This window comes from Pseudomonas algeriensis, assembly GCF_048847255.1.
Lineage (GTDB): Bacteria > Pseudomonadota > Gammaproteobacteria > Pseudomonadales > Pseudomonadaceae > Aquipseudomonas.
In genome coordinates this window covers 1-56,622 of the sequence record NZ_JBKKRK010000019.1, presented here as the reverse complement: position 1 = coordinate 56,622, position 56,622 = coordinate 1, and the positions used below count along the sequence as shown (strand labels likewise).

General features: G+C 60.3%; 56 protein-coding genes (1 of these 56 only partly in view). All 56 read left to right on the top strand.

Annotated elements, in window-relative coordinates; all coding sequences use genetic code 11:
* On the top strand, window positions 1–759 hold the 3' portion of the coding sequence (gene rfbF / locus ACLK1G_RS22420; RefSeq protein WP_420767398.1) for a glucose-1-phosphate cytidylyltransferase. The gene continues 15 nt to the left of window position 1, outside the view; 759 of the gene's 774 nt are visible here — the last part of the coding sequence; its start codon lies off the left edge, out of view; its stop codon occupies window positions 757–759.
* Entirely contained in the window at window positions 741–1,823 is a 1,083-nt protein-coding gene (gene rfbG / locus ACLK1G_RS22415; protein ID WP_420767397.1) for a CDP-glucose 4,6-dehydratase, read from the top strand. Before rfbF ends, rfbG begins: the two co-directional genes overlap by 19 nt.
* Entirely contained in the window at window positions 1,820–2,380 is a 561-nt protein-coding gene (gene rfbC / locus ACLK1G_RS22410; RefSeq protein WP_420767396.1) for a dTDP-4-dehydrorhamnose 3,5-epimerase, read from the top strand. Before rfbG ends, rfbC begins: the two co-directional genes overlap by 4 nt.
* On the top strand, window positions 2,377–3,603 hold the full coding sequence (locus ACLK1G_RS22405; RefSeq protein WP_420767395.1) for a methyltransferase domain-containing protein: 1,227 nt from the start codon (window positions 2,377–2,379) through the stop codon (window positions 3,601–3,603). The genes rfbC and ACLK1G_RS22405 overlap by 4 nt, the downstream gene beginning before the upstream one ends.
* Window positions 3,600–4,457 (top strand): NAD-dependent epimerase/dehydratase family protein, encoded by an 858-nt coding sequence (locus tag ACLK1G_RS22400; RefSeq protein ID WP_420767394.1) that lies wholly within the window; start codon window positions 3,600–3,602, stop codon window positions 4,455–4,457. The genes ACLK1G_RS22405 and ACLK1G_RS22400 overlap by 4 nt, the downstream gene beginning before the upstream one ends.
* Complete coding sequence (locus ACLK1G_RS22395) at window positions 4,447–5,517, top strand: class I SAM-dependent methyltransferase (protein WP_420767393.1); 1,071 nt, start codon at window positions 4,447–4,449, stop codon at window positions 5,515–5,517. The genes ACLK1G_RS22400 and ACLK1G_RS22395 overlap by 11 nt, the downstream gene beginning before the upstream one ends.
* 16 nt (window positions 5,518–5,533) lie before the next feature.
* Entirely contained in the window at window positions 5,534–6,271 is a 738-nt protein-coding gene (locus ACLK1G_RS22390; protein ID WP_420767392.1) for a cephalosporin hydroxylase family protein, read from the top strand.
* Window positions 6,272–6,322: 51 nt separating this feature from the next.
* Window positions 6,323–9,256: a TIGR00180 family glycosyltransferase gene (locus ACLK1G_RS22385; protein ID WP_420767391.1), complete on the top strand. Its 2,934-nt coding sequence runs from the start codon at window positions 6,323–6,325 to the stop codon at window positions 9,254–9,256.
* Window positions 9,257–9,282: 26 nt separating this feature from the next.
* On the top strand, window positions 9,283–10,284 hold the full coding sequence (gene pseB, locus ACLK1G_RS22380; RefSeq protein WP_420767390.1) for a UDP-N-acetylglucosamine 4,6-dehydratase (inverting): 1,002 nt from the start codon (window positions 9,283–9,285) through the stop codon (window positions 10,282–10,284).
* Complete coding sequence (pseC, locus tag ACLK1G_RS22375) at window positions 10,281–11,441, top strand: UDP-4-amino-4,6-dideoxy-N-acetyl-beta-L-altrosamine transaminase (protein ID WP_420767389.1); 1,161 nt, start codon at window positions 10,281–10,283, stop codon at window positions 11,439–11,441. The genes pseB and pseC overlap by 4 nt, the downstream gene beginning before the upstream one ends.
* A 6-nt stretch (window positions 11,442–11,447) precedes the next feature.
* Window positions 11,448–12,149 (top strand): pseudaminic acid cytidylyltransferase, encoded by a 702-nt coding sequence (pseF, locus tag ACLK1G_RS22370; RefSeq protein ID WP_420767388.1) that lies wholly within the window; start codon window positions 11,448–11,450, stop codon window positions 12,147–12,149.
* A complete protein-coding gene (pseG, locus tag ACLK1G_RS22365) occupies window positions 12,146–13,651 on the top strand; it encodes a UDP-2,4-diacetamido-2,4,6-trideoxy-beta-L-altropyranose hydrolase (protein ID WP_420767387.1) in 1,506 nt (501 codons plus the stop codon). The genes pseF and pseG overlap by 4 nt, the downstream gene beginning before the upstream one ends.
* On the top strand, window positions 13,644–14,696 hold the full coding sequence (gene pseI, locus ACLK1G_RS22360) for a pseudaminic acid synthase (RefSeq protein WP_420767386.1): 1,053 nt from the start codon (window positions 13,644–13,646) through the stop codon (window positions 14,694–14,696). Before pseG ends, pseI begins: the two co-directional genes overlap by 8 nt.
* 196 nt (window positions 14,697–14,892) lie before the next feature.
* Window positions 14,893–15,819 (top strand): ketoacyl-ACP synthase III, encoded by a 927-nt coding sequence (locus ACLK1G_RS22355; protein WP_217860066.1) that lies wholly within the window; start codon window positions 14,893–14,895, stop codon window positions 15,817–15,819.
* An 84-nt stretch (window positions 15,820–15,903) separates the two neighbouring features.
* Window positions 15,904–17,196 (top strand): motility associated factor glycosyltransferase family protein, encoded by a 1,293-nt coding sequence (locus tag ACLK1G_RS22350; RefSeq protein WP_420767385.1) that lies wholly within the window; start codon window positions 15,904–15,906, stop codon window positions 17,194–17,196.
* Window positions 17,193–17,462, top strand: a complete 270-nt coding sequence (locus ACLK1G_RS22345) for a hypothetical protein (protein WP_420767384.1) — start codon at window positions 17,193–17,195, stop codon at window positions 17,460–17,462. Before ACLK1G_RS22350 ends, ACLK1G_RS22345 begins: the two co-directional genes overlap by 4 nt.
* A gap of 253 nt (window positions 17,463–17,715) precedes the next feature.
* The gene (locus tag ACLK1G_RS22340; RefSeq protein ID WP_079305252.1) at window positions 17,716–18,567 is read left to right on the top strand and encodes a flagellin domain-containing protein; all 852 of its coding nucleotides are present in this window, start codon (window positions 17,716–17,718) and stop codon (window positions 18,565–18,567) included.
* A 72-nt stretch (window positions 18,568–18,639) separates the two neighbouring features.
* Window positions 18,640–19,005 (top strand): flagellar protein FlaG, encoded by a 366-nt coding sequence (locus ACLK1G_RS22335; protein WP_258648067.1) that lies wholly within the window; start codon window positions 18,640–18,642, stop codon window positions 19,003–19,005.
* A gap of 82 nt (window positions 19,006–19,087) precedes the next feature.
* Window positions 19,088–20,521 (top strand): flagellar filament capping protein FliD, encoded by a 1,434-nt coding sequence (gene fliD / locus ACLK1G_RS22330; RefSeq protein ID WP_249873797.1) that lies wholly within the window; start codon window positions 19,088–19,090, stop codon window positions 20,519–20,521.
* Between the two features lie 130 nt (window positions 20,522–20,651).
* Window positions 20,652–21,047: a flagellar export chaperone FliS gene (gene fliS, locus ACLK1G_RS22325; RefSeq protein ID WP_092222857.1), complete on the top strand. Its 396-nt coding sequence runs from the start codon at window positions 20,652–20,654 to the stop codon at window positions 21,045–21,047.
* 11 nt (window positions 21,048–21,058) lie between these two features.
* Window positions 21,059–21,355 (top strand): flagellar protein FliT, encoded by a 297-nt coding sequence (fliT, locus tag ACLK1G_RS22320; RefSeq protein WP_420767383.1) that lies wholly within the window; start codon window positions 21,059–21,061, stop codon window positions 21,353–21,355.
* Window positions 21,356–21,528: 173 nt separating this feature from the next.
* The gene (locus tag ACLK1G_RS22315) at window positions 21,529–23,004 is read left to right on the top strand and encodes a sigma-54 dependent transcriptional regulator (protein ID WP_030141088.1); all 1,476 of its coding nucleotides are present in this window, start codon (window positions 21,529–21,531) and stop codon (window positions 23,002–23,004) included.
* A 110-nt stretch (window positions 23,005–23,114) separates the two neighbouring features.
* The gene (locus ACLK1G_RS22310) at window positions 23,115–24,323 is read left to right on the top strand and encodes a sensor histidine kinase (RefSeq protein WP_420767382.1); all 1,209 of its coding nucleotides are present in this window, start codon (window positions 23,115–23,117) and stop codon (window positions 24,321–24,323) included.
* Window positions 24,324–24,328: 5 nt separating this feature from the next.
* The gene (gene fleR / locus ACLK1G_RS22305) at window positions 24,329–25,711 is read left to right on the top strand and encodes a sigma-54-dependent response regulator transcription factor FleR (protein ID WP_420767381.1); all 1,383 of its coding nucleotides are present in this window, start codon (window positions 24,329–24,331) and stop codon (window positions 25,709–25,711) included.
* 249 nt (window positions 25,712–25,960) lie between these two features.
* Complete coding sequence (gene fliE, locus ACLK1G_RS22300) at window positions 25,961–26,287, top strand: flagellar hook-basal body complex protein FliE (RefSeq protein ID WP_003184044.1); 327 nt, start codon at window positions 25,961–25,963, stop codon at window positions 26,285–26,287.
* 15 nt (window positions 26,288–26,302) lie between these two features.
* The gene (gene fliF / locus ACLK1G_RS22295; protein ID WP_420767380.1) at window positions 26,303–28,087 is read left to right on the top strand and encodes a flagellar basal-body MS-ring/collar protein FliF; all 1,785 of its coding nucleotides are present in this window, start codon (window positions 26,303–26,305) and stop codon (window positions 28,085–28,087) included.
* Entirely contained in the window at window positions 28,080–29,099 is a 1,020-nt protein-coding gene (gene fliG, locus ACLK1G_RS22290; protein ID WP_007958288.1) for a flagellar motor switch protein FliG, read from the top strand. Before fliF ends, fliG begins: the two co-directional genes overlap by 8 nt.
* A gap of 7 nt (window positions 29,100–29,106) precedes the next feature.
* Complete coding sequence (fliH, locus tag ACLK1G_RS22285) at window positions 29,107–29,937, top strand: flagellar assembly protein FliH (RefSeq protein ID WP_420767379.1); 831 nt, start codon at window positions 29,107–29,109, stop codon at window positions 29,935–29,937.
* A complete protein-coding gene (gene fliI / locus ACLK1G_RS22280) occupies window positions 29,927–31,285 on the top strand; it encodes a flagellar protein export ATPase FliI (protein WP_420767378.1) in 1,359 nt (452 codons plus the stop codon). The genes fliH and fliI overlap by 11 nt, the downstream gene beginning before the upstream one ends.
* Window positions 31,286–31,291: 6 nt before the next feature.
* The gene (gene fliJ, locus ACLK1G_RS22275; protein ID WP_003184033.1) at window positions 31,292–31,741 is read left to right on the top strand and encodes a flagellar export protein FliJ; all 450 of its coding nucleotides are present in this window, start codon (window positions 31,292–31,294) and stop codon (window positions 31,739–31,741) included.
* 102 nt (window positions 31,742–31,843) lie between these two features.
* On the top strand, window positions 31,844–32,149 hold the full coding sequence (locus ACLK1G_RS22270; protein WP_420767377.1) for an STAS domain-containing protein: 306 nt from the start codon (window positions 31,844–31,846) through the stop codon (window positions 32,147–32,149).
* A 5-nt stretch (window positions 32,150–32,154) separates the two neighbouring features.
* Complete coding sequence (locus tag ACLK1G_RS22265) at window positions 32,155–33,861, top strand: ATP-binding SpoIIE family protein phosphatase (RefSeq protein ID WP_420767376.1); 1,707 nt, start codon at window positions 32,155–32,157, stop codon at window positions 33,859–33,861.
* Window positions 33,862–33,892: 31 nt separating this feature from the next.
* A complete protein-coding gene (locus tag ACLK1G_RS22260; protein ID WP_420767375.1) occupies window positions 33,893–34,237 on the top strand; it encodes an Hpt domain-containing protein in 345 nt (114 codons plus the stop codon).
* Between the two features lie 85 nt (window positions 34,238–34,322).
* Window positions 34,323–35,690, top strand: coding sequence for a flagellar hook-length control protein FliK (locus tag ACLK1G_RS22255; protein ID WP_420767374.1), 1,368 nt, complete (start codon window positions 34,323–34,325; stop codon window positions 35,688–35,690).
* A 218-nt stretch (window positions 35,691–35,908) separates the two neighbouring features.
* Window positions 35,909–36,412 carry a flagellar basal body-associated protein FliL gene (fliL, locus tag ACLK1G_RS22250; RefSeq protein ID WP_420767373.1) on the top strand — a complete coding sequence of 168 codons (504 nt, stop codon included), beginning with the start codon at window positions 35,909–35,911 and terminating at the stop codon, window positions 36,410–36,412.
* Between the two features lie 9 nt (window positions 36,413–36,421).
* Complete coding sequence (gene fliM / locus ACLK1G_RS22245) at window positions 36,422–37,390, top strand: flagellar motor switch protein FliM (protein WP_003184019.1); 969 nt, start codon at window positions 36,422–36,424, stop codon at window positions 37,388–37,390.
* A gap of 59 nt (window positions 37,391–37,449) precedes the next feature.
* The gene (gene fliN / locus ACLK1G_RS22240) at window positions 37,450–37,908 is read left to right on the top strand and encodes a flagellar motor switch protein FliN (RefSeq protein WP_420767372.1); all 459 of its coding nucleotides are present in this window, start codon (window positions 37,450–37,452) and stop codon (window positions 37,906–37,908) included.
* Complete coding sequence (gene fliO / locus ACLK1G_RS22235) at window positions 37,909–38,346, top strand: flagellar biosynthetic protein FliO (RefSeq protein ID WP_420767371.1); 438 nt, start codon at window positions 37,909–37,911, stop codon at window positions 38,344–38,346.
* Window positions 38,346–39,095, top strand: coding sequence for a flagellar type III secretion system pore protein FliP (gene fliP / locus ACLK1G_RS22230; RefSeq protein ID WP_420767370.1), 750 nt, complete (start codon window positions 38,346–38,348; stop codon window positions 39,093–39,095). Before fliO ends, fliP begins: the two co-directional genes overlap by 1 nt.
* 23 nt (window positions 39,096–39,118) lie before the next feature.
* Window positions 39,119–39,388: a flagellar biosynthesis protein FliQ gene (fliQ, locus tag ACLK1G_RS22225; protein ID WP_024618176.1), complete on the top strand. Its 270-nt coding sequence runs from the start codon at window positions 39,119–39,121 to the stop codon at window positions 39,386–39,388.
* 2 nt (window positions 39,389–39,390) lie between these two features.
* On the top strand, window positions 39,391–40,173 hold the full coding sequence (fliR, locus tag ACLK1G_RS22220; RefSeq protein ID WP_420767369.1) for a flagellar biosynthetic protein FliR: 783 nt from the start codon (window positions 39,391–39,393) through the stop codon (window positions 40,171–40,173).
* Window positions 40,174–40,176: 3 nt separating this feature from the next.
* Window positions 40,177–41,313: a flagellar biosynthesis protein FlhB gene (flhB, locus tag ACLK1G_RS22215; protein WP_420767368.1), complete on the top strand. Its 1,137-nt coding sequence runs from the start codon at window positions 40,177–40,179 to the stop codon at window positions 41,311–41,313.
* 230 nt (window positions 41,314–41,543) lie between these two features.
* Window positions 41,544–43,673, top strand: coding sequence for a flagellar biosynthesis protein FlhA (gene flhA / locus ACLK1G_RS22210; protein ID WP_420767367.1), 2,130 nt, complete (start codon window positions 41,544–41,546; stop codon window positions 43,671–43,673).
* Window positions 43,674–43,684: 11 nt separating this feature from the next.
* Window positions 43,685–45,034, top strand: a complete 1,350-nt coding sequence (gene flhF, locus ACLK1G_RS22205; RefSeq protein WP_420767366.1) for a flagellar biosynthesis GTPase FlhF — start codon at window positions 43,685–43,687, stop codon at window positions 45,032–45,034.
* 116 nt (window positions 45,035–45,150) lie between these two features.
* On the top strand, window positions 45,151–45,981 hold the full coding sequence (gene fleN, locus ACLK1G_RS22200; RefSeq protein WP_003184001.1) for a flagellar synthesis regulator FleN: 831 nt from the start codon (window positions 45,151–45,153) through the stop codon (window positions 45,979–45,981).
* Complete coding sequence (fliA, locus tag ACLK1G_RS22195) at window positions 45,978–46,721, top strand: RNA polymerase sigma factor FliA (protein ID WP_003184000.1); 744 nt, start codon at window positions 45,978–45,980, stop codon at window positions 46,719–46,721. The genes fleN and fliA overlap by 4 nt, the downstream gene beginning before the upstream one ends.
* 167 nt (window positions 46,722–46,888) lie before the next feature.
* The gene (locus tag ACLK1G_RS22190) at window positions 46,889–47,260 is read left to right on the top strand and encodes a chemotaxis response regulator CheY (protein ID WP_003183998.1); all 372 of its coding nucleotides are present in this window, start codon (window positions 46,889–46,891) and stop codon (window positions 47,258–47,260) included.
* Between the two features lie 18 nt (window positions 47,261–47,278).
* Window positions 47,279–48,064, top strand: a complete 786-nt coding sequence (locus ACLK1G_RS22185; protein WP_420767365.1) for a protein phosphatase CheZ — start codon at window positions 47,279–47,281, stop codon at window positions 48,062–48,064.
* 30 nt (window positions 48,065–48,094) lie between these two features.
* Window positions 48,095–50,341, top strand: coding sequence for a chemotaxis protein CheA (locus ACLK1G_RS22180; RefSeq protein ID WP_420767364.1), 2,247 nt, complete (start codon window positions 48,095–48,097; stop codon window positions 50,339–50,341).
* Between the two features lie 48 nt (window positions 50,342–50,389).
* Window positions 50,390–51,523 (top strand): protein-glutamate methylesterase/protein-glutamine glutaminase, encoded by a 1,134-nt coding sequence (locus tag ACLK1G_RS22175; protein ID WP_420767363.1) that lies wholly within the window; start codon window positions 50,390–50,392, stop codon window positions 51,521–51,523.
* Window positions 51,523–52,263 carry a flagellar motor protein gene (locus ACLK1G_RS22170; RefSeq protein WP_305499634.1) on the top strand — a complete coding sequence of 247 codons (741 nt, stop codon included), beginning with the start codon at window positions 51,523–51,525 and terminating at the stop codon, window positions 52,261–52,263. Before ACLK1G_RS22175 ends, ACLK1G_RS22170 begins: the two co-directional genes overlap by 1 nt.
* A gap of 15 nt (window positions 52,264–52,278) precedes the next feature.
* On the top strand, window positions 52,279–53,163 hold the full coding sequence (gene motD / locus ACLK1G_RS22165; RefSeq protein ID WP_420767362.1) for a flagellar motor protein MotD: 885 nt from the start codon (window positions 52,279–52,281) through the stop codon (window positions 53,161–53,163).
* Window positions 53,164–53,212: 49 nt separating this feature from the next.
* A complete protein-coding gene (locus ACLK1G_RS22160; RefSeq protein WP_420767361.1) occupies window positions 53,213–54,004 on the top strand; it encodes a ParA family protein in 792 nt (263 codons plus the stop codon).
* A gap of 96 nt (window positions 54,005–54,100) precedes the next feature.
* Entirely contained in the window at window positions 54,101–54,973 is an 873-nt protein-coding gene (locus ACLK1G_RS22155) for a CheW domain-containing protein (RefSeq protein WP_420767360.1), read from the top strand.
* 72 nt (window positions 54,974–55,045) lie between these two features.
* Complete coding sequence (locus ACLK1G_RS22150) at window positions 55,046–55,531, top strand: chemotaxis protein CheW (protein ID WP_024778681.1); 486 nt, start codon at window positions 55,046–55,048, stop codon at window positions 55,529–55,531.
* A 1-nt stretch (window position 55,532) separates the two neighbouring features.
* The gene (locus tag ACLK1G_RS22145; protein ID WP_420767359.1) at window positions 55,533–55,928 is read left to right on the top strand and encodes a DUF2802 domain-containing protein; all 396 of its coding nucleotides are present in this window, start codon (window positions 55,533–55,535) and stop codon (window positions 55,926–55,928) included.
* Window positions 55,929–56,622 lie beyond the last annotated feature (694 nt).

The window sequence follows — 56,622 nt, the reverse complement described above, 5'->3', positions numbered from 1 at the left end:
TTGGCAGGTGGTCTCGGCACGCGGATCAGCGAGGAGTCGCACCTCAAGCCCAAGCCGATGATCGAGATCGGTGGCAAGCCAATTCTTTGGCACATCATGAAGCAGTATTCCGCCCATGGAATCCACGACTTCGTGATCTGCCTGGGCTACAAGGGCTATGCCATCAAGGATTTCTTCGCCAACTACTTCCTGCACACCTCCGACGTTACCTTCGACATGTGCAACAACCGCATGGACGTTCACCAGAACTACAGTGAACCGTGGCGTGTGACCTTGATCGACACTGGCGATGACACCATGACCGGTGGGCGACTGCGTCGGGCGGCGCGTTACCTGGAGAATGAAGAGGCGTTCTGCTTCACCTATGGCGACGGTGTGTCGGATCTCAATATTGGCGCGCTGGTGGATTTTCATTTGTCCCACGGCAAGCTTGCCACGGTGACAGCCGTCCAGCCGCCTGGACGTTACGGTGCGCTGGAGCGCAACGGCGATTCTGTCCTCGGGTTTACCGAAAAACCGCGAGGCGATGGCGGTTGGATCAATGGCGGATTCTTCGTGCTTTCGCCCAAGGTGTTGCCTTATATCGCTGACGATCAGACCTCATGGGAAGCCGAACCGCTGGCGACGCTGGCAGCGCAGGAGCAACTCAACGCTTTCCAGCACGACGGGTTCTGGCATCCGATGGACACCTTGCGGGACAAGAACCACCTCGAAGCCCTGTGGCAAAGCGGCGAGGCCCCATGGAAGCAATGGTCTTGAACCCTGAATTCTGGCGTGGCAAGCGTGTACTGGTCACAGGCCATACCGGCTTCAAGGGCAGTTGGCTGACGCTGTGGCTGCAAAGCCTCGGGGCCAAGGTCAGTGGTTTTTCCCTCGACCCCGCCACCCAGCCGAACCTGTTCGAGTTGGCCCGCGTGAGCGAGGGCATCGATGACCGGCGCGGTGACTTGCGCGACCTCGGCGCCTTGCTGGAACTGCTGGCCGACCTGCAGCCGGAGATCGTCCTGCACCTCGCCGCTCAGCCGCTGGTGCGCGAAGGTTACCGGGACCCATTGGGCACGTATTCCAGCAACGTCATGGGCACTCTCAACCTGCTGGAAGCGGTTCGCCAGGTGGGTGGCGTCAAGGCATGTGTACTGGTTACCACCGACAAGGTCTACGCCAACCAGGAATGGTTATGGCCCTACCGCGAAAACGAGCCTTTGGGCGGTCACGATCCTTATAGCAGCAGCAAGGCCTGCTGCGAATTGCTGGCGCAGTCTTATGCCGCCTCATTCTTTTCGGCTGAGCGCTATGCCGAGCATGGCCTTGCTCTGGCCACGGCGCGGGCCGGCAATGTGCTGGGCGGCGGTGATTTCGCTCCCGAGCGCCTGATTCCCGACGTGCTTAAAGCCTGGTCGGCAGACGAGCCGGTGACGCTGCGTTATCCACAGGCCGTTCGTCCGTGGCAGCACGCCCTGGAACCGTTGGCCGGTTACCTGTTATTGGCTGAGTGCCTTTATCAGCAGGGACCAGAGTTCGCCGGTGCCTGGAACTTCGGCCCGGGTGAAACCGACATGTGCAGCGTCGGCGAGGTCGTCCAGCTGTTGGCCGAGCGCTGGCCGCAAGCGCCCGGCCTGCGCATCGAGCCGAGCGACTTACATGAGGCCGGCCTGTTGCGCCTGGACAGCAGTCGCGCCCGGCAGCTGCTTGGCTGGCAGCCGCGCTGGTCGTTGCAACAATGCCTGGCCCAGACCCTGGATTGGCACTTGGCATGGCAGGACGGCGATGATATGCGTCAAGTCAGCCTCGGCCAACTGAACCTGTATCGAGGGGCGTTGTGAGCGAGTTTTCCTTGATGGCGTTGCCGCTGGCTGGTCTGTTCAGCGTTCAGCACAAACGCTTCGAAGACCAGCGCGGGCATTTCGCCCGGCTGTTCTGCGAAGGTAGCCTGAGCGCATTTGGCCAGCCATTTCATATCCGCCAGATCAACCATTCCTGCACTCGTGAGCGCGGTAGCGTGCGTGGGTTGCATTATCAGAACGCGGCGCAGCCGGAAGCCAAGCTGATCACCTGCCTGCGTGGCGAAGTCTGGGATGTAGCAGTGGATCTGCGTCCCGATTCCGAGACGTTTTTGCATTGGCATGCCGAGCACTTGAAGGCTGGCGATGGCCGCAGCCTGTTGATCCCGGCCGGGTTTGCCCATGGGTTCCAGACCCTGACCGAAGACGCCGAGCTGCTTTACTTGCACAGTGCCGACTACGCTCCCGAGCACGAGGGCGGCCTGTCGGTGAATGATCCGCGGCTGGCGATTGCCTGGCCGCTGTCTGTCAATAATCTGTCGAGCCGGGACAGCAACCATCCCTTGCTCGACGAGCGTTTCGCTGGAGTGCGTCTATGAACTGCCGAGGTTGCGGAACTGCCCTGGCTTTGCCTTTGATCGATCTTGGTACTTCGCCGCCATCCAACGCTTATGTGCGGGCCGACCAACTGGATCAGGCCGAGCAGTGGATGCCGCTCAAGGTCGCGGTGTGCCAGCAATGCTGGTTGGTGCAGACCGAGGACTACACCCGCGCGGACACATTGTTTGACGCTGAGTACGCCTATTTCAGTTCGTTCTCCAGCACCTGGCTGGCCCACGCCGAGCGCTACGTTGCCGAGATGGTGGAGCGCTTCGAATTGAGTGCAGACAGTCGCGTGGTGGAAATTGCCGCCAACGATGGCTACCTGTTGCAGTACGTGGCCAAGCGCGGTATTCCCTGCCTGGGCGTCGAGCCGACGCGCAGCACCGCCGAGGCCGCTCGTGCCAAAGGCCTGGTGATCCGCGAGTTGTTCTTTGGTCGCGAAACGGCCACGCAACTGATCGGCGAAGGCTGGGCAGCGGATTTGATGGCGGCCAACAACGTATTGGCCCACGTGCCGGACATCAACGATTTCCTTGCTGGTTTTGCCACCCTGCTCAAGCCAACCGGCGTAGCGACTTTCGAGTTTCCGCAACTGCTGACATTGATGGCCGGGCAGCAATTCGACACGCTGTACCACGAGCATTTTTCCTACTTGTCGCTGACGTCCGTGCAAACCCTGTGCGAGCGCAACGGGCTGGAAGTATTCGATGTCAGCCGGTTGTCGACCCATGGCGGTTCGTTGCGAGTCTTCGTCCAGCGTGCCGACGGAGTGCGGCGGCCGATCCAGTCCTCGGTGCAGCAACAATTGCAGGCCGAACAGGAGGCTGGCGTGAAGACCGCCGCGTACTACGCCACCCTGGCGCCGGCTGCCGAAGCGATCAAGCATGGCTTGCTGCGTTTCCTGTTGCAGGCCAAGGCCGATGGCAAGCGTGTGGTGGGCTATGGCGCAGCGGCCAAGGGCAATACATTGCTGAATTATGCGGGGGTCAGGCCCGACCTGCTGGCATGGGTAGCCGATGCCAATCCACACAAACAAGGTAAATACTTGCCGGGCAGTCGCATTCCCATAGTGGCGCCTGAGCGTATTGCCGCCGAGAAGCCTGATTACATTCTCGTCCTGCCTTGGAACCTGCTGAGCGAAGTCAGCCAGCAGTTGGAAGAGGTGCGTGGGTGGGGTGGCCGATTTGTAGTCGCCGTACCTGAGTTGACGCTCCTATGAAGGTGCTGGTGACGGGGGCAACCGGATTTGTGGGTCGACATCTCGTCGAAGCTCTGCTCGCGCGTGGTTGCCAGGTTCGGGCCGTTGCGCGTCGGGTCGAGCCGGCCGAGGCGCTGCCCTGGTTCGACCGTGTTGAATTCGTCGCGGCCGATGTCCATTCCAAAGAGCTGGACGTCGCTGCATTGGTCAAGGGTGTCGATGCCTTGGCGCACCTGGCGTGGCCGGGATTGCCGAATTACCAGGCCCTCCTTCATTTCGAACATAACCTGATGGCCGATTATCAGTTCATCAAACAGGTAGTCGTGGCGGGGGTGGGACAGGTGCTGGTCACGGGTACCTGTTTTGAATACGGCCTGCAGAGCGGGCCGCTTGACGAGCAGACTGCGCCACAACCGTCCAACCCTTACGGCTTGGCAAAAAATACCTTGCGCCTGTTTCTTGAACACCTGCAACGCGAGCATTCGTTTACGTTGCAGTGGGTACGCTTGTTCTATTTGCACGGCATCGGTCAGAACCCCAACAGCCTGCTCGCGGCGCTGGACCGGGCCATCGATGCCCAAGCGCCGGTATTCGATATGTCAGGTGGCGAGCAGTTGCGCGATTACCTGGCCATCGAAACAGCGAGTGCTTATATGGCGGGTCTGCTGTCGCGGCGCGAATTCAATGGTGTCGTCAATTGCTCAAGTGGCGAACCGGTGTCGGTTCGCGCACTGGTAGAAGCACGCCTGCGCGAGCGTGGCGCGGCCATTCGCCTGAACTTGGGCCATTATCCCTATCCGACCCACGAACCCATGGCGTTCTGGGGCGTGGCCGAACGTTTGCAAACCTTGTTGGGAGCCGAACATGACGCGTGAGCTGTACCGGGCCGCCGGCCTTCCGGTTCTGCAGAACCGTACCTTCGCCGATGAGCAGTCGGCCAGAGCCTCGGCGAGTGCCGACATGGTGTTGGTTCAGGACGACGTGAGCGGGTTGGTTTTCAACCAAGCGTTCGATGCGGACAAGCTCAGCTATGACAGCGACTACCAGAATGAACAGGCCCACTCCGGTCAGTTCCAGAGGCATCTCGCTGACGTGGAAGGCATCATCGCCAGGCATTTCAGCGGTCAGGACTTGATCGAGGTCGGTTGCGGCAAAGGCTATTTCCTGGAACTGCTCAAAGAACGTGGTTATGCGATCACGGGTATCGACCCTGCCTATGAGGGGGACAACGCCGACGTGATCAAGGCGCCGTTCACTCGCGATCTGGGCCTGTCGGCCGACGCGGTCGTGCTACGTCACGTGCTGGAGCATATTCAGGATCCGGTGGCTTTCCTTGCAGAAATCTCAGCGGCCAACCAGGGCGGACAGATTTACATTGAAGTGCCGTGCCTGGACTGGATCCTGGAGCATCGTGCCTGGTTCGACTTGTTCTATGAGCACGTGAACTATTTCCGCCTCGATGACCTGCGCCGGATGTTTGGCACGGTGCATGAGGCCGGGCACCTGTTCGGCGGTCAGTACCTGTACATCGTTGCCGATCTGGCCACGTTGCGCCTGGAGCCGGAGCAACCCGTTCCAGCCTTGCAAATGCCAGACGAATTCACCGCCAGCCTCAGTCGCGCCGTGCAGATCGTTCAGGCCGCGCCGCAACAAGGCTCGGCGATCTGGGGGGCATCCTCCAAAGGGGTGATCTACTTGCTATTCCTGCAACGAGCCGGTGTAACGGTGGACTGCGTGGTGGATATCAACCCGGCCAAGCAGGGGCGATATCTGCCGCTGTCGGGCGCCCGGGTGTCTTCGCCGCAAGAAGCCATGAATGCATTGCCCGAAGGCGCCAACCTGTTCGTAATGAATTCCAATTACCTCGAAGAGATCAAGCGGATGACCGGTGGGCGCTACGTCTACCACGCCGTTGACAGCGCTTCGTTCCTATAACCGCGAGATTCGAAAAATGACTGACAACACTATCCATACAGCTTTCGAAGCCCAATGCCAGACCGAAATCGCCGGGCAAGGCCAAGATCAGAAACTCGTCGGCTTGGCCAAGGAGTTTTTCAACGAGTCGGCCCGCCACAAGTACAGCTACCATTTTTCATGGATGGGCCGGCCAATCATCCAACTGCCGCAGGACATGATGGCCATGCAGGAACTGATCTGGCAGATCAAGCCTGACCTGATCATCGAATGCGGTATCGCCCACGGCGGTTCGATCATCTATTACGCTTCGTTGCTGGAGTTGCAAGGCCACGGCGAAGTATTGGGCATCGACCTGGATATCCGCCCGCACAACCGTGAAGCCATCGAGAGCCATCCGATGAGCAAGCGCATCTCGATGATCGAGGGTTCGAGCATCGATCCGGCCATTGCCGAGCAGGTCCATGCAGCGGCCAAAGGCAAGAAAGTTATTCTGGTACTCGACTCCAACCACACCCATGACCATGTCCTCGAAGAACTGCGCCTGTACGCGCCGCTGGTTTCGGTGGGCAGCTACTGCGTGGTGATGGACACGGTGGTGGAAGACATGCCGGCGGACTTCTTCCCGGATCGCCCATGGGGCCCGGGCGACAACCCGAAAACCGCTGTGTGGAAATACCTCGAAGAAAACGACAGCTTCGAAATCGACCAGCAACTGCAGAACAAGCTGCTGATCACCGTTGCGCCGGATGGTTATCTGCGTCGGGTTCGTTAATCCATCCGTTTCAAGTCATTGGCGTCTGGCAGGTTGTGGGGACTAGGAAATATGCAGGTTCGAAATATGCTTCAAAACAACGTGGCACCGCTGAGCGAGCGGTTCACCGTGGTAGTCATCTCCCACAACCGCAGCGCATTTCTGCGCCGCACATTGCATTACTACAGCAGCTATCCGTGTTCGGTATTGGTATTGGACTCGTCGGTGGAGCGCGATGATCGGATCGCCGAGGATTTTCCGTCGGTCGATTACCGCCACTTGCCCCAGTTCACCTACAAAGGGCTTCAGGAAAAATTGACCTACGGTGTCAACCAGGTCAAAACGCCTTATATGGTGTTCGCCGCCGACGACGATTTCCTGCTGCATGATGCCTTGACCGAATCGGTTGAGTTTCTCGAAGCCAACCCCGACTACGGCCTTTGCCACGGCTACGGCATCATGTATTTGTCCTGCGCAACAGAAGTCTGCTACTTCCGCCGTGACCGCAAGGTGCATGAGGACTACGACAGCGAACTGGCCGAGGACCGTGTGATCCGTTTCATGGATCAATTCCTGCCGCCGTTCTACGCCGTGACCCGCACTGACTTGCTGCAACAGTGGTACGGCATGTTGCCGCCTGGCACCAGTTTCGAGTGGCAGGAGATCGGCCATACCTTTTACTTGCTGGCTTGTGCCAAGGCGCGGATCCTGCCGATTCCGTTCGCCGTGCGCGAACTCAACTACGGCGGTTCCGAACACAACACCAACGTGCTGACGGTGTTGAGTTACAAAGACGCCAAAAGCGTCGCCGAGCGTGAGCAGTTCGCCGAGTTCCTGGCATCGGTGCCGACCCAGCTCAGCGAGCAGGCTCCGGAACGCATCAAGCAGATTGCCCTGGACAGTTTTGCGGCCATGGCCGACTGCCTGCAGCAAGGGCGTTCGCTCAAGGGCACGCAGATTATCCGTTCGGCCTGGTTGGAGGCCGGTGGTGAGCCGGTTCGTTCGTTTGGCCCACAGCAATTTGTTGAAATGCCTTTCTACAATCAACGGGTCTTCGATCTTCTGACTCACTTTGAATTCCTGCTGCATGCCATGCCAGCCGGCCGCCTTCAGCTTCAACAATTGGAAGGCATTCTGCTGCGTCAGCATGAGCTGATGCGTGTGCAACCAAACGATAACGAGCGCACCCTACGCAGCCGTCTGTGGGAAGCCCAAGGCCTGTACGCGTTCAACCGCACCGTGATCAAGCGCCTGGCCGAGTCGTTGAAAAGCAGCGATGAGCCTGATGAGGCAGTGAAACTGCAGGCCTGGGCCGAGCGCCTGGACTCGGTGCCGGGTCAGCAAGAGCGCCGGTTACTGGAAAACATGCACTCCGGCCGTTTGTTAAATTGGCTTGAGGCGCGTAATCCAGATGCGCAGCAGCTCAAGTCCATCGCGGCGCACCTGGCCGAGCATCAAGGCGGCCCGCGGTTCGGCATCTTGTTGCTGGACCTGGACGCTGACATGTTCAAGCTGCAGGCGACCTTCGACAGCCTGGTCAACGGTCATAGCAAGGCGTTCAACGTGGTGGTCTTCACCACCGGCGACCTGCCGGCGACCACCACCGTGCGCGACACCGTGCACTTCGTCAAAGTCAGCACTGGCAATTATGTCGAGCGAATCAACCAGATCATCGGGCAGTCCTCCGCCGACTGGATGGTACTGGCCGAGGCTGGCGACCAGTTCACCGAAAGCGGTCTGCTGCGCGCCAGTCTTGAACTGATCGGCGCCGATGGCGTGCGTGCCGTGGCCATGGACGAAATCCAGCGTAAGGCCGACGGCAGCCTGGTCGATGTGTTCCGTCCTGGCGTCAATCTTGACTTCCTGCAATCGGTGCCTTCGCTGATGGCGCGGCATTGGCTGATTCGTCGTGACGTGCTGGTACAGGCACGCGGTTTTACGCCTGAATACACCCAGGCGTTGGAGTTGGACGTGTTGTTGCGTCTGATCGAAGAGGCGGGGCTTGCCGGCCTGGCGCATCTGTCCGAGCCGTTGCTGATCTGCAATGCCCCGGCGCAAGAGGAAAATGCCCAGGAGCGTCAAGTACTGACGCGCCACTTGGCGGCCCGGGGTTATCGTGCCCAGGTCACCTCGGCGCAACCGCTGACCTATCAAATCGACTACCAGCATGCCGAGCGGCCGTTGGTATCGATCATTCTCGAAAGCCGGGACAACTTCGAACAGATTCAACAGGCGCTGGTCAGCGTGCTGCAGCGCACCCGTTATCATCGCCATGAAATCCTGATCGCCGATAACCATAGCCAGTCCGAAGCAATGGCCCAGTGGCTCGACAGCCTGGAAGGCAAAGGCGATCGGATCCGTATCCTGCGCAGCGATCGGCGCTTGAGTGCGTCGGCTCTGTACAACTGGGCGAGCGCCCAGGCCAAGGGTGAATACCTGGTGCTGTTGTCGGCCGAGGTGCAAGTGATCAACGCCAACTGGCTCGACAGCTTGCTCAACCAGGCCCAGCGACCGGAAGTGGGGATCGTCGGCAGCAAACAGATGGATATTCGCGGCATCACCACCCAGGCTGGCCTGGTGCTCAAGCCCGATGGCCAGGTGGCCTCGGTGTTCGTTGGCGAACGCAAGGACGCCAAGGGTTATCTCAATGGCCATCAGGCGGAACAGAACTACTCGGCGGTATCCGGTGTTTGCCTGATGATCCGCAAGGACTTGTTCGACGCCATAGGTGGACTGGACGAAGAACATTTCGCCGAGGCTTTTGCCGACGTCGACCTTTGCCTGAAAGCGGCCGATGCGGGTTATCTCACGGTCTGGACACCCCAGGCGCAGATGCTGCACGCCGGTACGTTCCCCGATGCGCCGGAGGTGGTCGAGGCCTTGCGCAGCAAGTGGCAGGCGCGCTTCGACCATGACGCGGCCCGTAACCCGAACCTGGCGTTGACCGGTACTGGCTTTGTGCTGGGTACCGCTGTGGCGGTGGATTGGGCACGGTTACTGGCATAAGCCTGCCAGGCAAAAGGAATCAGGATATGTTCAACGGTAAATCGATTTTCATCTCAGGCGGCACCGGCTCGTTCGGGCGAAATTTCATCCGCCGGTTGCTGGAGCAATACCAGCCCAAGCGCGTGGTGGTCTTTTCCCGCGACGAACTCAAGCAGTACGAGATGCAACAAACCTTCAATGCTCCGTGCATGCGTTATTTCCTGGGGGACGTGCGTGACGCCGACCGTTTGCGCCAGGCCATGCGCGGGATTGATTACGTTGTGCATGCAGCGGCGCTCAAGCAAGTGCCCGCAGCGGAATACAATCCCACCGAATGCATTCGCACCAATGTCAATGGCGCAGAGAACATCATCGCAGCGGCCATCGACAACGGCGTGAAAAAAGTCGTTGCGCTGTCCACCGACAAAGCGGCCAGCCCAATCAATCTATACGGCGCGACCAAGTTGCTGTCGGATAAGCTATTCGTGGCGGCCAACAACATTGCGGGGGAACAGCAGACCCGCTTCGCCGTGGTTCGTTACGGCAACGTTGCCGGTTCGAGAGGCTCTGTGGTGCCGTTCTTCAGCAAGCTGATCGCGGAGGGCGCGACGGAGCTACCGATCACCGATGAACGCATGACTCGCTTCTGGATCACTCTCGATCACGGCGTACAATTCGTGCTGGACAGTTTCGCCCGCATGCACGGAGGTGAGGTATTCGTGCCGAAGATTCCATCGATTCGCATCGTCGACCTGGCGTCGGGCATGGCCGGGCACCTGCCTCACAAGAACGTGGGCATCCGGCCCGGTGAAAAGCTTCATGAGTTGATGGTGCCGCTGGACGACGCGCGCATGACCATCGAGTTCGCCGATCACTACACCATCCAGCCATCGATTCGCTTCACCAGCGTGGACGTGGATTTTGCTGTGGACAACCTGGGTGAACGAGGCAGGGCCGTCGCGGAGGACTTCGAGTATCGCTCCGACACCAACCCGCACTTTCTTTCGGTGAAGCAGATCGCTGATTTGCACGCCCGGCTGTCGGTATGATTCCTTACGGTAGGCAAAGCCTCGATCAGGCTGATATCGATGCCGTGGTGGCTGTGTTGCGGTCCGATTGGCTGACGCAAGGGCCTGCGATCGAGGATTTTGAACAGGCGATGGCCCGTCGCTGCCAGGCGGGTCATGCCGTGGCAGTGTGCAATGCGACCGCCGCGCTGCACATCGCTTGCCTGGCGGCTGGGCTTGGGCCGGGGGACCGTTTGTGGACCACGCCCAACACGTTCCTGGCCTCGGCCAACTGCGGCCGCTACTGTGGCGCGCAGGTGGATTTCGTCGATATCGATCCGCTGACCTGGAACCTGGATGCCGTTGCCCTGGCCGCAAAGCTTGAACAGGCCGAGCGTGACGGGAGCCTGCCAAAGGTGTTGGTGGCGGTAGCGTTCTCCGGGCAAAGCTGTGACATGCGTGAAGTGGCTCGCTTGTCCGAGCGCTACGGGTTCACGGTCATTGAAGATGCCTCTCACGCGGTGGGCGCGTCTTATGCCGGCAGGCCGGTGGGGTGTGGCGAATTTGCGGACATGACGGTGTTCAGTTTCCACCCAGTGAAAATTATTACCAGCGCCGAAGGTGGGATGGTCTTGACCAATCGCCCGGAGCTGGCGCAGCGCCTGCGACGTCTGCGCAGCCATGGGATGACCCGTGACGCTGAACAGATGAGCGAGCCCAGCCATGGGCCTTGGTATTACCAGCAGGTGGAGTTGGGATTCAATTACCGCATCACGGATCTTCAAGCTGCCCTGGGGCTTTCCCAGTTGGATAAGCTTGAACGTTTCATCGCCCGCCGTCGTGCACTGGCGGCGCGCTATAACCGCTTGCTGAATGGTTTGCCACTGACCTTGCCCGGTTTGCAACCCGAGGCCGAATCGGCTTGGCATTTGTATGTAGTGCGCTTGCGGCTCGACGAGATATCCCTGGATCATCGCCAGATTTTCGAAGGCTTGCGTGCGGCAGGGATCGGCGTGAACCTGCACTACATACCGGTTCACCTGCAGCCGTATTACCGCGAACTGGGATTTGCCCCTGGAGACTATCCACAGGCTGAGCGTTATTACGCAGAGGCCATCAGCTTGCCGATGTTTCCTTCCCTCAGTGATGAACAGCAAGACTATGTGATGGGGCAACTGCAACGATTGCTTGAGGAGTAACGACGCGTGAGCGCAATCGCGATCATTCCCGCCCGTGGCGGCAGCAAGCGCATTCCTCGCAAGAACCTGAAGCCGTTCGATGGCGTGCCCATGATTGCCCGCTCGATTCGCACGGCGTTGGACTCGGGACTTTTCAACTGGGTGATTGTCAGTACCGATGACGAAGAAATTGCTGAATTGGCGATGGCTCATGGTGCGCAAGTGCCGTTCTTGCGACCAGCCGCGCTGGCGGATGATTTCACCGGGACGGCAGCGGTGATGGTTCACGCCCTGGGTGAGCTACGTGAGCGCTCGTTCGATTTCGCCTGTTGCATCTACGCCACGGCGCCGCTGTTGCAAGCGCGGTTTTTACGTGAGGGCATTGACTTGCTGCGCGGCCATCCGGACAAGTCGTTCGCGTTTTCCGTGAGCAGTTTCGGTTTTCCCGTACAGCGCGCCTTGACGTTGGATGAGCAGGGCGCGTTGACCCCACTGTATCCGCAATTTCGCGATACGCGCTCCCAGGACCTGGTTGAAGCTTTCCAGGACGCCGGCCAATTCTATTGGGGGCGTCGGGACGCCTGGTTGCGTGGCGATACGTTGTTTTCGTCGAGAAGCCTGCCGGTTGTGCTGCCTCGTCATCTGGTGCAAGACATCGACACAGCCGAGGACTGGAAGCGCGCCGAGTATCTCTACGCCGCTTTGAGAGCGGGCGGTGAATTGCAATGAGAGTGCTGATTCGCGCCGATGCTTCGCCAATCATCGGCAGCGGGCACATTGCCCGTTGCCTGACCCTGGCGCGAGCCCTGCGCGGGCAAGGCGTGCACGTCGCGTTTGCTTGTCGGCTGCTTGTTGGGCATCGTCTGCACGCTCTGACGGCCGAGGGCTTCGAAACGTTCGCCCTGCCGGACCTTTATCGCGGGGAAGATCCGCAACAGGCCATCGAATCGTTGCTGCCCTGGCAAGCGGATATCGATGCGTTGGAACAAGCGTTGGCCGAGCGGCCCGGCTTCGACTGGGTCATTGTTGACCACTATGGTCTGGATCAACGTTGGCAGACTGCGGCCCGGCGCTTCGCGCCTCGGATCATGGCATTGGATGACCTGGCGACTCGGACTTACAGCGCTGACCTCTTGCTCAATCAGAATTTGTCCGGCACGCAAGCTGCGTATGAAGGATTGTTGCCTGAGCATTGCCGGACGCTGCTGGGACCGCGTTACGCGTTGTTGCGCGATGAGTTTCGTTGCGGGGCGATTGAGATAAAAAAGAAGGTCAGGCGCGTACTCGTCAATTTCGGCGGTTTCGATGCGGCGATGCAGACCCATCACGCAATGCTGGCGCTGGTGGCTTACCCCGAGCTGGAAGTGGATTTTGTCGCCGGTGCGGACAACCCGGCCTGGGCTCGGATGCAACGGATGGCGGCGAGCCGACCCCACTGGCGATTGCACAGCTTCGTCAGCGATTTTCATCAGCTCATGCTGGAGGCCGATCTGTTCATCGGGGCCGGTGGCGGAACCAGTTGGGAGCGGGCCGCCATGGGGTTGCCCACGATCTGTATCGCGGTATCGAACAACCAGCAGGCCAACAGCGATGTCATGGCGACGTTCGGTGCCCATGTCTATCTCGGGTGCAGAGAAAGCGTCACCGTTGAACAGTTGCGCCAGGCTATCGGCTTTGTCGTGGATAACCAGGGGTTGCGTCAGAGTCTTGCGCAGCACTCCCGGCAATTGGTCGATGGCCTGGGTGCCTTGCGCGTAGCCGTCGCACTGGCTGGTGCCTTGCTGCGGGTTCGTCCGGCCACGCAAGCCGACGCCCGTTTGCTTTTCGAGGGGCGTAATGCCGAGGTCGTGCGCCGCGTATCGCTGGATCAGTCGCCCGTCGACTGGGATCGTCATTGCCAATGGCTGCAAGCCAGTCTGGTCAATCCACAGCGCTTGTTGTTGGTTGGCGAAGCGTCCGACGGACCCGTCGGTGTATTGCGTTATGACCTGCAAGGCAGCGAAGCGCTGGTATCGATTTATTTGTTCAAGAACCGCCTGGGGTTGGGGTGGGGCAGGGCATTGCTGGCCCGTGGTGAGGCGTTTGCTACCGTCCATTGGCCGCAACTGCGCAGCTTTACCGCTCAGATCCTGCCCGCTAACCAAGCGTCTCTGGCGTTGTTCCGCCAGGCAGGTTTCAGTCAGGGCACATGCGTGTTTACCCGCGTATTGAAGGAAGAAATTCATGAGTAGTTTCAAGATCGGTCAGCGCAGCATCGGGGCTGACGCGCCGCCTTTCATCATTGCCGAGATGAGCGGCAACCATAACCAATCCCTGGAGGTGGCCTTGCAGATCGTCGAAGCCGCTGCCCGAGCCGGTGCTCACGCTTTGAAGCTGCAGACCTACACCGCCGATACCATGACGTTAGATCTGAGCGAAGGGGAGTTCTTCATCAGGGACCCCAGCAGCCTTTGGGCTGGAACATCCCTTTATGATTTGTACGAAAAAGCTCATACGCCGTGGGAATGGCACGCGCCGATTTTTGCCCGGGCCAAGGCGCTGGGGATGCTAGCGTTCTCGACCCCGTTCGACGAAACGGCGGTGGACTTCCTGGAAAGCCTGGATGTGCCGGCCTACAAGATCGCCAGTTTCGAAAACACTGACTTGGCGCTGATTCGCCGGGTCGCTGCCACCGGCAAGCCGTTGATTATCTCCACCGGCATGGCCAGCATCGCCGAACTCGACGAAACCGTGCGTGCCGCCCGCCAGGCTGGTTGCAAGGATTTGGTGCTGCTCAAGTGCACCAGCACCTACCCGGCGACGCCGGCCAATAGCAACGTGCGCACCATCCCCCATCTGCGGGAGTTGTTCGGCTGTGAGGTAGGTTTGTCGGACCACTCCATGGGCGTCGGGGTATCCGTGGCTGCGGTGGCGCTGGGGGCGACCGTCGTGGAAAAGCATTTCACCCTTGACCGTGCCGCTGGCGGCGTGGACGCCAGTTTCTCCCTGGAGCCGGCAGAGCTGGCAGCGCTGGTGATCGAAACCGAGCGCGCCTGGCAGGCCATGGGACAGGTGCGCTATGGCGTGACCGAGGCCGAGCAGAAATCGCTGGTCTATCGTCGTTCGCTGTACGCTACGCAGGACATGGCCACCGGCGAAGTGTTCACGTCGCAGAACGTCCGGGCCATCCGTCCGGGGCTCGGGTTGGCGCCCAAACATCTGGATTCCTTAATGGGTCGTCGTGCCCGCCAGGCAATCAAGCGTGGCACGGCGCTGTCCTGGTCATTGGTTGAATAGCTTCTCAATGGGCTTATTCGGCAATTTAGCGTGACCTGCGAGTCATAACGCGCATCTTCACTGTATTGTATTGACCGGGAAGATGGCGCCTGGCCCTTATCAGGACCGGTGATAGCCCTTTACACTTCCCGTTTGTCGGCGCCCCTCGATTCCTTGCGAGCGGTGGTATTGGGCTGTTTTTGATTGGGAAGCCGTAATGATTGGCATAAAAAGCATTGCGAGCTACGTTCCTGTAGCCGGCGTGGACAATTACGCACAAGGTGCAAAATTTGAAAAGGATGAAGAGTTCATCCTCGGCAAGATCGGTTCCGCCTTCTTGCCACGCAAGGATGACGGCCAGGAAACCTCGGATCTGTGCGTCGAAGCGGCCAATGCGCTGTTTGCCAATAATCCCGATCTGAAGCGCGAATCCATTGACGTGCTGATCGTCGTCACCCAGAACGGCGATGAAGAAGGCTTGCCCCACACGGCGGCTATCGTCCAGGACAAGCTCGGCCTGCCCACCAGCGTAGCGGCGTTCGATATATCCCTGGGTTGCTCGGGTTATGTCTATGGCATCTACGCCATCAAGGGCTTCATGGAAGCCGCTGGCCTGAAGAATGGCCTGTTGGTAACCGCCGACCCATACTCGAAAATCGTCGACCCGGAAGATCGCAACACCACGATGCTGTTCGGTGATGCCGCCACGGCGACGTGGATGGGCGAGGATGCGCCGTGGCAACTGGGCAAGGCAAAGTTCGGCACCGACGGCTCCGGTGCGCCGCACCTGAAGGTCAGCGACGGCGTATTCTTCATGAACGGTCGCCAGGTGTTCAACTTCGCGTTGCTCAAGGTGCCGGCACATTTGCATGAGTTGCTCGCCGATTCCGATCTGCAACCCAGTGACATCGATGCGTTCTGCATTCATCAAGGCAGCGCCGCAATCGTCGATGCCGTGGCGCGGCGTTTCGAAGGCGAGCCGGAGAAGTTCATCAAGGACATGGTCGAGACCGGCAACACCGTGTCGTCGAGTATTCCGTTGCTGCTCGAAAAGCACGTGCTCGATTCCGACTGGAAACGGGTCGCGTTGAGTGGCTTTGGCGTAGGTCTGTCATGGGGGTCGGCGATCATCTATCGCCCGTGAGCCGATAAAACCCGGGCACAAAAAATAGCGTCCAAGGTGTAACCTTGAACGCTATTTTTTTGCCTGATGCAAAAGCGAGACGCCATGAGCGAGTACTTTGAGCGCAACCTCCAGGTGATCCAGCAGCGTTGGCCGGCCTTGGCCGAGCGTCTGTTGCAGGAGGACGCTGGTGGGTTGCAGGCTGATCTGGTCGAGGGGCTTGGATCGACCCTGAGCATCAACGGCATTCAGTTGACCAGTCGCCATGACCGCCTCGCCGAGGCTGACTTGCAAGCCGCCAGCTTGCCGCCGGAGGCTGCCATTGTGCATGTCTATGGCACGGGGCTGGGGGATCTGCAGAGTCGCTTGCTGGAGCGGACCGGGCTTGAACGGTTGTCTGTGCATATTCTCAACGGTGCGGTGTTCGCCTTGGTCCTGCAGCTGCTGGATCAATCGCCCTGGCTTGCCGATCCGAGAGTGGCGTTGCTCTACGCCGGTGATCTGGCGGAAATCCAATTGCCATTTTTCGCACTCCCCGCCGAGTTGGTGCTGGCCGATGATTACAACGCCAAGATTCGTGACCGATTGATCAGTGAGATTCATCTGGACTTTACCAACCAAGCGTTCGATCCCCAGTCCCCTGAGATTGTCGAGCGTTTGCAATCGACGTTCAGTCTTGTGCAGGAAGATCGTGACGTTGCCGAGTTGTTCGGCAACTTGAAGGGGGGCGAGGCGTTTATCATTGCCACCGGTCCCAGTCTTGAGCGGCATTTCGAGAAATTGCATCACCTGAGCAAGCAAGCCGAGCGACCCTTGTTGATTTGTGTCGATACGGCCTACCGACCGTTGATCGACCATGGCATTGCCCCGGATATCGTGGTCAGCATCGACCAGCGCATCTCGGCGCGTCATCTTCCGCCTGAAAACACCGACAACATTGCGCTGGTCTATCTGCCAATGGCCGACCCTTCAGTGATCCGAGCATGGCGGGGCGCGCGCTACGCTGGGTATTCATCAAGTCCTGTCTATCGGGTGATGCGCGAGCAACTGCGCCGGGCCGAACTCCATGTAGGCGGCAGCGTGATTCACCCGGCCGTCGACCTGGCGGTGAAAATGGGCGCTGCGCAGGTCACGCTTTTCGGCGCCGATTTTGCCTTTCCCCATGACAAGACTCATGCAGGTTGGGGCGATGGTGACCTGGGGCCGCAACTGGGGGCGTCCAGGCATTGGGTGCTTGACGGGTATGGTCGGCGAGTCAAGACCCAGCTCAACTTCCGCAGCTATCTTTGCGAGCTGGAGCGTTTTATCGCCGGCCACCCCCAGGTGCGTTTCTTTAACAGCAGTCGGGACGGGGCGATGATTGTCGGCACCGATTTCCACCCGGAGTATGTGCAATGACCGAGTTTGAAAAGGTGATCGATGACGCCCGTGAGTGCGCACGCTTGTTTCGCCTTGGGCGGGACGTTGAGGCGGGGTTGGCGATGGTCACGCTGATCGAGTCTGCGCAGCCCTTGGTCGAACGGATGCCAGGCGAGGTCTCTTCGTCGTGGAGCGAGCTGCTTGCCCTGATGCTTGATGATCAAGAGGCGCAGAACTGGATTTCGCTGGCCGATTATCTTGAGTCCGAATGGGTCCAACTGCTGACCGCTGGTCAGTCCATCTAGCTTCTTTTCTCAGCTTCACCGCTGTCATGCGCTTTCAGCGACGTCAGCGGCGTTTCCCTGACGCCATTTTTTCAGCCACGAATCGCAGCCAAGTCCTTGATTTACGAGGGGTGGCACCCTGATGGCAAAATTTTTGAAAAATCTGCTAAAGCAAGTTCCGAATACGACGATAACTATTACGAAGGTTCTCTAGGCCACACCCGGCGGTTGCCAGGGCCGGAAGCCGCAGTACCCAACCAACGAGGAATTCGTCATGGCTTTAACAGTAAACACTAACGTCACATCGTTGAACGTTCAGAAGAACCTGAACAAGGCTTCCGATGCTCTGTCCACTTCGATGACCCGCCTGTCGTCCGGCCTGAAAATCAACAGCGCCAAAGACGACGCCGCCGGCCTGCAGATCTCCACTCGTATGACTTCGCAAATCCGCGGTCAGACTGTTGCGATCAAGAACGCCAACGATGGTATCTCCATCGCTCAGACCGCTGAAGGCGCTCTGCAGGAATCCACCAACATTCTGCAGCGTATGCGTGAACTGGCAGTACAGGCACGAAACGACAACAACGGTACAGCTGACCGTGATGCTCTGAACAAAGAATTTGCTCAGATGTCCGACGAGCTGACTCGTATCGCTGATTCGACCAACCTCAACGGCAAGAACCTGATCGACGGTTCCGCTGGCACCATGACCTTCCAGGTCGGTTCCAACACTGGTGCTACCAACCAGATCACTCTGACCCTGAGCGACAGCTTCGACGCTGCTACCCTGAGCGTTGACTCTGGTGCCATCGCGATCAGTGCTGCGGACAGCGCCGAAGCTGAAACCAACACCTCTGCTGCAATCGACGCGATCGACGCTGCTCTGGCGACCATCAACGCCAGCCGTGCGGACCTCGGTGCTGCCCAGAACCGTCTGACCAGCACCATCTCCAACCTGCAGAACATCAACGAAAACGCCGCTGCTGCACTGGGTCGCGTACAAGACACCGACTTCGCTGCTGAAACTGCCCAGCTGACCAAGCAGCAGACTCTGCAACAGGCTTCCACTTCGGTTCTGGCCCAGGCCAACCAACTGCCGTCCGCTGTACTGAAGCTGCTTCAGTAATAGCTGGATGAGTTTTAGCGGGGGAGTGCGCTTGCGTACTCTCTCGCTTTTTCCGTTCAAGAGGTGATGGACATGGATATGAGCGTGAAGCTGAACTTGTCTTATCCGGCGGCGAAACCGGCACCCAGTGTGGCCGATAAGCCCGTGGAGAAGCCTCGGGCCGAGATGGCTGTGGTAGCTCCGGTCAAAGAAGCCCCTAAGGATGCTGCTGCCGAGCATGACAAACTCAAGAAAGCCGTTCAGGAAATCGAGAAGTTCGTCCAGTCGGTCAAGCGTAACCTGGAGTTCTCTATCGATGAGCCTTCAGGCAAAGTAGTAGTCAAAGTGATCGCCAGTGGTTCCGGTGAAGTGATTCGCCAGATCCCGAACGAAGAAGTTTTGAAACTGGCTAACAGTTTGAATGATGCAAACAGCTTGTTGTTCAGCGCAGAAGCCTGACAACCGGCACGAATTCTGTTGTTATGTTCTTTTGGGCGTTGTAAAGGTCAAAAGGCCGGCGACACACTGAAGGGAGTCCCACATGGCAAGTCCAATTCTACCTGGCTTGGGTTTAGGCTCTGGCCTTGACACCACTGCTATCGTCAAGGCACTGGTTGATTCTGACAAAGCGGCCAAGCAGGGTCAGATCGACCGCGCCACCAAGACCAATACAGCCAATATTTCAGGGATCGGTACCCTGAAGTCGCTGCTGGCTACCTTTCAGTCCGCGCTTGAAAGCCTGGGCAGCACGACCTCGCCTCAATTCACCGGGGTTGCTGCCACTTCGGCCAACACCAGCGCCTTGACAGTAGTAGCCAGCAACTCGGCGGTCAGCGGTACTTACTCGGTAAACGTCACTCAGTTGGCGACGTCATCAAAAGTCGCTACCGCCGCGTTCGCGGGTGGTCCTTCCAGTGTCGTAGGGGCGGGCACGCTGACGATCAGCCAGAGCGGCAAGGATTACACGATTGATGTTCCGGCGGACGGGACGCTGCAGTCGGTTCGCGATGCGATAAACAGCAAGTATTCCTCCAGCGGCCTGACCGCTAACATCGTCACCGACAACTTTGGTTCCCGTCTGGTAGTGGGCTCGACAAAGACCGGTGCCGGCAGCGATATTTCCCTCAGCGGTATTGCCAGTCTTGCTGCCGATGGATCTACGTTGATGGGGACGCCCAGTGCAACCTCTTCGGGCTCGATCGGCCTGGCCAAGGATGCAATTTTTACGGTTGATGGACTGTCGATGACTAGCCCAACCAACAAGCTGGATAATGTTATTTCGGGCTTGAACATGACATTGCTCGTCGCCGGCTCCGGACCGACGACGGTCACCGTCGCCACTAACGCCGACGGCTTGAAGGCTTCGATCCAAAAATTTGTCGATGCTTATAACGCTATTGCCAAGGCGGTCACATCGTTGACCAAACCGTCGACGGATGCTGATGGTAATTCGGTCCCTGCCGCGTTAACGGGCGACTCTTTGCCGCGTTCGCTCCTGGCGGCCATTCGTGCTCCGTTGTCTGAGGCGGGGGCGGGCGATAAGTTGACCGTGTTGTCACAGTTGGGCATCACGACCAACCAGACGACCGGTGCCCTGGACTTCAACAGCGTGAAGTTTACGGAAGCCCTGAATACCAAACAGTTGGGTGGCGAGGTCCAGACTCTGTTCACCGGCGAGAATGGTTTGATCGAACGCATGCAGAATGCACTCAAACCCTACACGGAAAAAAAGACAGGGCCTGATGGGAAAACGGTAATCGATAGCATCTTGACGACGAGATCGAAGAATCTCGACATCATCAAGGCGAAATTGAGCGCTGACCAGTTGGCGCTGGACCGTCGGGTCGAGACGCTGACGGCGGTATTGACTAAGAAGTATAACGACATGGACACTCTGGTCGGTAAGCTGAAGGCCACTGCCAGCAATATCACTTCCATGTTCGAAGCGATGACAGCCCAGCAGAAAAACAGCTGATTCCGACTGATGCAAAAAAGCCCGGCAGCGTCTCGCGACGTTCCGGGCTTTCGGCTTTTTCGGTCTAAAGTTTTTTGACGTAGCGTCGATACGCTGTTTATACGAACCGAAGTTTTTGATGAGGTAAAACATGAATCCGATGTTAGCCCTTCGCCAATACCAGAAGATTGGCGCCCAGGCGCAAACCTCCGAAGCAAGTCCCCATCGTCTCGTGCAGATGCTCATGGAAGGTGGGTTGGACCGTATCGCCCAGGCCAAGGGCGCTATGGAGCGCAAGGACATAGCCAACAAAGGCGTCCTGATCAGCAAGGCCATCGGTATCGTGGGTGGCCTGCGTGAAGGCTTGGATCTGGAAAACCAGGCCGAGTCGGTAGCCGAGTTGGATGCTCTTTACACCTACATGATGAAACGTCTCGCCGAAGCCAACGCCAAGACCGATCCGAAGATCCTCGACGAAGTCGCTGATCTGCTGCGCACGGTCAAGGAAGGCTGGGACGGTATCGCGCCACCTGGCCCGCAATTCTGAGGAATAAGCTCATGAGTCTTGTCTTGCAGCGCATAGAACAAACCCGAGATGCCCTGGTTGATGCCCTGGCTGAGCGCAATTGGGAGGCCATCGGTCAATTGGATCTGGCGTGCCGTTCCTGCATGGAAGACGTCATGGGCGAGTCCGAGGTGGACGAGGCGGCGTTGCGTAACAACCTGGAAGAGTTGCTTGGCGTATATCGGCAGTTGCTGGATGCCGCGACGGGGGAACGTCAGGCGATCGTGAACGAAATGTCACAGATTAACCAGGCACAGAACGCGGCGAAGGTTTACCACTTGTTCGGATGATTTAATTTTCATTTAATCCGAACAAAGTGCGCCATAAATTTGACTGTGCACGATTTTTTGACTTAACTAGTGGCTGTTTACAGATTTCAGGCGTCTACAGGCATGACAAGTCTGCAAGCGTCTAGCTTGCCCCCAAATTCGGGCACTGAGTTGACTAGGGAAGTTGCTATTGCATGTGGCGTGAAACCAAAATTCTCCTGATCGATGACGATAGCGTCCGCCGCCGTGACCTGGCGGTGATCCTGAATTTTCTCGGCGAAGAAAATTTACCCTGCGGTAGCCATGATTGGCAGCAGGCTGTCGGCTCTTTGTCGTCCAGTCGTGAAGTCATTTGTGTCCTTATCGGGACTGTAAATGCTCCCGCTTCGCTTTTGGGCTTGCTAAAGACACTCTCAACCTGGGATGAGTTCCTTCCCGTTTTGCTGATGGGCGAAAATTCTTCCCTTGACTTGCCTGAGGACCAGCGCCGCCGGGTACTTTCCACCTTGGAAATGCCGCCGAGCTACAGCAAATTGCTCGATTCGCTGCACCGTGCCCAGGTTTATCGCGAGATGTACGACCAGGCCCGCGAGCGCGGTCGGCACCGTGAACCCAACCTTTTCCGCAGCCTTGTCGGCACCAGCCGTGCGATCCAGCACGTGCGCCAGATGATGCAGCAGGTGGCCGACACCGACGCCAGCGTGCTGATCCTGGGCGAGTCCGGCACCGGCAAGGAAGTGGTCGCGCGCAACCTGCATTACCATTCCAAGCGCCGCGAAGCGCCGTTCGTGCCGGTCAACTGCGGTGCGATCCCGGCCGAGTTGCTGGAAAGCGAATTGTTCGGCCACGAGAAGGGCGCGTTTACCGGTGCAATCACCAGCCGCGCCGGGCGTTTCGAACTGGCCAATGGCGGCACGCTGTTCCTCGATGAGATCGGCGACATGCCGCTGCCGATGCAGGTCAAGCTGCTGCGCGTGCTGCAAGAGCGTACGTTCGAGCGCGTGGGTAGCAACAAGACCCAGAGCGTCGACGTGCGGATCATCGCCGCGACCCACAAGAATCTCGAGAGCATGATCGAGGTCGGCAGTTTCCGCGAAGACCTCTATTACCGCCTCAATGTATTCCCGATCGAAATGGCGCCGCTGCGTGAGCGGGTCGAAGACATCCCGCTGCTGATGAACGAGCTGATCTCGCGCATGGAACACGAGAAGCGCGGTTCGATCCGCTTCAACTCGGCGGCGATCATGTCCCTCTGTCGTCATGGCTGGCCGGGCAACGTCCGTGAGCTGGCGAACCTGGTGGAGCGCATGGCGATCATGCACCCCTACGGTGTGATCGGCGTCGCTGAGCTGCCGAAGAAATTCCGCTACGTCGATGACGAAGACGAGCAAATGGTCGACAGCCTGCGCAGCGACCTGGAAGAGCGCGTGGCGATCAACGGCCATACGCCGGATTTCACCAGCAACGCCTTGTTGCCGCCGGAAGGCCTGGACCTCAAGGACTACTTGGGCGGCCTGGAGCAAGGGCTTATCCAGCAGGCCCTCGACGATGCCAACGGTATCGTGGCCCGCGCGGCGGAGCGCTTGCGTATCCGCCGTACGACCCTGGTAGAAAAGATGCGCAAGTACGGCATGAGCCGGCGCGAAGGAGATGAACAGGCGGATGATTGACGCCTGTTTTGCAACCGCCTGATTTCCAGGCGGTTTTTTTTCGGCACGGGTATTGCTACAGCCCTCGTAACGTTCCGTTTAACTGACGGTCAGCCAAGCGAGAGAGCACGATGACCCAAGCCGCCCTGATGTCGCCTGTCCCCGAGCCGGGACACATGCCGTCCGCCGAACAGGCTAGCCGGCTTGGACTTGAACAGGCGTTTTCGCTGTTTAACCAGATGTCCAGCCAGTTGACCGATTCCTACAGCCTGCTTGAAGCCCGGGTGACCGAGCTCAAGGGTGAGCTGGCGGTGGTCAGTGCCCAGCGCATGCAGGAACTGGCGGAAAAAGAACGCCTGGCCAATCGGCTGCAAAATCTCCTCGATCTCTTGCCTGGCGGCGTCATCGTCATCGATGAGCACGGTTTCGTGCGCGAAGCCAACCCGGCGGCGTGCGAGCTGCTCGGCCTGCCCCTGGAGGGCGAGCTTTGGCGGCACGTCATTGCCCGCTGCTTCGCCCCTCGCGAAGACGATGGCCACGAAATCTCCCTCAAGGACGGTCGCCGTCTCTCTATCTCGACCCGTTCGCTGGATGCCGAGCCAGGGCAGTTGGTGCTGCTCAATGACCTGACTGAAACCCGTCACCTGCAAGATCAACTGGCTCGCCACGAGCGCCTGTCGTCCCTCGGCCGGATGGTGGCGTCGCTGGCCCATCAGATCCGCACACCGCTGTCCGCCGCGTTGCTTTACGCCAGTCATCTGACGGAGCAGCAATTGCCCATGGACACTCAGCAGCGCTTTGCTGGCCGCTTGAAAGAACGCCTGCATGAGCTGGAGCACCAGGTGCGCGACATGCTGGTGTTCGCCCGGGGCGAGTTGCCGTTGACCGACCGCGTGACGCCCAAGGCGTTGCTGCAATCCCTGCAGGCCGCAGCGTTGACCCATGTGCAGGATCTGCCGATCCGCTGGCAGTGCGACAGCCATGCGGGCGAGGTCTTGTGCAACCGTGACACCTTGGTGGGCGCGGTATTGAACCTGATTGAAAATGCGATCCAGGCCAGCGGCGGCGACGTCCGGCTGAAGATTCATCTGTATACCCGTGGCAGTACGTTGCGCCTGTGTGTCAGCGACAGCGGCAGTGGTATCGATCCAGCGGTGTTGACCCGCCTGGGCGAACCGTTTTTTACCACCAAGGCCACTGGGACAGGCTTGGGCCTGACCGTGGTCAAGGCTGTGGCGCGTGCCCATCAGGGAGAATTGCTGCTGCGCTCGCGGCTGGGGCGCGGCACTTGTGCGCTGATCGTCCTGCCGCTGTTTTCCAGTGCGCCAGGGGTGGAGTGAAGGCAATGGCAATCAAGGTTTTGCTGGTGGAGGACGATCGTGCCCTGCGCGAGGCGCTCGCCGACACACTGCTGTTGGCCGGGCATGATCATGCCGTCGTCGGTTCGGCGGAGGAGGCGTTGCTGGCGGTCGCCCGCGAGCCGTTCAGCCTGGTGGTCAGCGACGTCAATATGCCGGGCATGGACGGCCATCAGTTGCTCGGTTTACTGCGGGCGCGCCAGCCTCAATTGCCAGTCCTGTTGATGACCGCCCACGGTGCGGTCGAACGAGCGGTGGATGCCATGCGCCAGGGGGCGGCGGACTATCTGGTCAAGCCGTTCGAGCCCAAGGCGCTGCTTGACCTGGTGGCGCGCCATGCCCTGGGAAGCCTTGCCGTTGAAGGTGAAGGCCCGGTGGCGATCGAGCCGGCCAGTGCGCAGCTGCTGGAATTGGCAGCGCGGGTGGCACGCAGCGATTCAACCGTATTGATTTCCGGTGAGTCCGGTACGGGCAAGGAAGTCTTGGCCCGTTATATTCACCAGCAGTCCCGTCGCGCCAGCGAGCCGTTCATTGCCATCAACTGCGCGGCGATTCCCGACAACATGCTCGAAGCAACATTGTTCGGCCACGAAAAGGGTTCGTTCACCGGCGCCATCGCGGCCCAGGCTGGCAAATTCGAACAGGCCGATGGCGGCACCATCCTGCTGGATGAAATCTCTGAGATGCCCCTGGGCCTGCAGGCAAAATTGCTGCGGGTGTTGCAGGAGCGAGAAGTGGAGCGGGTCGGCGCGCGCAAGCCCATCAGCCTGGACATCCGAGTGGTCGCGACGACCAACCGCGACCTGGCGGGCGAAGTGGCGGCGGGGCGTTTCCGGGAAGACCTTTATTACCGGCTGTCGGTTTTTCCGTTGGCCTGGCGTCCGTTACGCGAGCGCACCGCCGATATCCTGCCGCTGGCCGAGCGTCTGCTGGCCAAGCACGTCAATAAAATGAAGCACGCAACGGCGCGCCTGTCCGCCGAGGCACAGGCTTGCCTGATCGGGTATCCCTGGCCCGGCAACGTCCGGGAACTGGATAACGCGATCCAGCGGGCGCTGATCCTGCAGCAGGGCGGCTTGATCCAGCCCGAGGATTTCTGCCTGGCCGGTCCGGTGGCTTGTGCGCCTTTGCCGGTACCGCCGCTGGCGCCGGTAGTGCCTCCGGTCGAGGTAGCCGAATCAGCCGGTGCGTTGGAGGACGATCTGCGTCGTCGCGAATTCCAGATGATCATCGACACCCTGCGCGCCGAGCGCGGCCGTCGCAAGGAAGCGGCCGAGCGACTCGGCATCAGTCCCCGAACCCTGCGCTACAAGTTGGCGCAAATGCGTGATGCCGGAATGGATGTGGAGGCCTACCTTTTCGCCAGTTGAATAATTGATCCAAGCAATTGCACCTCTAAATCTGTGGGAGCGAGCCCTGCTCGTGAAGGCGGTGATTCAGGCGATGTAGATGTTGACTGACAGACCGCTATCGCGAGCAGGCTCGCTCCCACACGAGTCCGGATGAGCTCGCGCATGCATTTGTTTTTTACGGCCATCGAGCTGGCACCCTTGTTGCTAACACCTACGTACCCGCTGAGTAAGTGTCAAAAAAATGCGGGCCGCCAGAGAGAATAGACCATGAGCCAAGGTATTGAATTTAATCGATTGATGTTGGACATGCGGTCCATGCAAATGGACGCCATGGCCCAGCCGAAATCGGTAGCGGTCCCCCAGGTGGGTGGCAGCAGCTTTTCCGACATGCTCGGTCAGGCCGTCAATAAAGTGAACGATACCCAGCAGGCTTCGAACCAGTTGGCCAGTGCTTTCGAGATTGGTAAAAGTGGCGTCGACCTGACGGATGTAATGATCTCTTCGCAGAAAGCCAGTGTCTCGTTTCAGGCGTTGACCCAGGTACGTAACAAACTGGTTCAAGCCTACCAAGACATCATGCAGATGCCGGTCTAAGGAAACTATTGAGTCATGGCAGAAGCAGCCGTTGATAACGTTCCAGCCAAGGCCACTCCGGTAGACGGCAAACCGCCGTTGTTCGGTCTGTCTTTCCTGGAAAACCTCTCCGAGATGACCATGCTGCGTCAGGTTGGCCTGTTGGTCGGCCTGGCTGCCAGCGTGGCGATTGGTTTCGCCGTCGTGTTGTGGTCCCAGCAGCCAGACTACCGTCCGTTGTACGGTAGCCTGGAAGGCATGGACGCCAAGCAGGTCATGGAAACCCTGGCTTCTGCCGACATTCCCTACACCGTTGAACCCAATTCTGGCGCCTTGCTGGTCAAGGCCGACGACGTGGCGCGCGCGCGCCTCAAGCTCGCTGCCGCTGGCGTGACACCGACCGATGGCAACATCGGTTTCGAGATTCTGGACAAGGACCAGGGCCTGGGCACCAGCCAGTTCATGGAAGCGACTCGTTATCGTCGCGGCCTGGAAGGCGAACTGGCGCGCACCATCTCCAGCCTCAACAACGTCAAGGCTGCCCGTGTGCACTTGGCGATCCCGAAAAGCTCGGTGTTCGTGCGCGATGAGCGCAAGCCGAGTGCTTCGGTACTGGTTGAACTGTATTCCGGCCGCTCCCTGGAGCCAGGCCAAGTCGTTGCCATCATCAACCTGGTGGCGACCAGCGTTCCCGAACTGAGCAAGTCGCAAATCACCGTGGTCGACCAGAAGGGCAACCTGCTGTCCGACCAGGCGGAAAACTCCGAACTGACCATGGCCGGCAAGCAGTACGATTACAGCCGCCGCATGGAAGGCATGTTCACCCAGCGGGTGCATAACATTCTGCAACCTATCCTGGGCAATGGCCGCTACAAGGCCGAAGTTTCGGCGGACGTGGATTTCAGTGCGGTCGAATCGACCTCCGAGCAATTCAACCCGGATCAACCCGCGTTGCGCAGCGAGCAGTCGGTGAACGAACAGCGTACCGCCAGCAATGGACCGCAAGGCGTGCCGGGTGCCCTGAGCAACCAGCCGCCGTCGCCGGCCAGCGCGCCGCAAACCACCGGTGGCGCCACCGCCGCCGCGGGCATGGTGCAGCCCGGCCAGCCGCTGATCGATGCCAATGGCCAACAGATCATGGACCCGGCCACCGGCCAGCCGATGCTCGCGCCGTACCCGGCCGACAAGCGTCAACAATCCACCAAGAACTTCGAGCTGGACCGTTCCATCAGCCACACCAAGCAGCAGCAGGGCCGTTTGAATCGCCTGTCGGTCGCCGTCGTCGTGGACGATCAGGTCAAGATCAACCCGGCCAACGGCGAAACCAGCCGTGCGCCGTGGAGCGCCGACGAATTGGCGCGCTTCACTCGCCTGGTGCAGGACGCCGTTGGTTTCGACGCCAGCCGTGGCGACAGCGTCAGCGTGATCAACGTGCCGTTCTCCCTGGAGCGCGGTGAAGAAATTGCCGACATTCCGTTTTATTCGCAACCCTGGTTCTGGGATGTGGTCAAGCAAGTATTGGGTGTGTTGTTCATCCTGATACTGGTATTCGGCGTGTTGCGCCCGGTGCTGAACAACATCACCGGTGGCGGCAAGAACAAGCAGTTGGCAGGCTTGGGCGATATAGAGCTGGGAGGCATGGGCGGCCTGGATGGCGAATTGGCCAACGATCGCGTCAGCCTCGGCGGGCCGCAGAGCATCCTGCTGCCAAGCCCGAGCGAAGGCTACGACGCTCAGTTGAACGCCATCAAGAGTCTGGTGGCAGAAGATCCGGGTCGTGTGGCCCAGGTCGTGAAAGAGTGGATTAACGCAGATGAGTGATAATCGAGCCGCTGTTGCCAAATTGTCCCGGGTCGACAAAGCCGCGATCCTGCTGCTGTCCCTGGGTTCGACCGACGCCGCCCAAGTGCTGCGTCACATGGGGCCCAAAGAGGTCCAGCGCGTTGGCGTGGCCATGGCCCAGATGGGCAATGTCCATCGCGAGCAGGTCGAGCAGGTCATGAGCGAGTTCGTCGACATCGTCGGCGACCAGACCAGCCTGGGCGTCGGTTCCGACGACTACGTGCGCAAGATGCTCACCCAGGCCCTGGGCGAGGACAAGGCCAACGGCCTGATCGACCGGATTCTGCTGGGTGGCAACACCAGCGGCCTGGACAGCCTCAAGTGGATGGAGCCGCGCGCGGTTGCCGACGTGATCCGTTACGAACACCCCCAGATCCAGGCGATCGTGGTGGCGTACCTCGACCCGGACCAGGCCGGCGAAGTGCTGGGCAACTTCGACCATAAGGTTCGCCTCGATATCATTCTGCGTGTGTCGTCGTTGAACACCGTGCAGCCAGCGGCCCTGAAAGAACTGAACCAGATTCTCGAGAAGCAGTTCTCGGGCAACTCCAATGCCTCGCGCACCACCTTGGGCGGTATCAAACGCGCGGCGGACATCATGAACTTCCTCGACAGTTCGATCGAAGGTCAACTGATGGACTCGATTCGCGAAGTCGACGAAGACCTGTCCGGTCAGATCGAAGACCTCATGTTCGTGTTCAACAACCTGGCCGATGTCGACGATCGTGGTATCCAGGCTCTGTTGCGCGAAGTGTCCTCCGACGTTCTGGTCCTGGCCCTCAAGGGTTCGGACGAAGGCGTCAAGGAGAAGATCTTCAAGAACATGTCCAAACGAGCGGCCGAACTGTTGCGCGACGACCTCGAGGCCAAGGGCCCGGTGCGCGTCAGCGACGTGGAAACTGCACAGAAGGAAATCCTCACCATCGCCCGCCGTATGGCCGAAGCCGGAGAAATCGTGCTCGGTGGCAAGGGCGGCGAAGAGATGATCTAAGGTCGTTATGTCTGCCAAGAGTGATGATGCACCCAGCGACCTGATCCGCGCCCGGGACGTCGGAGGTTTCGACGTCTGGTCGCTGCCCAGTTTCGACCCCTTCGTGCCCGAGCCCGAGCCGGAGCCGGTGGAAGAACTGCCGGAGATGGAGGAGGTGCCGCTGGAGGAAGTCCAGCCACTGACCCTCGAAGAAGTCGAGAGCATTCGTCAGGAGGCCTACAACGAAGGCTTCGCCATTGGCGAGAAAGAAGGTTTCCACAGCACGACGATCAAGGTTCGCCAGGAAGCCGACGTGGCGCTGACGGCGAAGCTGCGTGCGTTGGAATCACTGATGCTCAATCTGTTCGAGCCCATCGCCGAGCAGGACACCCAGATCGAAAAGTCATTGGTCGGGCTGGTGCAGCACATCACCCGCCAAGTGATCCAGCGCGAGCTGGCGATCGATTCGAGCCAGATCGAACACGTCATGCGCGAAGCCCTCAAGCTGCTGCCGCTGGGCGTGGGCAACGTGCGGCTGTACATCAATCCTCAGGACTTCGAACTGGTGAAGGCCCTGCGCGAGCGACACGAGGAAACCTGGCGCATCGTCGAGGACGAGTCCCTGCTGCCGGGCGGTTGCCGCGTAGAAACCGAGCACAGCCGCATCGACGCGACAATCGAGACGCGCATCAGCCAGATCATGGCAAAACTCTTTGACCAACTGCACGAACAGGCCCTGCATCCGGCTCCGGCCGACCTCAGCCTGGATCTGCCGGACGAACCCAAGGCCGCTGTCATCGTCGATCCGAACGGTGACGAACCGCTTGTTGGCGCAACGGACAGCCGCGATGCGCCTTGAGCGAACCAGCTTTGGCAAGCGCCTGGGCAGCTACGCCGAGGCCACCGAACTGGCCGGCCAACCGATCCTGGAAGGTCGCCTGCTGCGTATGGTCGGCCTGACCCTTGAAGCGGAAGGCTTGCGTGCCGCCATGGGCAGTCGTTGCCTAGTGATCAACGATGACAGTTATCACCCGGTGCAGGTCGAAGCCGAGGTCATGGGTTTCTCCGGCAGCAAGGTGTTCCTGATGCCGGTGGGCAGTGTCGCCGGCATCGCCCCGGGTGCCCGCGTGGTACCGCTGGCCGATACCGGTCGCCTGCCCATGGGCATGAGCATGCTCGGCCGGGTGCTGGATGGCGCTGGACGGGCCCTGGACGGCAAGGGCGGTATGAAGGCTGAAGATTGGGTGCCGATGGATGGCCCGACGATCAACCCGCTCAAGCGCGACCCCATCAGCGTACCGCTGGACGTGGGCATTCGTTGCATCAACGGTTTGTTGACGGTTGGACGCGGCCAGCGCCTGGGCCTGTTCGCCGGTACTGGTGTGGGCAAGAGTGTGCTGCTGGGCATGATGACCCGCTTTACCGAAGCCGACATCATCGTGGTGGGCTTGATCGGCGAGCGGGGTCGCGAGGTGAAGGAATTCATCGAGCACATCCTCGGCGAAGAAGGGCTCAAACGTTCCGTGGTCGTGGCTTCGCCGGCGGACGATGCGCCATTGATGCGGCTGCGTGCCGCCATGTACTGCACGCGTATCGCTGAATATTTTCGCGACAAGGGCAAGAATGTCCTGTTGCTGATGGACTCACTGACCCGTTTCGCCCAGGCCCAGCGGGAAATCGCCCTGGCCATCGGCGAACCTCCGGCGACCAAAGGGTATCCGCCTTCAGTCTTCGCCAAGCTGCCGAAATTGGTGGAACGCGCCGGAAACGCGGAGAAGGGCGGTGGCTCCATCACCGCGTTCTACACCGTGCTGTCCGAGGGCGACGACCAACAGGATCCGATCGCCGACTCGGCCCGTGGTGTGCTCGACGGCCATATCGTATTGTCCCGGCGTCTGGCGGAAGAAGGACATTACCCCGCCATCGACATCGAAGCGTCGATCAGCCGGGTCATGCCATCGGTGATCAGCCCCGAGCACATGAAGCGGGCGCAACAGTTCAAGCAGTACTGGTCCCGTTACCAGCAGAGTCGCGACCTGATCAGCGTAGGTGCCTATGTGCCTGGCGGCGATCGCGAAACCGACACGGCCATCAACCTCTATCCGGCCATGGCGGTGTATCTGCGCCAGGCGCTGAATGACAGCATCGGCATGGGCGCCAGCGAAGCGCACCTGCAAACCATTTTCGCCCCAGTCTCCGGCACGTAACCGATCATGGCCACGAGTCGTGCGGCGCGCCTGGCACCGGTGGTGGACATGGCGGAAAAGGCTGAGAAAACCGCTGTACAGCGGTTGGCGTATTTCCAGGGGCAAGTGGCTGTTGCTGAAAGCAAGCTGGCTGACCTGGAGAATTTTCGTCTGGAATACCAGGAACAGTGGATTGCCCGTGGCAGTCACGGCGTTTCCGGACAGTGGTTGTTGGGTTACCAGGGGTTCCTGGCGCAATTGGGCACCGCCATCGATCAGCAGCGCCAAAGCCTGGTCTGGCACCAGAACAATCTCGAGAAGGCTCGCCAGAGTTGGCAGGAAGCGTTCGCCCGAGTCGAGGGGCTGCGCAAGCTGGTACAGCGTTACATCGACGAGGCGCGGCAATTGGAGGATAAGCGTGAGCAGAAACTGCTGGATGAATTGTCCCAGCGCTTGCCGCGCCAGGACCCGTATTGATATTGGCGGTAGAGTTTTGTCGGGCAGGCGATTTGAAACCTTGCTCAGACCTCTACCAGGTGCTAAACCTTGTACACGTATGTCCACGACAAGGAAGTGAATATGTCTGTCGTTACCGAAGTATCTCCTGATGGGCAAAAACTGACGATCTCGATCAAGGGCCGCTTCGATTTTGGCCGGCATCAGGAGTTTCGTGAGTCCTATGAAAAGCTCAACACGAAACCCGAGTCCATCGTGGTGGATCTGAAAGAGGCCACTTACCTAGATAGCTCTGCCTTGGGCATGCTCCTGCTGTTGCGTGACCATGCCGGTGGCGACGAATCGAATATCCGCGTCGTCAACAGCAGCAGCGACGTCAAGAAAATCCTCGCGATTTCCAATTTCGACAAGCTGTTCGATATCAGTTGATCGCCATGCAATCGTCGCCGGAGCCGCTGACGATCCTGATTGCCGAAGACAGCGCCGCCGACCGACTGCTGTTGTCGACCATTGTTCGTCGCCAGGGGCACCACGTGCTCACCGCCGCCGATGGCGCCGAGGCGGTCGACGTCTATCTGGAGCAGCGTCCTCATCTTGTGCTGATGGACGCGATGATGCCGGTCATGGATGGCTTCGAAGCGGCGCAGAAGATCAAGCAATTGGCCGGGGATCAGTTGGTCCCGATCATTTTCCTCACCTCTTTGACCGAAAGCGAAGGGCTCGCCCGATGCCTTGAGGCCGGTGGGGATGACTTCCTGGCGAAACCCTATAACCAAGTCATCCTGGCTGCGAAAATCAAGGCCATGGACCGCTTGCGTCGGTTGCAGGCCACGGTGGTCGAGCAGCGCGACCAGATCGCCCGACACCACGATTATCTTCTCAATGAGCAGCGGGTCGCCAAGGCCGTGTTCGACAAGATTGCCCACTCCGGTTGCCTGAGCGCGCCGAATATCCGTTATCTGCAATCACCTTATGCCTTGTTCAACGGCGACTTGCTGCTGGCCGCGTTCAACCCGGCCGGCGACATGCATATCCTGCTCGGCGATTTTACCGGGCACGGCCTGCCGGCGGCGGTCGGCGCGATGCCGCTGGCGGAAGTGTTCTACGGGATGACGGCCAAAGGTTATGGCCTGGCGCAGATCCTGCGGGAGATGAATGCCAAGCTCAAGCGCATCCTGCCGGTGGATATGTTCTGTTGCGCGACGCTGTTAAGCATGAGTTTCCTGCGCTGCACCGTCGAGGTCTGGAATGGCGGCATGCCTGACGGGTATCTGCACGACAGCCTCAGTGGCGTGCGCACGCCGTTGCCGGCGCGGCACTTGCCGCTGGGTGTGCTGACGCCCCAGTTGTTCGACGATCGCACCGAGGTCCACTCGCTGTCGGTGGGTGATCGGGTCTTCCTGTTGTCCGACGGAGTGATAGAAACCAGCGACCACGATGATCAACCGTTTGGCGTGGAGCGGTTGCAGCAGGTGTTCTCGGCCAACCGCGAACCCGACCGTCTCTTCGAGGATATCCAGCAGGCCTTGCGGGATTTTCGCGGTGAGGCCCGTGATGACTTCAGCATGGTCGAGGTGCGGCTGGTCGCGCCGACGCAACTCAACCCGCCGCCACCGGTCTATTCCGATAGCGGCCAGTCCAGTCCGCTGGATTGGTCGTTGAGTTTCGAATTCCGCGCGCAAACACTCAAGCGCTTCAACCCGATGCCTTACCTGCTGCAATTATTGTTGGAGGTCCACGGGCTCAGGGCGCAGAGTGGAGCCCTGTACAACGTGTTGTCGGAGCTTTATTCCAACGCCCTGGAACACGGGGTGCTGGGGCTCGACTCCAGCCTGAAGCGTGATGCGACCGGTTTTGCTCGTTACTATCAGGAGCGCGGCGCGCGTCTGGACAAGCTGGACGATGGTCACGTGCGGGTGCATCTGCACGTCACGCCCCAGGGCGACGGTGGCAGACTAATCATTGAAGTCGAAGACAGCGGAAAGGGCTTCGATGTCGCCAAGGTGTTGGCGCGGCCGCTGGACCGGGATCGATTGTCGGGGCGCGGCGTGAGCCTGGTGCGCCAACTCTGTCATCAGGCCTCCTGGTCCGACGATGGTCGTAGTGCGCGCGTGGAGTTTTTCTGGGAGGCTCTGTCATAATCGGGGCCATTCTTGATCAGGGAGCGAACAAGTGAACGAAATTCATCTGGATCTCGACGTGCTGAGCACGTTGAAGGAAGTCATGGAGGACGGGTATCCGGAGCTGTTGGATACTTTCCTCAAGGATTCCGAAGCCCGCCTTCGTGTACTGCACGAGGCGAGGGACGCGCAAATGCTCAGTGCTACTGCCCATAGCTTCAAGGGCAGCAGCAGCAACATGGGCGCCATTCGCCTGGCCGAGCTGTGTGGTGAGCTGGAGCAGCGTGCCAAGGAGCCGTCGCTGCACGGTATCGAGAGCCTGGTCAATGAAATCGATAGCGAATTCGCTCACGTTCGTACGCTTTGTCGAGAAGAGCGCGAAAGCTTTCACTGCTGAAGCATCCCGTTTGCTTCATTGGCCCGTCCCTTGCATTGCCCTGTCTCAACTGCATCTATGATTCCAGTGCAGCGGAGACCATCTTATGCCCGTTACACCCAACACACTGCTCCAGGCCACCGCCCAGGCCAAGCCGCAGGCCGCCGCCAACCCACTGGCAGCAGGTCCGGACGCCGAGAACAGAGCCTCCAGCTTCGCCCAGGTCTTCGCCAAGCAGGCACCCGTCAAATCACCGGCGGTGCCTGAGCCATCGGCAAAACCGGTGCGCGACAAGACCGCCGACAATGCCGCCAAGAAGGACGCGGGCAGCGATACTGCCGCTCCGGAGCCGGCGGTTGCCGATAGCGGCAAACCCTTGCCCGCCGACAAGCCGACCACTGCCGGCAGCAAGACGGCGGATGATGCCGATAGCGATGCGCCAGAAACGCCGGTAGCGGATGCCGCGCCTGTCGATCCGACGCTGGACCCTGCGTTGTTGCCGGGCACCGTTATTCCAGAGGGCGTCGCTGAGGCGCAGCCTGCTCCCGTGGTGCCTACGATCGAGGCCCAAGTCACTGCGGCGGTAGCGGCTCCCGTTGCCCCGAGTGTGGCGGCCAATGCCTCGGCGCCGGTGACGGACCCGGAGTTCGATCCGCAGGCCGATCCGCTCGACGCACTACCGGCGTTGCGGTTGGCGATGGAGCAGAGCGGCCACGTGTCCGCTTCCAGCCAGGCGCAGTCCAAGACCGCTGCGCCGGCGTCTCTCGATGGTGAGCCGACTTCGGCCCAGACGTTCGCCGCCGGTATGGCGAGCATGCTCACCGTGCAAGCCGACCAGGACAGCACCGGTGCCGGCAGCCAGGGGGGTGACAAGGCGTTCAGTGGCCTGATCAGCGAAGGCCTCAAGGATCTGACGGCCGCTTCCAGCGATACGCGCGTGGATGACTTTGCCAACCGCCTGGCGGCACTGACCCAGGCCGCCACACCGAAAACCGCCAACGCGGTGCCGGTCAATCAGCCCATCGCCATGAACCAGGGCGGCTGGACCGAGGAGGTGGTCAACCGGGTGATGTACTTGTCGAGCGCCAATCTCAAGGCGGCGGACATCCAGTTGCAACCGGCCGAGCTCGGACGCCTGGATATTCGGGTGAACATGATTCCAGACCAGCAGACCCAGGTGACCTTCATGAGCGCCCACTCAGGCGTGCGCGAAGCCCTTGAGGGCCAGATGCATCGTCTGCGTGACAGTTTCGCCCAGCAGGGAATGGGACAGGTCGACGTCAGCGTGTCGGATCAATCCCGTGGCTCGCAGAACCAGGATCAACAGGCCCAGCAGCAAGCCCAGGCTGGACGCACCACGTCCTCCGGCGGCCGAGTTGACGCGCTGGATGAAGAGGTGCCGGCCAGCGTTGCCGAAGTGGCGGCCAGCACCACCAGCGTCATTGGCACCAGCGCGGTCGATTACTACGCCTGATTCAACGCATTAACCTTGTGGGAGCGAGCTTGCTCGCGATAACGATGGATCAGTCACCTGCAACGGTGGCTGAAAAACCGGCGTCGCGAGCAAGCTCGCTCCCATAATGGTTTAGGGTGTTCTGAAAATTGCGTCGACCATCGTTTCTCTTCTGGCATAACACTTGCTCCAGCCTAGCCATGCAACAGTGAACCCCCGATTAACGACGGATTATTGGCATGGCGAAGAGCGAAGCAGCAGCTGTAAAAGACCCCGCAACCAAAGGCAAACTCAAGATGATCATCCTGATCGTGGTGGGCTTGCTCCTGGCCGTGGGCGTGTCCGTGGGGGCGACCTGGTATTTCATGCACAACGCCCAGAGCAAGCCGGCCGAGGCGGTGGAAGCTGCTCCGGTGGGCAAGCAGCCAGCGGTTTTCGAGCCGATGGCCCCGGCCTTCGTCGCCAACTACACCCAGAACGGTCGTCAGCGCTACATGCAGGTGAGCATTACCTTGCTGGGGCGCAACCAGGCCGACCTGGAAGCGTTGCGTGTACACATGCCGCTGATTCGCAATAATCTGGTGATGCTGTTTTCCGGACAGAGTTTCGACACCCTGGCCACTCCGGTGGGCCAGGAAATGCTGCGTCAGAAAGCCACGGCCAGCGTGCAGGAAGTGGCCCAGAAAGAACTCGGCAAAGTGGTGATCGAACAGTTGCTCTTCACTAACTTCGTATTGCAGTAGGAACACGACATGGCCGTGCAGGACTTGTTGTCCCAGGACGAAATCGACGCGCTGTTGCACGGTGTCGACGACGGCCTGGTGCAGACCGAAAACGCTGCTGAACCGGGCAGCGTCAAAAGCTACGACCTGACCAGCCAGGATCGCATCGTTCGTGGACGCATGCCGACCCTGGAAATGATCAACGAGCGTTTCGCCCGATACACCCGCATCAGCATGTTCAACATGCTGCGCCGCTCGGCCGACGTGGCCGTGGGTGGCGTGCAGGTGATGAAATTCGGCGAATACGTGCATTCGCTGTACGTGCCCACCAGCCTCAATCTGGTGAAGATCAAGCCGCTGCGTGGCACGGCATTGTTCATCCTCGACGCCAAGCTGGTGTTCAAGTTGGTGGACAACTTCTTCGGCGGCGACGGTCGTCACGCCAAGATCGAAGGTCGCGAATTCACACCGACCGAACTGCGTGTCGTGCGCATGGTGCTGGAGCAGGCTTTCGTCGATTTGAAGGAAGCCTGGCAGGCGATCATGGAAGTGAATTTCGAGTACATCAACTCGGAAGTGAACCCGGCGATGGCCAACATCGTCGGCCCAAGCGAAGCCATTGTCGTCTCGACGTTCCACATCGAGCTCGATGGGGGTGGCGGCGACCTGCACGTGACCATGCCGTATTCGATGATCGAGCCGGTGCGTGAAATGCTCGACGCCGGTTTCCAGTCGGACCTCGACGACCAGGACGAGCGCTGGATCAACGCCTTGCGCCAGGACGTGCTGGATGTCGACGTGCCGATCGGCGCGACGGTCGCCCGGCGCCAGCTACGATTGCGGGACATCCTGCACATGCAGCCGGGGGATATCATCCCCGTCGAAATGCCGGAAGACATGATCATGCGCGCCAATGGCGTGCCGGCCTTCAAGGTCAAGATGGGCTCTCACAAAGGCAACCTGGCGTTGCAGGTGATCGAGCCGATCGAACGCCGCTGAGCGGTGTCAACTACTTAAGTTTTGGTTTTTAACCGATTTTTGCCCGCCGAGGAAACATGATGGCTGACGATATGAATACCCAGGATGACCAGGCGCTGGCCGATGAGTGGGCTGCGGCCCTGGAAGAAACCGGCGATGCCGGGCAGGCAGACATCGATGCATTGCTGGCGGCTGACACAGGCAACCATGGGTCCAACCGCTTGCAAATGGAAGAATTCGGCAGCGTGCCGAAAAGCAACGAACAAGTGACGCTCGACGGTCCCAACCTGGACGTGATCCTCGACATCCCGGTGTCGATTTCCATGGAAGTGGGCAGCACCGACATCAACATCCGCAACTTGCTGCAGCTCAACCAAGGCTCGGTGATCGAGCTGGATCGCCTGGCCGGTGAGCCGCTGGATGTGTTGGTCAACGGCACCCTGATCGCCCATGGCGAAGTGGTTGTGGTCAACGAGAAGTTCGGCATTCGCCTGACGGACGTGATCAGCCCGAGCGAACGCATCAAGAAGCTGCGCTGAATGAAAGGCTTTCTCACCGCAGCCCTGATGCTGCCGTTCAGTGTTCTGGCAGCCGAGCCGGTGGCCACGGCTGCCGTTGCGCCGGCGAGTGGCAGCGGCATGGCCGGGCAACTGGCGCAACTGGTGCTGGGTCTGCTGGTGGTGCTCGGGTTGATTTTCTTCCTGGCGTGGATGCTGCGACGCGTTCAGCAGGCGGGGCCTGCCGGCAAAGGGCAGGTCATCGACATCGTCGGTTCCCGCGCGCTGGGGCCACGGGATCGGCTGGTGCTGGTGCAGGTCGGCACCGAGCAGATCCTGCTCGGCCTGAGTCCTGGCAGCATCACTGCGCTGCATGTCCTGAAGGAACCGGTGCAGGTGCCGGTCACGGAGCAGGCCACGCCCGAGTTTGCCCAACGGCTCATGGAACTGCTGGGAAAAGACCAAAAGGATAAAAAGTAATGCCGTTGCGCATTCTCTTGGCGTTGGCCCTGATGCTGGCCGCGCCGTTGGCGTTCTCCGCCGACCCGCTGTCGATCCCTGCGATCACCTTGGGCACCAACGCCGAAGGGGCACAGGAATACTCGGTCAGCTTGCAGATCCTGCTGATCATGACCGCGCTGAGTTTCATCCCGGCGTTCGTCATGCTGATGACCAGTTTCACCCGGATCATCATCGTCTTTTCGATCTTGCGCCAGGCCCTTGGCCTGCAACAGACGCCGTCGAACCAGATCCTCACCGGCATGGCGCTGTTCCTGACCATGTTCATCATGGCGCCGGTGTTCGACCGGGTGAACCAGGACGCGCTGCAACCCTATCTGGCGGAAACCCTCAGCGCCCAGGATGCCGTAGCCAGGGCCCAGGTGCCGATCAAGGATTTCATGCTCGCCCAGACCCGCAGCAGCGACTTGGAGCTGTTCATGCGCCTGTCCAAACGCACCGACATTGCCAGCCCCGACCAGGCGCCATTGACCATCCTGGTGCCGGCGTTCGTGACCTCCGAGCTCAAGACCGCCTTCCAGATCGGTTTCATGATTTTCATCCCGTTCCTGATCATCGACCTGGTGGTCGCCAGTATCCTCATGGCCATGGGCATGATGATGTTGTCGCCGCTGATCATTTCGCTGCCATTCAAGATCATGCTGTTCGTGCTGGTGGATGGCTGGGCGTTGATCATCGGCACCCTGGCGGGCAGTTTCGGCGGTGTTTAGACCTCTCACGCGGGTAGCACGATATGACGCCTGAAGTAGCGGTAGACCTGTTCCGCGAGGCCCTCTGGCTGACCACCGTGATGGTGGCCATCCTGGTGATCCCGAGCCTGCTGGTTGGCTTGCTCGTGGCGATGTTCCAGGCCGCCACGCAGATCAACGAGCAGACCCTGAGTTTCCTGCCGCGCCTGCTGGTGATGCTGGTCACGCTGATCGTCGCCGGCCCCTGGCTGGTGCAAACCTTCATGGAATACATCCTGCAGTTGTACGGCAGTATTCCGCAGTTGATCGGCTGACGATGTCGATGCTCGCGCTGACGGATACCCAGATCAGTACCTGGGTGGCGTCGTTCATCCTGCCGTTGTTTCGTGTCACGGCCGTGCTGATGAGCATGCCGGTCTTCGGCACGACCTTGGTGCCGGGTCGTGTGCGCCTGTATTTCGCCCTGGCTATTACGGTGGTCATCGCCCCCGGGCTGCCGCCCATGCCGCCGGTCAACGCCCTGGACCTCACCGCGTTGATGCTGGTGGCCGAACAGATCCTCATAGGCGCCTTGTTGGGCTTTTCGCTGCAGTTGTTTTTCCAGGCATTCGTGGTGGCCGGGCAAATCATCTCGATCCAGATGGGCATGGCGTTCGCCTCGATGATCGACCCCACCAACGGCGTGAACACTGCCGTTATCGGGCAGTTCCTGACGATGCTGGTGACGTTGCTGTTCCTCGCCATGAACGGGCATCTGGTGGTGTTCGAAGTATTGACGGAGAGCTTCACCACATTGCCGGTAGGCAGCGCGATGCTGGTCAATCATTTCTGGGACATTGCCAGCAAGCTTGGCTGGGTCCTCGGCGCGGCGATGGTACTGGTGTTGCCGGCGATTACCGCGCTGCTGGTGGTCAACATCGCCTTCGGTGTGATGACCCGGGCGGCGCCGCAGTTGAACATCTTTTCCATCGGCTTCCCGCTGACCCTGGTGCTGGGCATGGTGATTTTCTGGGTCAGCCTGGGGGACATTCTCAATCAGTATCAGCCGTTGGCCACCCAGGCGTTGCAGCTGTTACGCGACATGGCACAGGCGCGCTGAACCATGGCCGAGAGCGAAAGCGGTCAGGATAAAACAGAAGACCCCACCGAGAAACGCAAGAAGCAATCCCGGGAAAAGGGCGAGATTGCCCGTTCCAAGGAGCTCAACACCCTGGCGATCATGCTCGCCGGTGCCGGTGGCTTGCTGATTTACGGTGGCGGACTGGCGTTGGATCTGCTGGAAATCATGCGGTTGAATTTTTCCTTGCCTCGCGAGGTATTGCTCACGCCGGGCGCTATGACGCAGTACCTGTTGCATTCGGGCAAGATCGCGATGCTTGCAATGCAACCGGTGCTCATTTTTCTGCTGTTGGCGGCTTTCATCGGCCCGATTTCCCTGGGCGGATGGCTGTTCGCCGCCGGTAGCCTGGCACCGAAGTTCAGCCGGATGAATCCGGCCGCCGGTATCAAGCGCATGTTTTCCACCACGGCGTTGATGGAACTGCTCAAGGCTTTCGGAAAATTTCTCCTGGTGTTGTTCGTCGCGCTGGCGGTGTTGCAGGCCGATATCGACGATCTGCTGCGCATCGCCCATGAGCCGCTGGAGCAAGCCATCATCCATAGCGTGCAGTTGGTCGGCTGGAGCACCTTGTGGATGGCTTGCGGGCTGATCCTCATCGCCGCCATCGACGTGCCGATCCAGCTCTACCAGAGCAAGCAGAAATTGATGATGACCAAGCAGGAGGTGCGCGACGAGTACAAGGACTCGGAGGGCAAGCCGGAGGTCAAGCAGCGGATCCGCCAGTTGCAGCGCGAGGTTTCCCAGCGGCGGATGATGGCGGCGATTCCCGACGCCGACGTGGTCATCACCAACCCGACTCACTATGCCGTCGCGCTCAAGTACGATCCCGACAAGGGCAATGCGCCGGTCCTGCTGGCCAAGGGCAGCGATTTCCTGGCGTTGAAGATTCGCGAGATCGCCGTCGCCAACGAAGTGATGTTGCTCGAATCTCCGGCATTGGCGCGGTCGATCTACTACTCCACCGAGCTTGACCAGGAAATCCCGGGAGGCTTGTACCTCGCCGTCGCCCAGGTGCTGGCCTACGTCTACCAGATCCGCCAGCACCGCGCCGGCAAGGGCAAGCGGCCAGAACCGCTCAAGGACCTGCCCATCCCGCCGGATTTGCGCCGCGATTCCTGAACCAAGGTGCCAAAGCCCCTGTGGGAGCGAGCTTGCTCGCGATAGCGGTCTTCCAGTCAACGCTCGCACAAACTGACCCTCCGCCATCGCGAGCAAGCTCGCTCCCACAGGTCGGCATCCCTTGAAAGCCTCTATTTCAACCTCCCGCGAAAGTTGGAAAGCTTCTTGCAATACCCCGCCTGCGCCCCTTCCGGGCGTCAAAAGTTTGCTTCCAGGAACGGGGAATATTGGTGGATCGCTCTCAGTTACTCAGCACCGCGCGCAGCAACGTCGTAGACCTCAGCAGGGGCAATCTGGGCGTGCCGCTGTTGCTGCTGGTCCTGCTCGCCATGATGATGCTGCCGGTACCGCCGTTCCTGCTGGACGTGTTCTTCACGTTCAACCTCGCCTTGTCGATCGTGGTGCTGCTGGTGTGCGTATACGCCCTGCGCCCATTGGACTTCGCCGTCTTCCCGACCATCCTGCTGGTGGCGACGCTGTTGCGCCTGGCGCTGAACGTGGCGTCCACCCGGGTGGTGATGATTCACGGTCACGAGGGGCACCAGGCAGCCGGTAAGGTGATCCAGGCCTTCGGCGAAGTGGTGATCGGCGGCAACTACGTGGTCGGTATCGTGGTCTTTGCCATCTTGATGATCATTAACTTCGTCGTGGTGACCAAGGGCGCCGGGCGGATTTCCGAGGTGAGCGCGCGTTTCACCCTCGACGCGATGCCTGGCAAGCAGATGGCGATCGACGCTGACCTCAATGCCGGCTTGATCGATCAGAGCCAGGCCAAGCTGCGCCGTCTCGAAGTAGCCCAGGAAGCCGAGTTCTACGGGTCCATGGACGGTGCCAGTAAGTTTGTCCGCGGTGACGCCATCGCCGGCCTGCTGATCCTGTTCATCAACCTGATTGGCGGCATGGCCGTCGGTATCTTCCAGCACGGCATGGCTTTCGGCGACGCCGGCAAGGTCTACGCGTTGCTGACCATCGGTGACGGTTTGGTGGCGCAATTGCCATCACTGTTGTTATCCACAGCGGCGGCGATCATGGTGACCCGTGCTTCGGGCTCCGAAGACATGGGCAAGCAGATCAATCGCCAGATGTTCGCGTCGCCCAAGGCCCTGGCCGTGGCGGCCGGCCTGATGGCGGTGATGGGCCTCGTGCCGGGAATGCCGCACTTTTCTTTCCTGAGCATGGCGGCCTTGGCCGCGGGTGGCGCGTACCTGTTCTGGAAGAAGCAGAACGTGCAGAAGGTCCAGGCGCTGGAAGAGGTCAAGCGCCAGCAGGAACTGCTGCCGTCGCCAGCGCGTGCCATGGAAACCAAGGAATTGGGTTGGGATGACGTGACGCCGATCGACATGATCGGCCTGGAAGTCGGCTACCGCTTGATTCCATTGGTCGATCGCAACCAGGGCGGCCAATTGCTGGCGCGGATCAAGGGCGTGCGCAAGAAGCTGTCCCAGGATCTGGGCTTCCTCATGCCCACCGTCCACATTCGCGACAACCTCGACCTGGCGCCGAGCGCCTATCGCCTGACGCTCATGGGCGTGATCCTGGCGGAAGCCGAGATCTACCCGGACCGCGAGCTGGCGATCAACCCAGGGCAGGTCTACGGTTCGCTCAACGGCATTACCGCCAAGGATCCGGCTTTCGGCCTGGAAGCGGTGTGGATCGAAATCAGCCAGCGGGCCCAGGCCCAGTCCCTCGGTTATACCGTGGTGGACGCCAGCACGGTCGTGGCGACCCACTTGAACCAGATTCTCTACAAGCATTCCAGCGAGCTGATCGGTCACGAAGAAGTCCAGCAACTGCTGCAAGTACTGGCCAAAGGCTCGCCGAAACTGGCTGAAGAATTGGTGCCGGGCGTGGTTTCGTTGTCCCAATTGCTCAAGGTGTTGCAGGCGCTGCTGGCCGAACAGGTTCCGGTGCGCGACATACGCAGCATTGCCGAAGCGATCGCCAACAACGCTTCGAAGAGTCAAGATACCGCCGCTCTGGTGGCTGCGGTGCGGGTCGGCGTATCCCGCGCAATCGTCCAAAGCATTGTAGGCACTGAGTCTGAGCTGCCTGTGATCACTCTGGAGCCAAGGTTGGAACAGATATTGCTCAATAGTCTGCAGAAGGCAGGACAAGGCTCGGAAGAGGGTGTTCTGCTGGAGCCAAGCATGGCCGAGAAGCTGCAGCGTTCGCTGATCGAAGCAGCCCAGCGGCAAGAGATGCAAGGCCAACCGGTGATCCTGCTGGTGGCCGGTCCGATTCGCGCGATGCTTTCGCGGTTCGGGCGCCTCGCGGTCCCGGGGCTGCATGTGCTGGCGTACCAGGAAATACCGGACAACAAGCAAGTGACCATCGTTGCGACAGTAGGGCCCAACGGCTGAGGTAGTGGTTTATGCAAGTGAAGCGTTTTTTCGCCGCCGATATGCGTCAGGCCATGAAACTGGTTCGTGACGAGCTGGGCGCTGAAGCAGCCATCATCGGCAACCGTCGTATCGCCGGCGGTGTCGAGCTGACGGCGGCCCTGGACTACAAATTGTCGGCGCTGGCCCCCCGCGTTCCGAACATGGAGCTCGAGGACGAGCTGCGCAAGACTCAGTCGCGCATCGCCAGCGCCCAGGCCGAGTTGAGCCTGCGCAGCAGCGAAGGCTCGGCCAGCGCGGGCACCAATCGTCAATTGTTCGCCGGCCAGCCACTGACCGCAGGCCTGCCGCTGACCGCTGCCGAACCGCTGATCGAGCCGACGCCGGCCGAACCGCGTCGTCCGGCACCGGCACCCGTTGCCGCAGCCGCGGGCGTTGATCCCCGTGCCCTGGACTCGATGCGCTTCGAACTCAACAGCCTGCGCGAGCTGATGGAAGTCCAGCTCGGCTCGCTGGCCTGGAACCAACTGCAAGGCAGCCGTCCGGCCCAGGCCAACCTGTGGCGTCGCCTGCAACGCATTGGCCTGTCCGGCCCGCTGGCGCGCGACCTGCTGGCATTGATCAGCGACATCGACGAGCCTCGCCAGGCCTGGCGCATGCTGCTGGCGCACCTGGCGCGGATGATCGCCACGCCGGAAGTCGAGCCACTGGAAGAGGGCGGAGTAATCGCCATGGTCGGCCCGGCCGGCATGGGCAAGACCACCACTCTGGCCAAGCTCGCGGCCCGTTATGTACTCAAGTACGGCGCCCAGAGTATCGCCCTGGTGAGCATGGACAGTTTCCGCATCGGTGCCCAGGAGCAACTCAAGACCTTGGGCCGGATCCTCAATGTGTCGGTGACCCATGTGGATCCGGGCCAATCCCTGGCCCAGGCGCTGGAACCGCTGATGCGCAAGCGCGTCGTACTGATCGACACCGCCGGCCTGCAAGCCAGCGATCCGGCCCTGCGCATGCAGCTGGAAAGCCTGGCCGGGCGTGGCATCAAGTCAAAAAATTATCTCGTGTTGGCAACCACCAGCCAGAAACAGGTTCTAACCGCCGCATACCACAGTTACAAACGCTGCGGGCTGGCCGGCTGCATCCTGACTAAGCTGGACGAAACGGCAAGCCTGGGCGAGGTGTTGAGCCTGGCGATCGGTCATGAACTACCGGTGGCCTACCTGACCGACGGGCCGCGGATCCCGGATGATTTGCATCTGCCGCGCCGTCATCAACTGGTCAGTCGTGCCGTGAGTGTGCAAATGCAGGAAGAACCCAGCGAAGAAGCCATGGCTGACATGTTCGCTGATATCTACCACAGCCCGACCAAGCAGGTTGGCTGAGGTATTAATGAATATTTTTTGTACCTACATCGATGGTCTGCCATGCATTGTTCCGTATGTGAACGCGCAGCCAGTAATGTGGCCTCCGTCTAAGTAAGACAAGGTAAAGAACGAACATGGGCAGCATGCATCCCGTACAGGTGATCGCGGTGACCGGCGGCAAAGGTGGCGTCGGGAAGACTAACGTGTCAGTGAACTTGTCCCTGGCTCTGGCAGAGCTTGGCCGACGGGTCATGCTGCTGGACGCCGACCTGGGCCTGGCGAACGTCGACGTGCTGCTGGGGCTCACACCCAAGCGCACGCTGGCGGACGTGATTGAAGGGCGCTGTGAATTGCGCGACGTGCTGTTGCAAGGCCCCGGCGGGATTCGCATCGTGCCGGCCGCCTCCGGCACCCAGAGCATGGTTCACCTGACCCCGGCGCAGCACGCCGGCCTGATCCAGGCCTTCAGCGACATCGGTGACAACCTCGATGTGCTGGTGATCGACACGGCTGCCGGTATCGGTGACTCGGTGGTCAGTTTCGTGCGCGCCGCCCAGGAAGTGTTGCTGGTGGTCTGCGACGAACCGACGTCGATCACCGACGCCTACGCGCTGATCAAACTGCTTAACCGCGACTATGGCATGAACCGCTTTCGCGTCCTGGCCAACATGGCCCAAAGCCCACAGGAAGGACGCAACCTGTTCGCCAAGTTGACCAAGGTCACGGATCGCTTCCTGGACGTCGCCCTGCAATACGTCGGCGCAGTGCCTTACGACGAAAGCGTACGCAAGGCTGTCCAGAAGCAACGTGCCGTTTATGAAGCTTTTCCTCGTTCCAAATGCGCCCTGGCGTTCAAGGCGATCGCCCAGAAGGTCGACACCTGGCCGCTGCCGGCCAACCCACGTGGGCATCTGGAATTTTTCGTCGAGCGTCTCGTGCAACAAACAGCAGGGCCCGTGTTATGACAGCCAGCGGTTACAACCATCTCTACAAAAAATCGGCACGGGACGCCCAGTACGAATTGATCGAGCGTTACGCGCCACTGGTCAAGCGCATCGCCTACCACTTGCTGGCGCGTTTGCCGGCCAGTGTCCAGGTCGAGGACTTGATCCAGGCGGGCATGATCGGCCTGCTCGAAGTGTCGAACAAATACGACGCGAGCAAGGGCGCCAGTTTCGAGACATACGCCGGTATCCGCATCCGCGGGGCGATGCTCGATGAGGTCCGCAAGGGCGACTGGGCGCCGCGTTCGGTGCATCGCAACACCCGCATGGTCAGCGACGCGATTCGTGCGATTGAAGCGAAAACCGGGCGAGACGCTAAAGATCACGAGGTTGCGGCCGAACTCCAGTTGAGTCTCGATGATTATTACGGGATTTTGAACGATACCTTGGGCAGTCGCCTGTTCAGTTTCGACGACCTGTTGCAGGACGGCGAACACGAAGGGCTGCACGAGGACGGCGCGAGTGCTCACATGGAGCCGTCGCGCGACCTGGAAGATGAACGTTTCCAGAGCGCCCTGGCGGATGCGATTGCCAATTTGCCGGAGCGTGAGCGACTGGTCTTGGCGCTGTACTACGACGAAGAGCTGAACCTCAAGGAAATCGGTGAGGTCCTGGGGGTCAGCGAATCGCGGGTCAGCCAGTTACATAGCCAGTGCGCGGCCCGCTTGCGGGGGCGTTTGGGGGAGTGGCGAGCGCGCTGACGAGCAGTGTGGGGACGCTGCGAGCGGGGCTGGCATGGCGTATGCCGGGCCAGTCTCCATCCGTTGTGCTCCATACCGTTGTCGAGTGTTGTGCCGGATTGATTGAAATGGCGCGTCCAGGTGCTGGGCGCGTTTAAGACTGCTTGGAGGTCGAATTGGACAAGAACATGAAAATCCTCATCGTTGATGACTTCTCAACGATGCGGCGGATCATAAAAAACCTGTTGCGTGACCTCGGGTTCACCAACACGGTCGAGGCCGACGATGGCACAACCGCCATTCCGGTCCTCAACAGCGGGAGCATCGACTTTCTGGTGACTGACTGGAACATGCCTGGCATGACCGGTATCGACTTGCTGCGCCACGTGCGCGCCGACGAAAAACTCAAGCACCTCCCGGTGCTGATGGTCACTGCCGAAGCCAAGCGCGAGCAGATCATCGAAGCGGCCCAGGCCGGTGTGAACGGCTATGTGGTCAAACCCTTCACGGCCCAGGCGTTGAAAGAGAAGATCGAAAAAATCTTCGAACGCATCGGTTAACGGCGCCACGGGGGAGCTATGGACAACGAATCTTCAATGGGCGATTTCGAATCGACCCTGAAAAAACATGCCCGCGAACTGGTAGACAGCCTTGAAAAGGGCCGCTTCGGCGATGCGGTTCAAATGATTCATGAGCTCAACCAGACCCGTGATCGCGGTCTGTACCAGGAAGTCGGCAAGCTCACCCGTGAACTGCACAGCGCGATCGTCAATTTCCAGATCGATCCGAACATGCCGCAGGCCGAGGAAGTCTCGCAGATCACCGACGCCACCGAGCGCCTGGGTTATGTGGTCAAGCTGACCGAAGCCGCAGCGAACCGCACCATGGACCTGGTGGAAAGCGCAACGCCCCTGGTCAACGGCCTGAGCGAGGAAGCCCAGGCGTTGAGCACCGATTGGGGACGGTTCATGCGTCGCGAAGTCGGCGCCGAAGAGTTCCGGGAGCTGGCCCGTCGGGTCGACGGTTTCCTGGCGCGCAGCAGCGCCGAGAATCGCGCCGTGGCCAGCAACCTCAACGACATTCTGCTGGCCCAGGACTATCAAGACCTGACCGGCCAGGTGATCAAGCGTGTGACCCAACTGGTCACCGAAGTGGAAAGCAACCTGCTCAAACTGGTGCTGATGGCTAGCCAGGTCGACCGCTTTGCAGGTATCGAACACGACCGTGAAGCGATGCTTGCCGAAAAAGATCCACAAAAACATCTCTCTCAGGGTGAAGGTCCGCAGATTCATGCCGATAAAAGAGAAGACGTTGTGTCCGGTCAGGACGATGTGGACGATTTGCTGTCCAGCCTTGGATTCTAAGTTTTAGCCCTATTTTAGGAGCAGCCATTAATGAGCTTCGGCGCCGATGAAGAGATCCTTCAGGATTTCCTGGTTGAGGCCGGCGAGATTCTAGAGCAACTGTCCGAACAGCTGGTCGAGCTGGAAAGCCGACCTGATGATGCGGATCTGCTCAATGCAATTTTTCGCGGTTTCCACACTGTAAAAGGAGGCGCCGGCTTCCTCCAGCTCAATGAGCTGGTGGAGTGCTGCCACATTGCCGAGAACGTGTTCGACATCCTGCGCAAGGGTGAGCGTCGCGTCGACTCGGAACTGATGGACGTGGTGCTCGAGGCCCTGGATGCGGTCAACAGCATGTTCAGCGAAGTGCGCGAGCGCTCGCCGATCACCCCGGCCACCCCCGAGCTGCTCGCCGCGCTGTCGCGCCTGGCCGAGCCGCAGTCGGCTGACGAAGCCATGCCCGTTGCCGAGCCTGTGGTCGAAGAACCGGTTGCGCAAGAATCGGGCGACATCACCGATCATGAATTCGAATCGCTGCTGGACTCGCTGAACGCCGTCAAGGCCGAAGCCGAGGCTCCGGCCGCGCCCGCTGCGCCAGCCGCCGATGCCGCTGCCAGCGATGAAATTACCGACGATGAGTTCGAATCGCTGCTCGACCAACTGCATGGCAAGGGCCAGTTCGCCCCCGATGCGGTCGTAGCGCCGGCGGCCCCGGCTGCGCCAAAGGCAGCGGATGACTCCGACATTACCGACGACGAATTCGAAGCCTTGCTCGACCAGTTGCATGGCAAGGGCAACTTTGCCGTCGACGCGTTGGATTCGGCCATCGCTTCGGCACCGACCCCGGCCAAACCAGTGGCAGCGGCAGCCGGAAGCGACTTGATCAGCGACCACGAATTCGAATCGCTGCTCGACGAGCTGCATGGCAAGGGCAAGTTCAGCGAAGTCGGCACGGCCGCCGCCGCGCCTGCCGCTGCCGCCACGGCTGCACCCGCCGCCAAGGCCGCGCCGAAGCCGGCCGCCAAGGCGCCGGAACCGAAAGCCGAAACCCCGAAGCCTGCCGCCGCAGCGGCGCCAGCCCCGGCTCGCGCGCCTTCCGCCGCGCCCGCCGAAAAACCGGCGAGCGAAGCCGAGACCACCGTTCGCGTCGACACCGCGCGGCTGGATGAGATCATGAACATGGTCGGCGAACTGGTGCTGGTGCGGAACCGGCTGGTGCGCCTGGGCCTCAACAGCCAGGACGAAGCCATGTCCAAGGCCGTGTCGAACCTCGACGTGGTCACGGCCGACCTGCAAACCGCGGTCATGAAGACCCGGATGCAGCCGATCAAGAAAGTTTTCGGGCGCTTCCCGCGCCTGGTTCGCGACCTGGCTCGCCAGCTCAAGAAAGAAATCAACCTGGAACTGGTGGGTGAAGAGACCGACCTCGACAAGAACCTTGTCGAGGCCTTGGCCGACCCGCTGGTCCACTTGGTGCGCAACGCGGTCGACCACGGCATCGAGTCGCCGGAAGAGCGCGAAGCGTCAGGCAAGGTCCGCAGCGGCAAGGTGATCCTGGCCGCCGAGCAGGAAGGCGACCATATCCTGCTGTCGATCTCCGACGACGGCAAGGGCATGGACCCGAACGTGCTCCGTTCCATTGCGGTGAAACGCGGTGTGATGGACAAGGACGCGGCCGATCGCCTGAGCGACACCGAGTGCTACAACCTGATCTTCGCCCCGGGCTTCTCGACCAAGACCGAGATTTCCGATGTGTCGGGTCGTGGCGTGGGCATGGACGTGGTGAAAACCAAGATTTCCCAGCTCAACGGTTCGATCAACATTTACTCGACCAAGGGCCAGGGCTCGAAGATCGTCATCAAGGTCCCGTTGACCTTGGCGATCATGCCGACCCTGATGGTGATGCTGGGCAACCAGGCGTTCGCCTTCCCGCTGGTCAACGTCAACGAAATTTTCCACCTCGACCTGTCGCGCACCAACGTCGTCGATGGCCAGGAAGTGGTCATCGTACGGGACAAGGCACTGCCGCTGTTCTACCTCAAGCGCTGGCTGGTCAGCTCTGCCGCTCATGTGGAGCAGGGCGAAGGCCATGTGGTGATCCTTTCGGTGGGCACCCAGCGGATCGGCTTCGTCGTCGACCAGTTGGTGGGCCAGGAAGAAGTGGTCATCAAGCCGTTGGGCAAGATGCTCCAGGGCACCCCGGGCATGTCCGGCGCCACCATCACCGGCGACGGCCGCATCGCGTTGATCCTCGATGTGCCTAGCATGCTCAAGCGCTACGCCGCTCGGCGTATTTGATTCTGGAGGGGCGCGGCCCGACGCCGCGCCTTGTCTAACGGAGTGTTTATGGTAGTTAAAGTCCTGGTGGTGGACGATTCGGGGTTTTTCCGCCGCCGCGTCTCGGAAATTCTTTCAGCGGACACGAGCATTCAGGTCGTCGGTACGGCGACCAATGGCAAAGAGGCGATCGATCAGGCCCTGGCGCTCAAGCCGGACGTGATCACCATGGACTACGAGATGCCGATGATGGACGGCATCACGGCAGTGCGGCATATCATGCAACGCTGTCCGACCCCGGTTTTGATGTTCTCGTCCCTGACCCATGAAGGCGCCCGAGTCACCCTCGATGCGCTGGATGCCGGGGCGGTGGACTTCCTGCCAAAGAACTTTGAAGACATCTCGCGCAACCCGGACAAGGTCCGCCAGTTGCTATGTGAGAAGGTCCACAGTATTTCCCGCAGTAACCGCCGCGTCAGTGCCTACAGCGCACCGGCGTCAGTGCCGGCTGCTGCGCCAGCACCAACGCCTGCGCCTTCTGCGTCGAGCAGCTTCAGTTCGGCGCCGGTTCGCAGTGCTCCTGCGCCGGCGCCCGCTCGCCCGGCGCCCGCCAGCCCGTCGTCGCCAGCGCCCAAGCGCAAGGCCTACAAACTGGTCGCCATCGGCACGTCCACGGGCGGCCCGGTTGCGCTGCAACGGGTCTTGACCCAGCTGCCAGCGAACTTCCCGGCCCCGATCGTGCTGATCCAACACATGCCCGCCGCGTTCACCAAGGCGTTCGCCGAACGTTTGGACAAACTGTGCCGCATCAGCGTCAAGGAAGCCGAGGATGGCGACATCCTCCGTCCAGGCCTGGCGCTGCTGGCACCGGGTGGCAAGCAGATGATGATCGACGGCCGTGGCGCGGTGAAAATCCTGCCGGGCGATGAGCGCTTGAACTACAAGCCTTGCGTAGACATCACCTTCGGTTCCGCGGCGAAATCCTACGGCGACAAAGTTCTGGCGGTGGTGCTCACCGGCATGGGTGCCGATGGCCGCGAGGGTGCGCGCCTGCTCAAGCAGAGCGGCAGTGCGATCTGGGCCCAGGACGAGGCCAGTTGCGTGATCTATGGCATGCCCATGGCGATCGTCAAGGCCGACCTGGCTGACGCGGTCTACAGCCTGGACGACATGGGTAAACATCTGATCGAGGCGTGCCTGTAATGGATGTGCTCAGTCTGATCGGCATCATCATGGCGTTCGTCGCCATCATTGGTGGCAATTACTTGGAAGGCGGTCATCTCGGTGCGTTGGCCAACGGCCCGGCCGCGTTGATCGTGATCGGTGGCACTGTAGGCGCTGCGCTGTTGCAGTCGCCGATGAGCGCCTTCAAGCGCGCCATGCAGGTCCTGGTGTGGATTCTGTTTCCACCTCGGGTCGACCTGGCCGGCGGCATCGATCGCGTGGTCAACTGGAGCCTGACCGCCCGCAAGGAAGGCCTGCTTGGGCTGGAAGGGGTGGCCGATGCCGAACCCGACAGCTACTCGCGCAAGGGCCTTCAATTGCTGGTGGACGGCGCCGAACCCGAAGCGATTCGCAGCATCCTGGAGGTGGATTTCTACACCCAGGAAAGCCGCGACATCGAAGCGGCCAAGGTGTTCGAGAGCATGGGGGGCTACGCGCCGACCATCGGTATCATCGGTGCTGTCATGGGTTTGATCCATGTGATGGGCAACCTGGCCGATCCGTCGCAACTGGGCAGCGGCATTGCCGTGGCATTCGTTGCCACCATCTACGGCGTGGCGAGCGCCAACCTGGTGCTGCTGCCGATCGCGGCCAAGCTCAAATCCATTGCGTTGCGCCAGTCGCGCTACCGCGAAATGCTGCTGGAAGGGATCCTGTCGATTGCCGAAGGCGAGAACCCGCGTTCCATCGAGTTGAAGCTCCAGGGCTTCATGGACTGATGGGGGAAATGGCAGATGGCGCGTCGCAGACATCGTGAAGAACACGTCAACCATGAACGCTGGCTGGTTTCCTATGCCGACTTCATCACGCTGCTGTTCGCGTTTTTTGTGGTCATGTATTCGATCTCGTCGGTGAACGAAGGCAAGTACAAGGTCATTTCCGAAGCGTTGATCGGCGTCTTTACCGATTCGGACCGCGCCCTCAAGCCGATTCCCATCGGCGAAGAGCGTCCGAAGACGACGACCCCGGCCAAGCCGCTGGTCAAGGACAGCGAACAGGTCGACGCCGGCATTGCCGGTGGCAGCGATCCGTTGAAGAGCATTGCCGATGACATCAGTTCGGCGTTCGGCGACCTGATCAGTTCCAACCAGATGACCGTGCGTGGCAACGAGTTGTGGGTCGAGATCGAACTCAACTCCAGCCTGCTGTTCGGCAGCGGCGATGCCATGCCCAGCGACATGGCATTCAACATCATCGATAAAGTGGCGGCGATCCTGAGACCGTTCGACAACCCGATCCACGTCGAAGGTTTCACCGACGACCAGCCGATCCGCACCGCGCAGTACCCCACCAACTGGGAATTGTCGTCGGCCCGTTCGGCAAGCATCGTGCGCATGCTCGCCATGCAGGGTGTCAACCCGGGCCGCCTGGCGTCGGTGGGGTATGGCGAATTCCAGCCGGTGGCCAATAACGCCACGGCCGAGGGGCGCGCACGCAATCGACGGGTGGTGCTGGTGGTTTCGCGCAATCTCGATGTGCGTCGCAGCCTGACCGGTACCGGCACCGCCAATGCAAAGCCCGATGCGGCATTGAAGCGGGCTGGCACACAAACTGCACCGACCCCGGTCAAGTCGCCGGATAGACAGAACGCCGTCAATTCTCCGTCACCGGCTTTATAACCGAGCTATTTCTCGGTCGAGCCCGTCTCGACCGGGAGGAACGATCCGAATGAGAGTCTGGGCAGTCGCCAATCAAAAAGGTGGTGTGGGCAAAACCACATCCTCCATCGCTTTAGCCGGTTTGCTGGCCGAGGCCGGCAAGCGCGTGGTCATCGTCGATCTGGACCCCCATGGCTCGATGACCAGTTACTTCGGCTACGATCCCGATAGCCTGGAACACAGCAACTACGATTTGTTCCTGCACAAGGGCAGCGTGCCCGAAGGCTTGCCGGGGCAGTTGCTGCTGTCCACCAGCGACGAGCGGATCTCCTTGCTGCCGTCGAGCACTGCCCTGGCCACCTTGGAGCGCCAATCGCCCGGCCAGAGCGGCCTGGGCCTGGTGATCGCCAAGAGTCTGGCGCAGCTGTGGCAGGATTTCGATTACGCGATCATCGACAGCCCGCCGTTGCTGGGCCTGCTGATGGTCAATGCGTTGGCCGCCAGCCAGCAATTGGTCATTCCTGTGCAGACCGAACACCTCGCGGTGAAGGGCCTGGAGCGCATGGTCAACACCCTGGCGATGGTCAACCGTTCACGCAAGCAGTCGCTGGCATTCAACATCGTGCCGACCCTGTTCGACCGTCGTACCCAGGCGTCCCTCGGCACCTTGCGAGTGCTGCGCGACATGTACCCGGACGACATCTGGCAAGGCTACATCCCGGTGGACACCCGTTTGCGCGACGCCAGCCGCGCCGGCGTGACACCGTCGCAATTCGATGGCAAAAGCCGTGGTGTACTGGCCTATCGCGCGCTTCTCAAGCACCTGCTGGCCCAGCAGCTCGTTGCGCAGCAGGTGGCTTGAGTTGATGAAGTTCTCCTTAGACGTTGTGCTTGCTTGCGGGCGCTCAAGTCCTGCCGTATCCATGCCGATAACCTTTTCAAGTGGCGCACAGTTCCCATGAACCGCCCGATCAAGACAACTTCGCGTCCCCAATTGGCCCTGCAGTCCTATCTGGATGGGCTGTTGCAGGAAGCGACCGATGAATTGCCAGCGCAGCCGAGCGCGTTCCAGGCGTTGCCCGAGCCTGTCGAAGCCGAACCCGCGCTCGACGAGTTCCAGGCCGCCGTGCTCGAGGAGCAGGCCCGTGATGCACAGGCTTCAGCGGTTGTGACAGCGGTGGAAGCGCCGTTCGTCAAGCCGCAGTTGGCGGTGATGGAAGCACCCGCACCGATCCTGGCGCCGGTCTCCACCGTCGCGCCATTGTTGCAGGGGTTGGTGACGCCGGTAGTGGAAATCCACATGCCGCCGAGCAACACGCCGCCGCCGGCGCCGGGCGATGATCGCCCGGCGTGGGCCGCCGAGCCGTTCGAGTGCTTGTTGTTCGATGTGGCCGGTTTGACGCTGGCGGTGCCGCTGGTGTGCCTGGGATCGATCTATTCCCTGGCCGGGCAGGAATTGACGCCGTTGTTTGGCCAACCGGAGTGGTTCCTCGGAATCCTGCCGAGCCAGGCCGGCAACCTGAAAGTGCTGGATACCGCGCGCTGGGTCATGCCGGATCGTTATCGCGATGATTTTCGCCAGGGCCTGCAGTACGTGATTTCTGTGCAGGGCTACGAATGGGGATTGGCGGTGCATCAGGTCAGCCGTTCGCTGCGCCTGGACCCGAACGAGATCAAGTGGCGCAGCCATCGAGGGCAACGGCCATGGCTGGCCGGTACGGTGATCGAACACATGTGCGCCTTGCTGGACGTTTCCGAACTGGCGGAGCTGATCGCCAGCGGCGGGGCAAAACACCTGGACGGCGCCAAGCCGGTCCGGAAACCGAAATAAGACAACCGGCGGCGCAGGGCGACGCCGGACAGAACACACACCGCCACAGGCGGTTTTTCGAGGGGTCAGGGTATGAATGATAAGGCGTCGTCTCTCAAGGGTTCCGAAGATCCGATCTTGCAATGGGTGACTTTCAAGCTCGATAACGAAACCTACGGCATCAACGTGATGCGCGTGCAGGAAGTGCTGCGCTACACCGAGATCGCCCCGGTCCCGGGTGCGCCAAGCTACGTGCTGGGCATCATCAACCTGCGTGGTAACGTCGTGACCGTGATCGACACCCGTCAGCGTTTCGGCTTGAACTCCACCGAGGTCAACGACAACACCCGTATCGTGATCATCGAGGCGGACAAGCAAGTGGTCGGTATCCTGGTCGACAGCGTTGCTGAAGTGGTTTACTTGCGTCAGTCGGAAATCGAAACCGCGCCTAACGTCGGTAACGAGGAATCGGCCAAGTTCATCCAGGGCGTGTGCAACAAGAACAACGAGTTGCTGATCCTGGTCGAACTGGAAAAAATGATGAGCGAAGAAGAGTGGTCGGAACTGGAGAGTATCTGATTTGATTCTTGAGGTAGCAGTCATTGTCCTGTTCCTTTTCTGGGCAGGCACGCTGGCGATGTTTTTGTCCTACATACGTGGCCAGCGGGAAATCGCCGCTCAACAGGCCCAGGGCGATGCGCTGCGCGATCAGCGCATCCGGGACCTGGCCAAGCGTGTCGACGACTATCAGAACGGCACCGTGCGCATGGGCGAAGCGCTCCATGAGCTGCGTGCCGTCGTCGCGCCATTGCCGGACAAACTGGCGCAACTGGAACAGCGCGACCCCTCCAGCCTGTCCTTTGCCCAAGCCGCCCGGCTGGTCGGCATGGGCGCCAGCATCGACGAACTGACCCAGGCGTGCGGCCTGACCCAGGCTGAGGCCGAATTGATGAGCAAGTTGCACAAGGGCGGCTGATATCTATCTATCCCCCAGGACCCATGCGGGAGCGAGCTTGCTCGCGATAGCGGTGTGACAGTCAGCAAATATGCTGAGTGTATGACCGCCATCGCGAGCAGGCTTGCTCCCGCAGGTTTTTCTGGCGTTCAGAAATAATCATTCCAGCCCAGCCACCGTGGCGAGGGAGCTTGCTCCCGCTGGGTCGCGCAGCGGCCCCAGCTTTTACGACTGCTTCGCAGCCGAGCGGGAGCAAGCTCCCTCGCCACGGGTAGCGGGTTCAGCGATTAGTGATTACCGGTGTGACAGTCAGCAAATATGCTGAATGTATGACCGCCATCGCGAGCAGGCTCGCTCCCTCAGGTTTTTCTGGCGTTCAGAAATAATCATTCCAGCCCGGTCCCCGTGGCGAGGGAGCTTGCTCCCGCTGGGTCGCGCAGCGGCCCCAGCTTTTACGACTGCTTCGCAGCCGAGCGGGAGCAAGCTCCCTCGCCACGGGATAGCGCCTTCAGCGATTAGTAATTAGCGGTGTGACAGTCCGCAAATATGCTGAATGTATGACCGCCATCGCGAGCAGGCTCGCTCCCACAGGTTTTTCTGGCGTTCAGAAATAATCATTCCAGCCCGGTCCCCGTGGCGAGGGAGCTTGCTCCCGCTGGGTCGCGCAGCGGCCCCAGCTTTTACGACTGCTTCGCAGCCGAGCGGGAGCAAGCTC

Excerpts from the sequence above, each read along its gene's own strand:
- ACLK1G_RS22345 (WP_420767384.1), top strand. The coding sequence starts at position 17,193 with ATGACCGAGTTTGAAAAGGTGATCGATGACGCCCGTGAGTGCGCACGC.
- fliG (WP_007958288.1), top strand. The coding sequence starts at position 28,080 with ATGAGTGATAATCGAGCCGCTGTTGCCAAATTGTCCCGGGTCGACAAA.
- ACLK1G_RS22395 (WP_420767393.1), top strand. The coding sequence starts at position 4,447 with ATGACGCGTGAGCTGTACCGGGCCGCCGGCCTTCCGGTTCTGCAGAAC.
- fliA (WP_003184000.1), top strand. The coding sequence starts at position 45,978 with ATGACAGCCAGCGGTTACAACCATCTCTACAAAAAATCGGCACGGGAC.
- ACLK1G_RS22335 (WP_258648067.1), top strand. The coding sequence starts at position 18,640 with ATGGATATGAGCGTGAAGCTGAACTTGTCTTATCCGGCGGCGAAACCG.
- ACLK1G_RS22310 (WP_420767382.1), top strand. The coding sequence starts at position 23,115 with ATGACCCAAGCCGCCCTGATGTCGCCTGTCCCCGAGCCGGGACACATG.
- ACLK1G_RS22355 (WP_217860066.1), top strand. The coding sequence starts at position 14,893 with ATGATTGGCATAAAAAGCATTGCGAGCTACGTTCCTGTAGCCGGCGTG.
- pseG (WP_420767387.1), top strand. The coding sequence starts at position 12,146 with ATGAGAGTGCTGATTCGCGCCGATGCTTCGCCAATCATCGGCAGCGGG.
- fliO (WP_420767371.1), top strand. The coding sequence starts at position 37,909 with ATGAAAGGCTTTCTCACCGCAGCCCTGATGCTGCCGTTCAGTGTTCTG.
- fliJ (WP_003184033.1), top strand. The coding sequence starts at position 31,292 with ATGGCCACGAGTCGTGCGGCGCGCCTGGCACCGGTGGTGGACATGGCG.
- ACLK1G_RS22350 (WP_420767385.1), top strand. The coding sequence starts at position 15,904 with ATGAGCGAGTACTTTGAGCGCAACCTCCAGGTGATCCAGCAGCGTTGG.
- fliF (WP_420767380.1), top strand. The coding sequence starts at position 26,303 with ATGGCAGAAGCAGCCGTTGATAACGTTCCAGCCAAGGCCACTCCGGTA.
- fliQ (WP_024618176.1), top strand. The coding sequence starts at position 39,119 with ATGACGCCTGAAGTAGCGGTAGACCTGTTCCGCGAGGCCCTCTGGCTG.
- pseB (WP_420767390.1), top strand. The coding sequence starts at position 9,283 with ATGTTCAACGGTAAATCGATTTTCATCTCAGGCGGCACCGGCTCGTTC.
- fliE (WP_003184044.1), top strand. The coding sequence starts at position 25,961 with ATGAGCCAAGGTATTGAATTTAATCGATTGATGTTGGACATGCGGTCC.
- fliI (WP_420767378.1), top strand. The coding sequence starts at position 29,927 with ATGCGCCTTGAGCGAACCAGCTTTGGCAAGCGCCTGGGCAGCTACGCC.
- flhB (WP_420767368.1), top strand. The coding sequence starts at position 40,177 with ATGGCCGAGAGCGAAAGCGGTCAGGATAAAACAGAAGACCCCACCGAG.
- ACLK1G_RS22170 (WP_305499634.1), top strand. The coding sequence starts at position 51,523 with ATGGATGTGCTCAGTCTGATCGGCATCATCATGGCGTTCGTCGCCATC.
- fliP (WP_420767370.1), top strand. The coding sequence starts at position 38,346 with ATGCCGTTGCGCATTCTCTTGGCGTTGGCCCTGATGCTGGCCGCGCCG.
- fliD (WP_249873797.1), top strand. The coding sequence starts at position 19,088 with ATGGCAAGTCCAATTCTACCTGGCTTGGGTTTAGGCTCTGGCCTTGAC.
- ACLK1G_RS22185 (WP_420767365.1), top strand. The coding sequence starts at position 47,279 with ATGGACAACGAATCTTCAATGGGCGATTTCGAATCGACCCTGAAAAAA.
- ACLK1G_RS22405 (WP_420767395.1), top strand. The coding sequence starts at position 2,377 with ATGAACTGCCGAGGTTGCGGAACTGCCCTGGCTTTGCCTTTGATCGAT.
- rfbG (WP_420767397.1), top strand. The coding sequence starts at position 741 with ATGGAAGCAATGGTCTTGAACCCTGAATTCTGGCGTGGCAAGCGTGTA.
- ACLK1G_RS22385 (WP_420767391.1), top strand. The coding sequence starts at position 6,323 with ATGCAGGTTCGAAATATGCTTCAAAACAACGTGGCACCGCTGAGCGAG.
- ACLK1G_RS22340 (WP_079305252.1), top strand. The coding sequence starts at position 17,716 with ATGGCTTTAACAGTAAACACTAACGTCACATCGTTGAACGTTCAGAAG.
- ACLK1G_RS22315 (WP_030141088.1), top strand. The coding sequence starts at position 21,529 with ATGTGGCGTGAAACCAAAATTCTCCTGATCGATGACGATAGCGTCCGC.
- flhF (WP_420767366.1), top strand. The coding sequence starts at position 43,685 with ATGCAAGTGAAGCGTTTTTTCGCCGCCGATATGCGTCAGGCCATGAAA.
- ACLK1G_RS22270 (WP_420767377.1), top strand. The coding sequence starts at position 31,844 with ATGTCTGTCGTTACCGAAGTATCTCCTGATGGGCAAAAACTGACGATC.
- fliR (WP_420767369.1), top strand. The coding sequence starts at position 39,391 with ATGTCGATGCTCGCGCTGACGGATACCCAGATCAGTACCTGGGTGGCG.
- ACLK1G_RS22180 (WP_420767364.1), top strand. The coding sequence starts at position 48,095 with ATGAGCTTCGGCGCCGATGAAGAGATCCTTCAGGATTTCCTGGTTGAG.
- ACLK1G_RS22265 (WP_420767376.1), top strand. The coding sequence starts at position 32,155 with ATGCAATCGTCGCCGGAGCCGCTGACGATCCTGATTGCCGAAGACAGC.
- ACLK1G_RS22190 (WP_003183998.1), top strand. The coding sequence starts at position 46,889 with ATGAAAATCCTCATCGTTGATGACTTCTCAACGATGCGGCGGATCATA.
- ACLK1G_RS22150 (WP_024778681.1), top strand. The coding sequence starts at position 55,046 with ATGAATGATAAGGCGTCGTCTCTCAAGGGTTCCGAAGATCCGATCTTG.
- fliT (WP_420767383.1), top strand. The coding sequence starts at position 21,059 with ATGAGTCTTGTCTTGCAGCGCATAGAACAAACCCGAGATGCCCTGGTT.
- fleN (WP_003184001.1), top strand. The coding sequence starts at position 45,151 with ATGGGCAGCATGCATCCCGTACAGGTGATCGCGGTGACCGGCGGCAAA.
- pseI (WP_420767386.1), top strand. The coding sequence starts at position 13,644 with ATGAGTAGTTTCAAGATCGGTCAGCGCAGCATCGGGGCTGACGCGCCG.
- motD (WP_420767362.1), top strand. The coding sequence starts at position 52,279 with ATGGCGCGTCGCAGACATCGTGAAGAACACGTCAACCATGAACGCTGG.
- ACLK1G_RS22390 (WP_420767392.1), top strand. The coding sequence starts at position 5,534 with ATGACTGACAACACTATCCATACAGCTTTCGAAGCCCAATGCCAGACC.
- ACLK1G_RS22400 (WP_420767394.1), top strand. The coding sequence starts at position 3,600 with ATGAAGGTGCTGGTGACGGGGGCAACCGGATTTGTGGGTCGACATCTC.
- ACLK1G_RS22255 (WP_420767374.1), top strand. The coding sequence starts at position 34,323 with ATGCCCGTTACACCCAACACACTGCTCCAGGCCACCGCCCAGGCCAAG.
- fliN (WP_420767372.1), top strand. The coding sequence starts at position 37,450 with ATGGCTGACGATATGAATACCCAGGATGACCAGGCGCTGGCCGATGAG.
- fliL (WP_420767373.1), top strand. The coding sequence starts at position 35,909 with ATGGCGAAGAGCGAAGCAGCAGCTGTAAAAGACCCCGCAACCAAAGGC.
- fliH (WP_420767379.1), top strand. The coding sequence starts at position 29,107 with ATGTCTGCCAAGAGTGATGATGCACCCAGCGACCTGATCCGCGCCCGG.
- fliS (WP_092222857.1), top strand. The coding sequence starts at position 20,652 with ATGAATCCGATGTTAGCCCTTCGCCAATACCAGAAGATTGGCGCCCAG.
- fliM (WP_003184019.1), top strand. The coding sequence starts at position 36,422 with ATGGCCGTGCAGGACTTGTTGTCCCAGGACGAAATCGACGCGCTGTTG.
- pseC (WP_420767389.1), top strand. The coding sequence starts at position 10,281 with ATGATTCCTTACGGTAGGCAAAGCCTCGATCAGGCTGATATCGATGCC.
- ACLK1G_RS22175 (WP_420767363.1), top strand. The coding sequence starts at position 50,390 with ATGGTAGTTAAAGTCCTGGTGGTGGACGATTCGGGGTTTTTCCGCCGC.
- fleR (WP_420767381.1), top strand. The coding sequence starts at position 24,329 with ATGGCAATCAAGGTTTTGCTGGTGGAGGACGATCGTGCCCTGCGCGAG.
- ACLK1G_RS22160 (WP_420767361.1), top strand. The coding sequence starts at position 53,213 with ATGAGAGTCTGGGCAGTCGCCAATCAAAAAGGTGGTGTGGGCAAAACC.
- ACLK1G_RS22155 (WP_420767360.1), top strand. The coding sequence starts at position 54,101 with ATGAACCGCCCGATCAAGACAACTTCGCGTCCCCAATTGGCCCTGCAG.